This is a genomic window from Streptomyces sp. NPDC045431 (genome assembly GCF_040646655.1).
Lineage (GTDB): Bacteria > Actinomycetota > Actinomycetes > Streptomycetales > Streptomycetaceae > Streptomyces.
The window spans coordinates 1-54546 of sequence record NZ_JBEZAQ010000003.1 but is presented as its reverse complement, the minus strand read 5'-3'; the positions used below and the strand labels follow the sequence as shown (position 1 = coordinate 54546).

The 54546-nt window shown below is 71.6% G+C and carries 59 protein-coding genes and 2 rRNA genes; 32 read left to right on the top strand and 29 right to left on the bottom strand.

Annotated features, from left to right (window positions below):
- The first annotated feature begins 83 nt into the window (after window positions 1-83).
- A complete protein-coding gene (locus AB0A69_RS08665) occupies window positions 84-869 on the top strand; it encodes a tRNA-dependent cyclodipeptide synthase (RefSeq protein WP_361417040.1) in 786 nt (261 codons plus the stop codon).
- Entirely contained in the window at window positions 859-2097 is a 1239-nt protein-coding gene (locus tag AB0A69_RS08660; RefSeq protein WP_361417037.1) for a cytochrome P450, read from the top strand. The genes AB0A69_RS08665 and AB0A69_RS08660 overlap by 11 nt, the downstream gene beginning before the upstream one ends.
- An 86-nt stretch (window positions 2098-2183) precedes the next feature.
- Here AB0A69_RS08660 and AB0A69_RS08655 read toward each other — a convergent pair whose 3' ends face one another.
- Window positions 2184-2798, bottom strand: coding sequence for a TetR family transcriptional regulator (locus AB0A69_RS08655; RefSeq protein ID WP_361417034.1), 615 nt, complete (start codon window positions 2796-2798; stop codon window positions 2184-2186).
- On the opposite strand from AB0A69_RS08655, the gene AB0A69_RS08650 reads away from it, so the two are divergent.
- Window positions 2797-3060 (top strand): zinc-binding dehydrogenase, encoded by a 264-nt coding sequence (locus AB0A69_RS08650; protein ID WP_361417031.1) that lies wholly within the window; start codon window positions 2797-2799, stop codon window positions 3058-3060. The two genes, AB0A69_RS08655 and AB0A69_RS08650, sit on opposite strands and share 2 nt — an antisense overlap.
- Window positions 3061-3103: 43 nt before the next feature.
- On the opposite strand, the gene AB0A69_RS08645 is transcribed toward AB0A69_RS08650, so the two are convergent.
- The 3 genes from AB0A69_RS08645 to AB0A69_RS08635 form a co-directional block, all read right to left on the bottom strand.
- On the bottom strand, window positions 3104-4354 hold the full coding sequence (locus AB0A69_RS08645; protein ID WP_361417027.1) for a GNAT family N-acetyltransferase: 1251 nt from the start codon (window positions 4352-4354) through the stop codon (window positions 3104-3106).
- 71 nt (window positions 4355-4425) lie between these two features.
- Complete coding sequence (locus AB0A69_RS08640) at window positions 4426-5400, bottom strand: asparaginase (protein WP_361417024.1); 975 nt, start codon at window positions 5398-5400, stop codon at window positions 4426-4428.
- Window positions 5401-5485: 85 nt separating this feature from the next.
- The gene (locus AB0A69_RS08635) at window positions 5486-6085 is read right to left on the bottom strand and encodes an ABC transporter substrate-binding protein (protein WP_361417021.1); all 600 of its coding nucleotides are present in this window, start codon (window positions 6083-6085) and stop codon (window positions 5486-5488) included.
- 114 nt (window positions 6086-6199) lie between these two features.
- Here AB0A69_RS08635 and dtd point away from each other — a divergent pair, with 114 nt between their 5' ends.
- Complete coding sequence (gene dtd, locus AB0A69_RS08630; protein ID WP_361417018.1) at window positions 6200-6625, top strand: D-aminoacyl-tRNA deacylase; 426 nt, start codon at window positions 6200-6202, stop codon at window positions 6623-6625.
- Window positions 6626-6782: 157 nt separating this feature from the next.
- Here dtd and AB0A69_RS08625 read toward each other — a convergent pair whose 3' ends face one another.
- From AB0A69_RS08625 to AB0A69_RS08615, 3 genes are read right to left on the bottom strand one after another with little or no spacing between them, the layout of a single operon-like run.
- On the bottom strand, window positions 6783-7748 hold the full coding sequence (locus AB0A69_RS08625) for a folate-binding protein (RefSeq protein ID WP_361417015.1): 966 nt from the start codon (window positions 7746-7748) through the stop codon (window positions 6783-6785).
- 26 nt (window positions 7749-7774) lie between these two features.
- Complete coding sequence (locus AB0A69_RS08620) at window positions 7775-8212, bottom strand: transcriptional repressor (protein WP_361417012.1); 438 nt, start codon at window positions 8210-8212, stop codon at window positions 7775-7777.
- 40 nt (window positions 8213-8252) lie between these two features.
- Window positions 8253-8825 carry an FABP family protein gene (locus AB0A69_RS08615; protein WP_355365032.1) on the bottom strand — a complete coding sequence of 191 codons (573 nt, stop codon included), beginning with the start codon at window positions 8823-8825 and terminating at the stop codon, window positions 8253-8255.
- Window positions 8826-9271: 446 nt separating this feature from the next.
- Between AB0A69_RS08615 and AB0A69_RS08610 the strand changes: the two genes are divergently transcribed.
- Window positions 9272-9634, top strand: coding sequence for a DsrE family protein (locus tag AB0A69_RS08610; RefSeq protein WP_361417008.1), 363 nt, complete (start codon window positions 9272-9274; stop codon window positions 9632-9634).
- Between the two features lie 3 nt (window positions 9635-9637).
- Here the strand turns inward: AB0A69_RS08610 and AB0A69_RS08605 are convergent, their stop codons facing one another.
- The 8 genes from AB0A69_RS08605 to AB0A69_RS08570 all read right to left on the bottom strand — a co-directional run bounded on the left by AB0A69_RS08605 (window position 9638) and on the right by AB0A69_RS08570 (window position 14843).
- A complete protein-coding gene (locus tag AB0A69_RS08605; protein WP_361417005.1) occupies window positions 9638-9898 on the bottom strand; it encodes a DUF3099 domain-containing protein in 261 nt (86 codons plus the stop codon).
- A gap of 134 nt (window positions 9899-10032) precedes the next feature.
- On the bottom strand, window positions 10033-10320 hold the full coding sequence (locus tag AB0A69_RS08600; RefSeq protein WP_355365050.1) for a DUF1416 domain-containing protein: 288 nt from the start codon (window positions 10318-10320) through the stop codon (window positions 10033-10035).
- A gap of 43 nt (window positions 10321-10363) precedes the next feature.
- Window positions 10364-11209, bottom strand: coding sequence for a sulfurtransferase (locus tag AB0A69_RS08595; RefSeq protein ID WP_361417002.1), 846 nt, complete (start codon window positions 11207-11209; stop codon window positions 10364-10366).
- 176 nt (window positions 11210-11385) lie between these two features.
- Entirely contained in the window at window positions 11386-11466 is an 81-nt protein-coding gene (locus AB0A69_RS08590) for an Ms5788A family Cys-rich leader peptide (RefSeq protein WP_352021666.1), read from the bottom strand.
- A gap of 256 nt (window positions 11467-11722) precedes the next feature.
- Window positions 11723-12418, bottom strand: a complete 696-nt coding sequence (locus tag AB0A69_RS08585; RefSeq protein ID WP_361416999.1) for a DUF2993 domain-containing protein — start codon at window positions 12416-12418, stop codon at window positions 11723-11725.
- A 99-nt stretch (window positions 12419-12517) separates the two neighbouring features.
- Window positions 12518-13711: a hypothetical protein gene (locus AB0A69_RS08580; RefSeq protein ID WP_361416996.1), complete on the bottom strand. Its 1194-nt coding sequence runs from the start codon at window positions 13709-13711 to the stop codon at window positions 12518-12520.
- 10 nt (window positions 13712-13721) lie between these two features.
- Window positions 13722-13976, bottom strand: a complete 255-nt coding sequence (locus AB0A69_RS08575) for a MoaD/ThiS family protein (RefSeq protein ID WP_355365062.1) — start codon at window positions 13974-13976, stop codon at window positions 13722-13724.
- Between the two features lie 51 nt (window positions 13977-14027).
- Window positions 14028-14843 carry an alpha/beta hydrolase gene (locus AB0A69_RS08570; protein WP_361416993.1) on the bottom strand — a complete coding sequence of 272 codons (816 nt, stop codon included), beginning with the start codon at window positions 14841-14843 and terminating at the stop codon, window positions 14028-14030.
- 219 nt (window positions 14844-15062) lie between these two features.
- Here AB0A69_RS08570 and AB0A69_RS08565 point away from each other — a divergent pair, with 219 nt between their 5' ends.
- The 5 genes from AB0A69_RS08565 (at window position 15063) to AB0A69_RS08545 (ending at window position 20156) form a co-directional block, all read left to right on the top strand.
- Window positions 15063-15848, top strand: coding sequence for a response regulator transcription factor (locus AB0A69_RS08565; protein ID WP_361416991.1), 786 nt, complete (start codon window positions 15063-15065; stop codon window positions 15846-15848).
- Between the two features lie 24 nt (window positions 15849-15872).
- Window positions 15873-16901 (top strand): LacI family DNA-binding transcriptional regulator, encoded by a 1029-nt coding sequence (locus tag AB0A69_RS08560; RefSeq protein ID WP_355365072.1) that lies wholly within the window; start codon window positions 15873-15875, stop codon window positions 16899-16901.
- A 98-nt stretch (window positions 16902-16999) separates the two neighbouring features.
- A complete protein-coding gene (locus AB0A69_RS08555; RefSeq protein WP_361416988.1) occupies window positions 17000-17965 on the top strand; it encodes a trypsin-like peptidase domain-containing protein in 966 nt (321 codons plus the stop codon).
- A 29-nt stretch (window positions 17966-17994) separates the two neighbouring features.
- The gene (locus AB0A69_RS08550) at window positions 17995-18726 is read left to right on the top strand and encodes a response regulator transcription factor (RefSeq protein WP_361418391.1); all 732 of its coding nucleotides are present in this window, start codon (window positions 17995-17997) and stop codon (window positions 18724-18726) included.
- The gene (locus AB0A69_RS08545; protein WP_361416985.1) at window positions 18723-20156 is read left to right on the top strand and encodes a HAMP domain-containing sensor histidine kinase; all 1434 of its coding nucleotides are present in this window, start codon (window positions 18723-18725) and stop codon (window positions 20154-20156) included. The genes AB0A69_RS08550 and AB0A69_RS08545 overlap by 4 nt, the downstream gene beginning before the upstream one ends.
- Before the next feature lie 54 nt (window positions 20157-20210).
- Here AB0A69_RS08545 and AB0A69_RS08540 read toward each other — a convergent pair whose 3' ends face one another.
- Window positions 20211-22019 (bottom strand): bifunctional metallophosphatase/5'-nucleotidase, encoded by a 1809-nt coding sequence (locus tag AB0A69_RS08540; RefSeq protein WP_361416982.1) that lies wholly within the window; start codon window positions 22017-22019, stop codon window positions 20211-20213.
- 171 nt (window positions 22020-22190) lie between these two features.
- On the opposite strand from AB0A69_RS08540, the gene mshD reads away from it, so the two are divergent.
- From mshD to pstB, 11 genes are all read left to right on the top strand, one after another.
- A complete protein-coding gene (gene mshD / locus AB0A69_RS08535; RefSeq protein ID WP_361416979.1) occupies window positions 22191-23126 on the top strand; it encodes a mycothiol synthase in 936 nt (311 codons plus the stop codon).
- A gap of 98 nt (window positions 23127-23224) precedes the next feature.
- Window positions 23225-23611, top strand: coding sequence for a GntR family transcriptional regulator (locus AB0A69_RS08530; protein ID WP_361416976.1), 387 nt, complete (start codon window positions 23225-23227; stop codon window positions 23609-23611).
- A complete protein-coding gene (locus tag AB0A69_RS08525) occupies window positions 23608-24498 on the top strand; it encodes an ABC transporter ATP-binding protein (protein WP_361416974.1) in 891 nt (296 codons plus the stop codon). The genes AB0A69_RS08530 and AB0A69_RS08525 overlap by 4 nt, the downstream gene beginning before the upstream one ends.
- The gene (locus tag AB0A69_RS08520; RefSeq protein ID WP_361416971.1) at window positions 24495-25460 is read left to right on the top strand and encodes an ABC transporter permease; all 966 of its coding nucleotides are present in this window, start codon (window positions 24495-24497) and stop codon (window positions 25458-25460) included. Before AB0A69_RS08525 ends, AB0A69_RS08520 begins: the two co-directional genes overlap by 4 nt.
- Before the next feature lie 368 nt (window positions 25461-25828).
- On the top strand, window positions 25829-28060 hold the full coding sequence (locus AB0A69_RS08515; protein ID WP_361416968.1) for an RNA degradosome polyphosphate kinase: 2232 nt from the start codon (window positions 25829-25831) through the stop codon (window positions 28058-28060).
- Complete coding sequence (locus AB0A69_RS08510; protein ID WP_361416965.1) at window positions 28047-28946, top strand: CHAD domain-containing protein; 900 nt, start codon at window positions 28047-28049, stop codon at window positions 28944-28946. The genes AB0A69_RS08515 and AB0A69_RS08510 overlap by 14 nt, the downstream gene beginning before the upstream one ends.
- Window positions 28943-29437 (top strand): NUDIX hydrolase, encoded by a 495-nt coding sequence (locus tag AB0A69_RS08505; protein WP_361416962.1) that lies wholly within the window; start codon window positions 28943-28945, stop codon window positions 29435-29437. Before AB0A69_RS08510 ends, AB0A69_RS08505 begins: the two co-directional genes overlap by 4 nt.
- A gap of 423 nt (window positions 29438-29860) precedes the next feature.
- The gene (pstS, locus tag AB0A69_RS08500; protein WP_361416959.1) at window positions 29861-30991 is read left to right on the top strand and encodes a phosphate ABC transporter substrate-binding protein PstS; all 1131 of its coding nucleotides are present in this window, start codon (window positions 29861-29863) and stop codon (window positions 30989-30991) included.
- A gap of 117 nt (window positions 30992-31108) precedes the next feature.
- A complete protein-coding gene (gene pstC, locus AB0A69_RS08495) occupies window positions 31109-32098 on the top strand; it encodes a phosphate ABC transporter permease subunit PstC (RefSeq protein ID WP_361416956.1) in 990 nt (329 codons plus the stop codon).
- Window positions 32098-33174: a phosphate ABC transporter permease PstA gene (gene pstA, locus AB0A69_RS08490; protein ID WP_361416953.1), complete on the top strand. Its 1077-nt coding sequence runs from the start codon at window positions 32098-32100 to the stop codon at window positions 33172-33174. Before pstC ends, pstA begins: the two co-directional genes overlap by 1 nt.
- 24 nt (window positions 33175-33198) lie before the next feature.
- Window positions 33199-33975, top strand: a complete 777-nt coding sequence (pstB, locus tag AB0A69_RS08485) for a phosphate ABC transporter ATP-binding protein PstB (protein ID WP_361416950.1) — start codon at window positions 33199-33201, stop codon at window positions 33973-33975.
- A 397-nt stretch (window positions 33976-34372) separates the two neighbouring features.
- Here the strand turns inward: pstB and AB0A69_RS08480 are convergent, their stop codons facing one another.
- Together AB0A69_RS08480 and AB0A69_RS08475 are read right to left on the bottom strand one after the other, a co-directional pair.
- Window positions 34373-35371: an inorganic phosphate transporter gene (locus tag AB0A69_RS08480; RefSeq protein ID WP_355365114.1), complete on the bottom strand. Its 999-nt coding sequence runs from the start codon at window positions 35369-35371 to the stop codon at window positions 34373-34375.
- Window positions 35372-35376: 5 nt separating this feature from the next.
- Window positions 35377-35997 carry a DUF47 family protein gene (locus AB0A69_RS08475; RefSeq protein WP_361416945.1) on the bottom strand — a complete coding sequence of 207 codons (621 nt, stop codon included), beginning with the start codon at window positions 35995-35997 and terminating at the stop codon, window positions 35377-35379.
- Window positions 35998-36191: 194 nt separating this feature from the next.
- Here AB0A69_RS08475 and AB0A69_RS08470 point away from each other — a divergent pair, with 194 nt between their 5' ends.
- Complete coding sequence (locus AB0A69_RS08470; RefSeq protein ID WP_361416942.1) at window positions 36192-36566, top strand: metal-sensitive transcriptional regulator; 375 nt, start codon at window positions 36192-36194, stop codon at window positions 36564-36566.
- A 6-nt stretch (window positions 36567-36572) separates the two neighbouring features.
- On the opposite strand, the gene AB0A69_RS08465 is transcribed toward AB0A69_RS08470, so the two are convergent.
- The gene (locus AB0A69_RS08465; RefSeq protein WP_361418477.1) at window positions 36573-36740 is read right to left on the bottom strand and encodes a hypothetical protein; all 168 of its coding nucleotides are present in this window, start codon (window positions 36738-36740) and stop codon (window positions 36573-36575) included.
- Between the two features lie 138 nt (window positions 36741-36878).
- Window positions 36879-37712 (bottom strand): hypothetical protein, encoded by an 834-nt coding sequence (locus AB0A69_RS08460; RefSeq protein ID WP_361416939.1) that lies wholly within the window; start codon window positions 37710-37712, stop codon window positions 36879-36881.
- Window positions 37713-37837: 125 nt separating this feature from the next.
- On the opposite strand from AB0A69_RS08460, the gene AB0A69_RS08455 reads away from it, so the two are divergent.
- Together AB0A69_RS08455 and AB0A69_RS08450 are read left to right on the top strand one after the other, a co-directional pair.
- Window positions 37838-38041, top strand: a complete 204-nt coding sequence (locus AB0A69_RS08455; protein ID WP_361416936.1) for a hypothetical protein — start codon at window positions 37838-37840, stop codon at window positions 38039-38041.
- Window positions 38042-38069: 28 nt separating this feature from the next.
- Entirely contained in the window at window positions 38070-39515 is a 1446-nt protein-coding gene (locus tag AB0A69_RS08450; protein ID WP_361416933.1) for an FAD-binding oxidoreductase, read from the top strand.
- An 11-nt stretch (window positions 39516-39526) separates the two neighbouring features.
- Here the strand turns inward: AB0A69_RS08450 and AB0A69_RS08445 are convergent, their stop codons facing one another.
- The 6 genes from AB0A69_RS08445 to AB0A69_RS08420 form a co-directional block, all read right to left on the bottom strand.
- Entirely contained in the window at window positions 39527-40237 is a 711-nt protein-coding gene (locus tag AB0A69_RS08445) for a phosphatase PAP2 family protein (protein WP_361416930.1), read from the bottom strand.
- 121 nt (window positions 40238-40358) lie between these two features.
- Entirely contained in the window at window positions 40359-41381 is a 1023-nt protein-coding gene (locus tag AB0A69_RS08440; RefSeq protein WP_361418388.1) for a bifunctional lytic transglycosylase/C40 family peptidase, read from the bottom strand.
- Window positions 41382-41444: 63 nt separating this feature from the next.
- On the bottom strand, window positions 41445-41963 hold the full coding sequence (locus AB0A69_RS08435) for an LppA family lipoprotein (RefSeq protein ID WP_361416927.1): 519 nt from the start codon (window positions 41961-41963) through the stop codon (window positions 41445-41447).
- Window positions 41964-42061: 98 nt separating this feature from the next.
- Window positions 42062-42403: a hypothetical protein gene (locus AB0A69_RS08430; RefSeq protein WP_361416924.1), complete on the bottom strand. Its 342-nt coding sequence runs from the start codon at window positions 42401-42403 to the stop codon at window positions 42062-42064.
- Window positions 42404-43274: 871 nt separating this feature from the next.
- Window positions 43275-44078 carry an SAM-dependent methyltransferase gene (locus AB0A69_RS08425; RefSeq protein WP_361416921.1) on the bottom strand — a complete coding sequence of 268 codons (804 nt, stop codon included), beginning with the start codon at window positions 44076-44078 and terminating at the stop codon, window positions 43275-43277.
- 25 nt (window positions 44079-44103) lie between these two features.
- Window positions 44104-44997: an NAD(P)-binding domain-containing protein gene (locus AB0A69_RS08420; RefSeq protein WP_361416918.1), complete on the bottom strand. Its 894-nt coding sequence runs from the start codon at window positions 44995-44997 to the stop codon at window positions 44104-44106.
- A gap of 121 nt (window positions 44998-45118) precedes the next feature.
- Here AB0A69_RS08420 and AB0A69_RS08415 point away from each other — a divergent pair, with 121 nt between their 5' ends.
- The 8 genes from AB0A69_RS08415 to AB0A69_RS08380 all read left to right on the top strand — a co-directional run bounded on the left by AB0A69_RS08415 (window position 45119) and on the right by AB0A69_RS08380 (window position 53552).
- Complete coding sequence (locus AB0A69_RS08415) at window positions 45119-45706, top strand: TetR/AcrR family transcriptional regulator (protein WP_361416915.1); 588 nt, start codon at window positions 45119-45121, stop codon at window positions 45704-45706.
- Window positions 45707-45997: 291 nt separating this feature from the next.
- Window positions 45998-46306: a hypothetical protein gene (locus tag AB0A69_RS08410; RefSeq protein ID WP_017945892.1), complete on the top strand. Its 309-nt coding sequence runs from the start codon at window positions 45998-46000 to the stop codon at window positions 46304-46306.
- Window positions 46307-46410: 104 nt separating this feature from the next.
- Window positions 46411-47223, top strand: coding sequence for a hypothetical protein (locus AB0A69_RS08405; protein WP_361416912.1), 813 nt, complete (start codon window positions 46411-46413; stop codon window positions 47221-47223).
- Window positions 47213-48583: a hypothetical protein gene (locus AB0A69_RS08400; RefSeq protein WP_361416910.1), complete on the top strand. Its 1371-nt coding sequence runs from the start codon at window positions 47213-47215 to the stop codon at window positions 48581-48583. The genes AB0A69_RS08405 and AB0A69_RS08400 overlap by 11 nt, the downstream gene beginning before the upstream one ends.
- The gene (locus AB0A69_RS08395) at window positions 48580-50148 is read left to right on the top strand and encodes an SCO6880 family protein (protein WP_361416908.1); all 1569 of its coding nucleotides are present in this window, start codon (window positions 48580-48582) and stop codon (window positions 50146-50148) included. Before AB0A69_RS08400 ends, AB0A69_RS08395 begins: the two co-directional genes overlap by 4 nt.
- Before the next feature lie 14 nt (window positions 50149-50162).
- On the top strand, window positions 50163-51563 hold the full coding sequence (locus tag AB0A69_RS08390) for an ATP-binding protein (protein WP_361416905.1): 1401 nt from the start codon (window positions 50163-50165) through the stop codon (window positions 51561-51563).
- 1 nt (window position 51564) lies between these two features.
- Window positions 51565-53115 carry a type VI secretion protein gene (locus AB0A69_RS08385; protein WP_361416903.1) on the top strand — a complete coding sequence of 517 codons (1551 nt, stop codon included), beginning with the start codon at window positions 51565-51567 and terminating at the stop codon, window positions 53113-53115.
- A 35-nt stretch (window positions 53116-53150) separates the two neighbouring features.
- Window positions 53151-53552 carry a hypothetical protein gene (locus tag AB0A69_RS08380; RefSeq protein WP_361416900.1) on the top strand — a complete coding sequence of 134 codons (402 nt, stop codon included), beginning with the start codon at window positions 53151-53153 and terminating at the stop codon, window positions 53550-53552.
- On the opposite strand, the gene AB0A69_RS08375 is transcribed toward AB0A69_RS08380, so the two are convergent.
- The 3 genes from AB0A69_RS08375 to AB0A69_RS08365 form a co-directional block, all read right to left on the bottom strand.
- Window positions 53549-54115, bottom strand: a complete 567-nt coding sequence (locus tag AB0A69_RS08375; protein WP_361416897.1) for a GNAT family N-acetyltransferase — start codon at window positions 54113-54115, stop codon at window positions 53549-53551. The genes AB0A69_RS08380 and AB0A69_RS08375 overlap by 4 nt on opposite strands.
- A 107-nt stretch (window positions 54116-54222) precedes the next feature.
- A 5S ribosomal RNA gene (gene rrf / locus AB0A69_RS08370) occupies window positions 54223-54339 on the bottom strand.
- Between the two features lie 80 nt (window positions 54340-54419).
- Window positions 54420-54546: ribosomal RNA gene (locus tag AB0A69_RS08365) — 23S ribosomal RNA — on the bottom strand; the annotation flags it as partial.

Here is a 54546-nt window from a genome sequence, read left to right as displayed (position 1 = left end):
CGGAAGCTAACTTCGCGGCGTCGTCGCCACACCAGGAGCACGAGGCTCCTCAGGGACTAGCGACGCGAAGGACTCCTTCCCAGTTGACGACTGAGACCGTCTTCGAGATCCAGCCCTTCACCCCTCCGGACACCGCCGCCGGACTGTTCACCGTCCGGCCCTACACAGCCCACTGCCAGGTGATATGCGCCGAGGGCGCCCACGCCGTGATCGGCGTTTCACCCGGCAACAGCTACTTCTCCGCCCAGCGCGTCATCGACCTGGCCCGCTGGGGCATGGCCCACTTCGAGCAAGTGGACTTCGTCTACACGGACATGCACGTCGCCGAGATGTACGAGGCGTCCGGCTACACCGCCGAGGACGCCCGCCGCAAGGCCGTGAAGAACCTGCGCGGCGTACGGGCCAAAGTGACCAACGCCGTCGCCACCGTCGACCCCGACGGCATCCAGCTGCGCGCCCACCCCATGTCGGCGTTCCTGGACAACCCCGCGTACCGCGAGATCCGGGACCACCTCCAGGACCGGCTCGACACGGACCCGGACTTCCGCAAGACCTGCGACGCCCTCGTGGACACCTTCCTCTCCTCCAAGGTCCTGGACGGGAAGGCCCCCACGGAGCGGCAGCGCGAGGTGTGCGTGGAGTACGTCTGCGCCGAGGCGCCGCTCTTCCTCGACACGCCCGCCATCCTGGGCGTGCCGTCCTCCCTCAACTGCTACCACCAGCTGCTGCCGATGGCCGAGTTGCTCTACTCGCGCGGCTCCGGTCTGCGCGCCTCCCGTAACCAGGGCCACGCCATCGTCACGCCCGCCGAACCCGCCCAGCCGACCTCTCCCGCACAGCGCGCCGAAGGAGACTCCGATGTCCGTTGAGACCCTGCACGACGAGCTGCGTGACGACCGTGACGACCGTGACGACCTGCCCGACGAGCTCCCCGACTTCCCCTTCTCCTGGCGCGGCGACCAACTCCCCGACGAGATAGAGCTGTTGCGCAAGGAGCCCGTGAAGCGGGTACGGACCATCGCCGGCGACCCGGCCTGGCTGGTGTCGTCCCACGCCCTGTGCAAGCAGGTCCTGGAGGACCCCCGGTTCAGCCTGGCGGAGACCTCGGCCCCCGGCGTACCCCGCCAGTACGCCCTGACGATCCCGCCGGAAGTCGTCAACAACATGGGCAACATCACCGGCGCCGGGCTGCGCAAGGCCGTGCTCAAGGCGCTCAACCCCAAGGCGCCGGGCCTGGTGGAGTGGATGCGGTCGACCGCCGCCGACCTGGTCGACCGCGCCATCGCCGAAGGCGCCCCCGCCGACCTGCGCGGGCAGTTCGCGGACCCCTATTCGGCGGCCATGCACTGCCACATCCTCGGCATCCCGCAGGCGGACGCGCCCCGCCTGATGAGGAGCCTGGACATCGCGTTCATGAACTCGGCCTGCCCCATCACGGGCGCCAAGCTCAACTGGGACCGCGACATGGCGTACATGGTCGAGCGGCTGGACGACCCGTCGACGACGGGCCTGATGGCCGAACTCGCGGCGCTGCGCGAGGACCCGGAGTACGACCACCTCACCGACGAGATGCTGGCGACCGTCGGCGTGACCATGTTCGGCGCGGGCGTCATCTCCACCGCCGGCTTCCTCACCATGGCCCTGGTCTCGCTCATCCAGCACCCGGAGCTGAAGGCCGAACTCCTCGCCGACCGCACCAAGATCCCGGCGGCCGTCGACGAGCTGCTCCGGATCAACCTCTCCATCGGCGACGGGCTGCCGCGCCTCGCCCTGGAGGACGTCACCCTCGGGGACGTCGAGGTGAAGAAGGGCGAGCTGCTCCTCGTCCTGGTCGAGGGCGCCAACTTCGACCCCGAGGTGTTCCGCGACCCGCACACCGTGGACCTCACCCGCGAGAACAACACCGCGCACCTCTCCTTCGGCGGCGGCCGGCACTACTGCCCGGCCACCGCGCTGGGCAAGAAGCACGCGGAGATCGCCCTGGAGACGCTGCTCGACAAGATGCCGGACCTCCAGCTGGCCGTCCCCATCGCCCAGCTCGTCTGGCGGACCGGCTTCATGAAGCGCATCCCGGAGCGCCTCCCCGTGATGTGGTGACCGCCGCGAGGCGACGTGCCGCCGTCACTCCGCGAGGCCGTCACCCCGCGAGACGTCACTCCGCGAGACCGTCACCCCGCGAGACGTCACCCCGCGAGGCCGTCGCGCAGCTGCCGGAAGGCCAGCTCCGCGGCGGCCACCGCGTCCGGCTCCACCGCGTCGGCACTCGCCCCCGCCGCGATCCGCCGCCAGTTCTCCTCCGCCAGGACCCGCTGTACGGCGACGACCTGGCCCGCCGCGAGCCGCGCCGCCACCCCGGCGCCGAGCACCGGGCCCAGCGCCGCCGCCAACTCGGCCTCGGCCGCGCCCTGGTACGCGTACAACCGCGCCACCAGGCTCGGCGTCCCGTACAGCAGCCGGTGGAAGGCGAGCACCGACGGCTCGTCGCACAGCCCGGTCACCGGGTCGCGGCGCGCGAGCCCGTCCAGGAAGTGCCGCTCGAGCGCACCGAGCGGATCGACGCCCCGGGGCCGCCCGCGGACGACGCGCGCCGCCTCGTCCCGGTGGTCGGCGAACCGGTGCAGGACCAGGTCCTCCTTGGCGGGGAAGTACCGGAACAGCGTCGGCTTCGACACCTCCGCCGCCGCCGCGACCTCCGCGACCGAGACCCGGTCGAAGCCCTTGTCGAGGAAGAGCGCGATCGCCGCCTCCGAGATCGCCTCGTACGTCTGCCGCTTCTTCCGCTCCCGCAACCCGCTCATGCGGACGAGCCTACGCACCCGGCCTGACCTCAAGTGGACCCGCGCGAGGCCGAGCGCCGGGGCGTACGGCTGCTGGGCATCGGCGACGTACAGCCGGCACCCGACGCCGCACACCGCGCTGGCCGGCCGGGCGCTCACCGAGGCGGCCGCGGGGCGGCTGCGGCCGGTCATCGGCGGCGCCTTCCCGCTGGAACGGGCGGCGGACGCCCACGCGGCGATCGAGAACCGGAGCCTGCTCGGCAAGGTGGTGCTCACCACCTGACACGGCCGGGAAAGCGGGCCCGCGCATGGCCCGGACACCGGGCTCAGAACTCGTCCGGGCACCACGGCCGCCGCGACGTGCGCAGCAGCAGGTCCGCCCGGGCCGCCGCGCCCGGGGTGGACTCCTCCACCCGGCCCAGCGCGGCGAGCCGCACCGCCGACTCGTCGCCCAGGTACAGCGTGGCCAGCTCCGCGATGTCCATCGTCAGGTCGGCCGGGGCGCCCGTCGGGGCGCAGGCCGCCCCCTCCGGCGAGGCGTCCAGCCGGTAGCGGCCGCCCGCGAGGCCCGCCGCGTCCCGCAGGTCCAGCACGAGGCTGCCGGAGGTGCCGTACGTCCGCGCCTCCAGGGCCCGTACGACGTCGAGGATGCGCACCCACAGGTAGTCGGCGTACGTCGTGACGCGGGCGGCGCGCGGGTCCGGCAGCAGCAGGGGGAGCAGGTCGTCCGGGGCCCGGTAGCCGCTCTTGACCGTGGTGATCCAGTCGATGGAGCAGACGAACCGCCACAGGGCGCGCTCGGCGGCCGGGGTGAGCGCCATCAGCTCGCGCACGGTCGCGGTGTTCGTCGGCTGCTTGCCGGCGTCCCAGTGGTCGTCGCAGCGGTAGACCGCGTACCCCTCCACCTCGCCGGAGGGCGAGCGGTACACGACGTGGAACGGCTCGGTGTACGGGTTTCCGTCCGGCCGCGGAAGAGCGCCCGTGCGCAGCAGCCAGTCCCGCTCGTTCCGGCTGACCACGCCGTGCCGCACGGCCCGTACCCGGTTGTGCAGGTCGGGCCCGAGCTTGCCGAACTCGGACGCGTCGATCAGGTCGATGCGCCCGCCGTCCTCCGGCGCCGACCAGCGCGGGTCGAGGCCGGCGCGCCGTACGTCGACGGTCCACTCGGTGAGCGAGGCGGCCGGGCCGTAGCCGTACCGCCCGTAGATGGGGTACTCGGCGGCGATCAGCGTGGAGACGACCTCGCCCCGCTCCTTGGCCGCCCTGAGCTCGGTGTCCACCAGGCGGCTGAGCAGTCCCCGGCGCCGGTGCGTCGGCGAGACCGTCACCTGGCTCACGGCGCACGCCGGGACCGGGGCGCCGCCCGGGACGGTGAGCTCCTGGGCGAACGACCGGAAGGTGGCGACACAGCGCCCGGCCTCGAACGCGCCGCGCGTGCGCGCCAGGTCCATGTACGGCAGGCGGCGCTCGGCCTCGCCCTCCGGCACCCTGGGCGACACCAGGAAACCGGTGCGCAGGGCGCGTAGCCAGTCGGGGAACTCGGACTCGGTGACGGCACGGACCTCGACACTGCTCATGGCCGCCACGCTAGGCGTCCGTCCCCGCACCCGGCATCCGGTTTTCGCAGGGCCCGCCCAGCCCTGCCCCCTCAGAACGCGGCGCGCACCGCCCCGACCGGCTCGCCCCCGCCCAGCAGCGGCGCGTCCGCGATCCGCGCGAGCACGGGCGCGGTCCCGGCGTCCAGGCCCAGCAACTCCAGGCCGCGCGCCAGGACCGGGCCCATCGCGCGCGCCGAGCCGTCGTCGATCTTGAAGGCGAGGGCGCGGCCGTTCGCCAGGGCCACCGCCTGCACGGCCTCGGCGCCCATCTTGGACAGCGCGCCGGGCACCTCCCGCATCAGCCAGGTGTCCGGCCGCCGGGTCCCCGCCACGTACTCGGGGTGCGCGCGCATCGCGTCCGCGACCCGCCGCTGCGGCGTGCCGGGCTCGGCGAGGACGTACGAGCGGAACGCGCGGGCCAGCCCCACCAGGCTGATCGCCATCAGCGGCGCGCCGCAGCCGTCGGTGCCGACCGTGTCGACGGTCTCGCCGGAGGCCGCCTCGACCTCGGAGTGGACCAGGCGCTGGAGCGGGTGGGCGGGGTCCAGGTAGCCGACCGGGTCCCAGCCGTTCTGCGCGCAGGCGGCGAGCATCGCGGTGTGCTTGCCGGAGCAGTTCATGGTGATCCGCTCCCGGACCCGCCCGGAGGCCAGGTACGCCTCCGCCTCCGCCGGGTCGAGGGGCAGGTCGGGCGGCGTCTGGAGGTCGGCCTCGGTGAGCCCGTACTCGGCGAGCATCTTGCGTACGAGGTCGAGGTGGAACGGTTCGCCGGAGTGGCTCGCGGCGGCCAGGGCCAGGCGCTCCCCGCTCAGGTCGAGCCCGGCGCGCAGCAGCGCGGCGGCCTGCATGGGCTTGTTCGACGAGCGCGGGAAGACCGGCGCCGTCACGTTCCCGGCCGTGAACTCGATGGTGCCGTCCTCGGCCAGCACCACCAGCGACCCCCGATGGTGGCCCTCGACGAAGCCGGACCGGACGACTTCGGCGAGGACCGGAGGTATGGAGGCGTTGGCGGAGGTGGAGGTCATGACGGTGGCCTTCCGGAACGGAACGAGACCCGCGGAGCCGCGAGCCCGCGTCGAGGACTCCTGGGCGGAGACCCGGCCGAGAGCCTCAGCTGAGCAGGTCGTCTACTTGTGCTTCGCCTTCACGGTACCTGCGGGCGATCTCGGCGCTGCAATCGTCGGCGGTCCGCTGGAGCTGCTGTCGGCGCCGGGACACCTGTTGTTCGTAGCGTGCCAGACGTCCCATCGCGGCGCGCAGCTCTTCGTCCGTTCGGGCGGTCAGGTCCGACAGCTCGACGTCGGCGAGCATCTCGGCGGCCAGCCGCCGGTACGTCTCGCCGCGCGGCGTGGAGACCGTCACGTGGCGGACGGAGGAGCGGTGCCGCGAGGGGGTGTCGGCCAGGATCTCGGAGAGCCGGTCCACCACCGGCACCTGCGCACCGCCGCGCCGCGCGAGCTCGGCCCGCAGGATGTCGATCCGGCCCTGGAGCAGCCGTCGTACGTAGCTGAGGTCGGTCTCGTCGCCGTGCGCGTCGCGCCGCAGGGCGCGCAGCTCCGGCAGGCGCAGCGCCTTCAGGTCGTGGGGCCCCATCTCCGGCAGGACGGACTCGGCCGGGGTGCGCGGCCCCGGCGGCCTGAGGTGGACCTGGTGGACCTGGTGTACGGCATGCGGTGGCGTTGGCGTCTGCCCGGCGCCCGATGTGCTCATGGTGATCCGTCCCCTCGACCGGTGCGCAGCCGCACCGCCTGACACGCATGGTGCCACTCCCGCATGCGATGTGCAGGTGCACTGCACCCGTTCGGCCCCGTTACGTTGGTACGCATGCGTGCAGTGGTGCAGAGGGTCGACGGCGCGAAGGTCGTCGTCGCGGGTGAGACCGTCGGCGAGATCGTCGGCGAGGGGTTGTGCGTGCTGGTGGGGGTCACCCACGAGGACACCGTGGAGAAGGCGGCGCAGCTGGCCCGCAAGCTGTGGTCGGTGCGGATCCTGGAGGGCGAGAAGTCCTGCTCGGACGTGAACGCGCCGCTGCTGGTGATCTCGCAGTTCACCCTCTACGGGGACGCCCGCAAGGGCCGGCGCCCGACCTGGAACGCGGCGGCGCCGGGCGAGGTGGCCGAGCCGCTGGTGGACGAGGTGGTGGCGCGGCTGCGGGAGCTGGGCGCGCGGGTGGAGACGGGCCGGTTCGGAGCGGACATGCGGGTCTCGCTCACGAACCACGGCCCGTTCACCGTGATCATCGAGGTCTAGGGGGTGTCTTGCCGATCTTGCCGGGCTCGCGGCGCCTGGCACGTGCGCTCGCCGCGTTGTCGTCGGTCGCCAATGCTCCGCATGGACTCCCTCCTCCGCCTTGCGATCACACGCACCAGACCCCGCTCACTGATCCGGCCTGATCGACAGGCACCCCCTAGGGCTCGACGACGGTCTCCTGGGCCGCCGCGGTGTTCCCGGCCAGCAGTTCGGCGTCCACCGGTACGTTCCGCTTGACCAGCGCGAGCGCGATCGGCCCGAGCTCGTGGTGGCGTACGGCGGTGGTGACGAAGCCCAGCTGCCGGCCCTCCTCCCCGTCGGCCTTCAGCCGGATGGGCGTACCGGGCGCGGGCAGGTGCACCTCGCTGCCGTCCAGGTGCAGGAACACCAGCCGGCGCGGCGGCTTCCCCAGGTTGTGGACGCGCGCCACGGTCTCCTGGCCGCGGTAGCAGCCCTTCTGGAGGTGGACGGCCGTGCCGATCAGGCCGACCTCGTGCGGGATGGTCCGGTGGTCCGTCTCGAAACCGAGGCGCGGGCGGTGCTCCTCCACGCGCAGCGCCTCGTACGCCCAGATCCCGGCGAGCGGGCCGTGCCCGGCGGCGTACGCCTCCAGCTCGGCGCGCGGCAGGAACAGGTCCCGGCCGTGCGAGGTCTCCCGTACGACGACCCCGTCCGGCACCTCGGCGATCGAGCCGGCCGGGAGGTGGACGACGGCGACGTCGGCGGTCCGGTCGGCCACCTCGACGCGGTAGAAGAACTTCATCGACTCCAGGTAGCCGATGAGCGCCTCCTGCGTGCCGGGTTCGACGTGCGCCCAGACCGTCTCGCCGTCGTCGACCAGGTACAGCGCGTGTTCGATGTGCCCGTGGGCGGAGAGGATCAGCGCCTCGGTCGCGTGTCCGGCCGGGAGCTCGCTGACGTGCTGGGTGAGCAGCAGGTGCAGCCAGCTGAGCCGGTCTGCGCCGCTGACGGTGACGACGCCGCGGTGGCTGAGGTCCACCATGCCTTTGCCGTCGGCGAGGGCGCGCTGCTCACGGAACAGGTCGCCGTAGTGCGCGGCGACCCCTTCGTCGCGTCCCTCGGCGGGCACCGCGCCGGGCAGGGACAGGAGAGGGCTCTTCATGGCAGCAAGCCTACGACCCGTACGTCCTACGACCCGTTGGTCGTACGTTTCGCCGTGCAGTCCCGGCACCGCCCGAAAATCGCGAAGTGCTTCAGATCGGTGTCGAAGCCGAACGTCTCGCGCAGCTTCCCGGTGAACTCCGCGGCCACCGACACGTCCGCCTCGATGACCTCCGTGCAGTCCCGGCACACCAGGTGCAGGTGGTGGTGGCGGTCGGCCAGGTGGTACGTCGGGGCGCCGTGCCCGAGATGGGCGTGGCTGACCAGGCCCAGCTCCTCCAGCAGCTCCAGCGTCCGGTAGACGGTGGAGACGTTCACCCCGGAGGCGGTCTTGCGGACCTCGGTGAGGATGTCGTCGGGCGTCGCGTGCCCCAGCGCGTCCACCGCTTCCAGGACAAGCTGGCGCTGGGGAGTCAGCCGGTAACCGCGCTCCCGCAGATCGCTCTTCCAGTCGGTGCTCACCACGCGCTCCAGTGTAGGAGCACCGACCGCCGGTTCACCGGGCCTACTTGAAGAAGGCGATGCCGTCGTCCGGCAGGTCGCCCAGGTCCTTGGCCCACGCCGCGACCTCGTCGGGCGTGACGACCTTCTTCAGGTGCGCCGACATGTACGGCCGCAGCGGCACCTCGGGCGTCGACTTCTCGCCGACCCACATCAGGTCGCCCTTCACGTAGCCGTACAGCCGCTTGCCACCGCTGTACGGCCCCGAGGCCGCGGTGCGCGCGACGGCGTCCGTGACCAGGTCGATCTGCGGCTTCTGGTCGGCGAGCTCGCCGTACCACACCTCGACGACGCCCTGGTCGCGCACCATCACGATCTCGACCTTGCGGTCCTTGTCGATGCGCCAGTAGCCGCTCTCGCTCTCCAGGGGGCGGACCTTCTGGCCCTCGGCGTCCAGGACCCAGGTGCGGGAGGTGTACTCGATGAAGTCCCGCCCGTCATGGCTGAAGGTCACGGACTGACCGAAGTTGCACTTCTCGGCACCGGGGAAGTCGGAGACACCCGCGCCCTCCCACGTGCCCAGGAGGAACGCGAGGGGGACGAGGTCGGGGTTCAGGTCGGACGGGATCTCGATCATGAGCAGCTCTGTCGGTCGGTGGGAGTGGTCAGCGCTGGCCCTGGTACAGCTTCTTCACGGTCAGGGCGGCGAAGGCGACGACGCCGATGCAGACCAGGACCAGCAGGGCGGAGAAGAAAGCCTCAAGCACGGGTGCTCCTCGGTGAGCGATGTGGGTGAAGAAGGGGCCGGTTCCCAGCGTAATGGGTGGGACCCGGCCCCTCGGTGTGAGGTGCGCCCGTGCGCCCGTGCGCCCGTGCGCCCGTGCGCGCGGCGTCAGCCGAGGAGCTGGTTCTGCAGCACCACCGTCTGGTGGAACGGCACCTCGGCGGTGTCGCCCCCGCGGGAGTGGACGCCACGGCGAGGGTGTCGCCGACGACGACGTAGGCGAGGCGGGTGCGGTCGGGGGCCTCGGGGGTGTCCGTGGCCTCGGGGCTTGTCGTGCCGCCGCGCATTACAGTTCGACCATGGCGAAGAAGCTCGTGATCAAGGTGACCGCCGGGGCCGACGCCCCCGAGCGGTGCTCGCAGGCGTTCACGGTGGCGGCGGTGGCCGTGGCCAGCGGGGTGGAGGTCTCGCTCTGGCTGACCGGCGAGTCGTCGTGGTTCGCGTTGCCCGGGCGGGCGGCCGAGTTCGAGCTGCCGCACGCCGCGCCGCTGCCGGAGCTGATCGAGTCGATCCAGGCGAACGGGCGCATCACGCTGTGCACGCAGTGCGCGGCGCGCCGGGAGATCACGGAGAAGGACGTGCTGGAGGGCGTGCGCATCGCGGGCGCGCAGGTCTTCGTCAGCGAGGCGCTGGCCGAGGGCACGCAGGCGCTCGTCTACTGAGACCTACGGGCCCCTCCGCTTGCCGTCGAGCTCGTCCCACCACTCGTCGGACTTCGGATCGCCGGACGGGTCGTCCCACCAGCGGTCGTCCGGCCCGCGCCGGTTGGCGATCATCGCGGCGACGGGCGGGATGACCATGGCGATGAAGCACATCGCGATGGCCGCGGGCACCGACCACAGCCGTACGACGGCCCAGGCGCTCACGAAGAGCACCAGACAGGCCGTCATCATCCGGAGGTAGGCGCGCCGGCGCTGCGCGTACATACGTCCAGCGTACGACCGAAGGGCCGCACCTCGGTCCCGGTAAGCGTCCAACCCCCAGGAGGTGCGGCCCTTCGGCCGGTATGTGTGACGTCGCCGTCAGACGCGTCGAACCGCGTCGGACGCGCCGGACCGCGTCAGACCGCGATCGCGACCTCGGCCAGGCCGCCCTGCTGCGCGACGACCGTGCGGTCGGCCGTGGCGCCGGGGACCAGCGCGCGGACGGTCCACGTGCCCTCGGCGGCGTAGAAGCGGAACTGGCCCGTCGCGGAGGTCGGGACCTCGGCGGTGAACTCGCCGGTCGAGTCCAGCAGGCGGACGTAACCGGTCACGGGCTCGCCGTTACGGGTCACCTGGCCCTGGATCGTGGTCTCGCCGGGCTTGATCGTCGAAGCGTCCGGGCCGCCGGCCTGTGCTCCACACATGGGTACTCCTGAGGGGTGTGAGGGGTGGACGGGAGGTCCGGGATTACTTGTTGGCGCCGAGCTCGATCGGCACGCCGACGAGGGAGCCGTACTCGGTCCACGAGCCGTCGTAGTTCTTGACGTTCTGCTGGCCGAGCAGCTCGTGCAGGACGAACCAGGTCAGGGCCGAGCGCTCACCGATGCGGCAGTAGGCGATCGTGTCCTTCTCCAGGTCGACCTGCTCCTGGGCGTAGAGCTCCTTGAGCTCCTCGTCGGACTTGAAGGTGCCGTCGTCGTTGGCGTTCTTCGACCACGGGATGTTGCGGGCGCTCGGCACGTGGCCGGGGCGCTGCGACTGCTCCTGCGGGAGGTGCGCCGGGGCGAGCAGCTTGCCGCTGAACTCGTCGGGGGAGCGCACGTCGACGATGTTCAGGCTGCCGATGGCGGCGACGACGTCGTCGCGGAAGGCGCGGATGGAGGTGTCCTGGGCCTTGGCCTTGTACTGGGTGGCCGGGCGGTTCGGGACCTCGGAGCCGTCGACCAGGTCGCGGGAGTCGAGCTCCCACTTCTTGCGGCCGCCGTCGAGGAGCTTGACGTTCTCGTGGCCGTACAGCTTGAAGTACCAGTAGGCGTACGCCGCGAACCAGTTGTTGTTGCCGCCGTAGAGGACGACGGTGTCGTCGTTGGCGATGCCCTTCGCGGACAGGAGCTTCTCGAAGCCCTCCTGGTCGACGAAGTCGCGGCGGACCGGGTCCTGGAGGTCCTGCTTCCAGTCGATCCGGACGGCGTTCTTGATGTGGTTCTTGTCGTACGCCGAGGTGTCCTCGTCGACCTCGACGATGACGACCTTCGGGTCGTCGATGTGGGCCTCGACCCAGTCGGCGTCTACCAGGACGTCGCTGCGGCTCATGCTGTTTCTCCTCCGGGGCAGTGTGCGGCGGGGTGTGGCGGGTGGTGCCGGCCGGCCGTCGGACCGCTCGTCGTGTACGGGGTACGCGGGACGGGCGCGCTCGTCGGCTGCGTTCGACACGGGGATGGGCCCGAGGTGCTCAAGGGCCCGGGGAAGGCGGGAGGTTGGTGTCCCGCTCAGACGGAGCGACAGAGCATGGCGGCGACGCGGCACAGGTCTACTGCCCGCCGCTTCGTGAGTTCCGCCTGTCGCTTCATGGGTCAGATCGTAGGGACGGACGGGCGGTCGTGTCACCGGTGTGTCGTATGTCGAGACGCGATCATCCGCATAGTGGGATGGGAGGGGCTCCGGAGCCTCGCCCCGCCCACCGCCGCTCAGGCCAGTCGTCGCAGGTGGTTTACGGAGCGGACGCCGCCGTCTCACCATGTGGCCGGGGGCACGAGTCGGGCCCCGCCGACGCCCCGCCGACGCCCCGTCGACGCCCCCCGCCGTCAGCCCGCCGTCAGCCCGCCGTCAGCCCGCCAGGGTGACGTTCGTGCCGGTCAGGGTGATGACGACGCCCTCGGCCGTCGCCTCCACCTTCTGGAGCTTGAGGCCGGCCGGCAGGCCGGCGACCGAGCGGTCGAAGTCCGTGCGCTCGCGGACCCGCTCCTCCACGCCGGGTATGCCCTCGCCGGGGACCTCGTCGGCGCGGACCCGGATCGTGGTGCCGTCGGCGATGCTTACGGTGGACATCACGCTGCGCGTGACCCGGCCCAGGACCGGGACGTCCACCGAGCCGGTGACCTTGACCTTGCCGTTGCCGCCGTAGGCGACGGTGACGTCCTCGCCGGACGCCTTGGCGAGCTCGGCGTACGAGACGCGCGCGGTGCCGGTGGCGTTGGCCGCGGTGGCCGTGGAGAAGTTGTTCCCCAGGCGCACGTCGTGGAGCGCGGCGGTCATCGTGGCGATGCGCAGCGTGCGGCCGCCGGCCGACGCCTCGACGCCGTTGAGGGTGACGTCGACCTCGTCGAGCTCCTTGCCGAGGACCTGCGTCAGGAACGGGAAGCCCTTGATGGAGACGTCCGCCGAACCGCCGCCCACGCCGCGCTGGGCCTGGACCTTGGCGGCCACCTCGCCCTCCGCGTAGTTCACCGCCAGGCGGTCCGCGGCGATGAAGAGGCCACCGAGTACCACGGCGGTGATCAGCAGTATTCGCAGTGCTCGCATGGTTCGGTGATCCCCCACCCTCGTCGCGCCCGGCCCCCCGTCACGTCATGATCGACGTACGGGATCGTTCATTGGTTCCCTCACCGGTAACCCCGGCCGTCACACCAGGACGCGTCCCAGCAGGTACACGGCGGGCGTGGCGAGCGCGAGCGGCAGCGCCACCCCGGCCGTCATGTGGACGAAGCGCGACGGGTAGTCGTAGCTCGCCACCCGGTGGCCCACCAGCGCGCACACCCCGGCCCCGAGCCCCAGCAGCGCCCCGTCGAGCGCCCCGGCACCGAGCGGCCCCCCGGCCGCCGCCCCGGCGCCCGCGGCCGCCAGCAGGCCACCGACGAGCGTCACGGCGCCCGGCAGCGGCAGCGCGCGGACGAGCACCGCGGCGCCGGCCGCGAGGGCGCCCACGACCACCGCGTCCGACGCGGCCGCGAGGTACCCGGCCGCGACGACGGCGAGCGCGGACGAGACGACCGTGGCCATCAGGCCGTACTGACGCTCGTCGGCGCCCGCGTGGCTGCGCAGCTGGAGGACGAGCACCAGCAGCACCCACACCCCGAGGGTGCCGAGGATCGCGACGGGCGCGTGCTCCTCACCGGCGGCGAGCAGCGCGATGTCGGCGCTGACGCCGCCCGCGAAGGCGAGCGCGATGCCCTGGCGGGCCGGCCACATGCCGTTGAGCCGGAACCATCCGGCGGCCGTGACCGCCTGGAGCAGGACCAGCGGGACGAGGAGCCCGTACGGGGAGAGGGCGGCGCCCGCGGCGAGCAGGACGCCGAGCAGCGCCGTCAGGGCGGCCGGCTGGATGCCGGGCTCGATGATCGGCGAGCGCCCCTCGGCGCGGGCGCGCTGGGCTTCGGTCATCCGGGCGTTGCCCAGCGTGGTGGGCGCGCCGTACGCGGGTTCGGGCGCCACGGCGGCCGGCGCGGGTGCCGGCGCGGCGGCCGCGGCGGCGGTCACCGGCCGCAGCATGGTCGTCGGGGTGTCGTACGGCACCTCGGGCGGCAGCGGATACGAGACCGGGGCCGGGGCGGGAGCCGCCGCCTCCTGGGGCTGCGCGGCCGGCTGGTAGTGGGTGTCCCAGGTCTGGCCCTGCCACGTCTGCGCGACGTCGGGCTCCTGGTGGCCGTACGACGGCTCACCGTACGGCTGCTCGCCGTGCGCCTGCTGCCCGTACGTCTCCGGGCCGTACGCCTGCTCCCGGTACGCCTGCTCCCCGTGGGAGGGTTCGCCGTAGGAGGGTTCGCCGTAGGAAGGGTCGCCGTACGACGGGTACTGCTGGTCGCTGCTGCTGCTCATGGTGTGCGGTTCACCCTCCTGCGAACGGCGGGAGCACCTCGACCGTGCCGCCCTCGGCCAGCCGTACGGTCTCATGCGCCCGGGTCCCGACGGGGTCACCGTCGACCAGGAAGGAGCACCGCTGGAGCACGCGGGCGAGCTCGCCCGGGTGCCGCTCGCGCACGGCCTCCAGCGCCTCGGCCAGGGTCTCCGCGGCGTACGGCTCCTCGGCGGTCCCGGCGGCGGCCTTGGCCGCGGCCCAGTAGCGGATGGTCCCCGCTGCCATAGCGGCACTCCTCTCGTCGGCCTCCACGGCCTCGTCGGCATCCATGATGGGCTATGCCGCCGACAGCCAGTCCGCGAGCCGGGCGAGCAGGGCGTCGTCGGCGGCGTTCTCGGCGTGGCCCATGCCCGGCTCCAGCCACAGCTCGCACGGTCCGGCCGCCGCCAGCATGCGCGGATGGTCCAGCGGGAAGTACGGGTCGCGGTCGCCGTGCACGATCAGCAGCGGCGTCGGCGCGATCAGCGGCACCGCCGCGAAGGGCGGCATCGGCACCGGGTCCCAGTCGCGGTCGTGGATGCGCGTGCGCAGCCCGTAGCGGCCCACCAGGCGCCCGGCGGGCCGGGTCACCACCCAGTGCAGCCGGCGCATCGGGGCCGTACCCCGGTAGTACCAGCGCGCCGGCGCGCTCACGGCGGCGACCGCGTCCGCGCGCGCCCTCGGGTCGTCCCGGTACAGCGCCCCGTGCCGCAGCACCACCGACCCGCCCATGGAGAAGCCGGCCGTCACCACACGCGTGTACCCGAGCTCCCGCGCCCAGCTCACCGCCGCCGCCAGGTCCAGCACCTCGCGGTCCCCGACCGTGGACCGGCCCCCGGAGCGGCCGTGCCCGCGGAAGGAGAAGGTCACCACCGCCGCGCGCCGCCGGAAGGCCCGCGCGGCCCGCCGGACGGCCGGCCGGTCCACCGAGCCGGTGAATCCATGGGCGACAACGACGGCTGTGTCCGTAAGACTGTCCCTATGGCCCCTATGCGGCTCGTGCACCGCTTCGATACGGATCCCGTCAGGGGTACGGAGGGTGGCGCGCAGAAGGCCGGGAGTGACCGAGGAAACATCCGCGATGTGAAACACGCCCTCTGTCTCGGATCCCATGTCGGCTATTGTGCTGCGAAGAGGATCCGGGCAAAGCAGCCCCCGGGTCCTTTTGTGTTTTGCCGCCGTTGTTACAGACGGATGAACAAAGGCTCTCAGGGCGCGGGAGTCGACAGCAGTGCCAGGACGTCCTCGCAGGGACCGAGGAGGAACCGACGTTATGGGCGAGCGAACCGTGCACGACCGTGAAACGACGACCCGGGCAGGTGGGGCGTCGCGATGAGCTCTCTCCTGCTCCTGACCAATGCCCTCCAGCCGTCCACGGAGGTGCTCCCCGCCCTCGGACTGCTGCTGCACAATGTGCGGGTGGCCCCCGCCGAAGGCCCCGCACTCGTCGACACCCCCGGTGCCGACGTGATCCTCGTCGACGGCCGCCGCGACCTGCCGCAGGTGCGGTCGCTGTGCCAGCTGCTGCGCTCCACCGGGCCCGGCTGCCCGCTGATCCTGGTCGTCACGGAGGGCGGGCTCGCCGCCGTCACCGCCGACTGGGGCATCGACGACGTCCTCCTGGACACCGCGGGCCCCGCCGAGGTCGAGGCGCGGCTGCGCCTCGCGATGGGACGCCAGCAGATCACCGCCGACGACTCCCCGATGGAGATCCGCAACGGCGACCTGTCGGTCGACGAGGCGACGTACAGCGCGAAGCTGAAGGGCCGGGTCCTGGACCTCACCTTCAAGGAGTTCGAGCTGCTGAAGTACCTCGCCCAGCACCCGGGCCGGGTGTTCACGCGCGCCCAGCTCCTGCAGGAGGTGTGGGGCTACGACTACTTCGGCGGTACGCGGACGGTCGACGTCCACGTACGGCGGCTGCGCGCCAAGCTGGGGCCCGAGCACGAGTCGCTGATCGGGACCGTACGGAACGTCGGCTACCGGTTCGTCACCCCGGAGAAGGTGGACCGCGCCGCCGAGGAAGCCCGTACGAAGGAGGCCGAAAAGGCCGCCGCCACCCGTACGGCCGACACCGAAGAGGTACAGGAAGCAGCCGTACGACCTGCCCAGAGGTAGGTCCCCCCGCGTAGACTGCGGCGCGTGGCCAAGGTGACGCGGGACGACGTGGCACGACTTGCGGGTACTTCGACCGCGGTCGTGAGCTACGTCATCAACAACGGACCCCGGCCGGTCGCCCCGGCCACGCGCGAGCGGGTACTCGCAGCGATCAAGGAGCTGGGCTACCGGCCCGACCGCGTGGCCCAGGCGATGGCCTCGCGGCGCACGGACCTCATAGGCATGATCGTCCCCGACGCCCGGCAGCCGTTCTTCGCCGAGATGGCGCACGCGGTCGAACGGGCCGCCGCCGACCGCGGCAAGATGGTCCTCGTCGGCAACTCCGACTACCGCGACGAGCGCGAGCTCCACTACCTGCGGGCCTTCCTCGGCATGCGCGTCGCCGGGCTCATCCTGGTCAGCCAGGGCCCCAGCCAGCGCGCCGCGCAGGAGATCGAGGCGTGGGACGCCCGCGTGGTACTGCTGCACGAGCGGCCCGAGGCCATCGACGACGTCGCGGTCGTCACGGACGACATCGGCGGCGCGCAGCTCGCCGTCCGCCACCTCCTGGAGCACGGCCACGCGTACGTCGCCTGCCTCGGCGGCGTCGAGTCGACCCCGGCCGTCGGCGACCCGGTGGCCGACCACGAGGAGGGCTGGCGCCGCGCGATGCTGGAGTCCGGCCGCTCGGTGGAGGGCCGGCTGTTCCAGGCCGCGTACAACCGCTACGACGCGTACCAGGTCGCCCTGAAGATCCTGTCCGGGCCGGACCGACCCCCGGCGATCTTCTGCTCCACCGACGACCAGGCCATCGGCGTCCTGCGCGCCGCCCGCGAGCTCCGCCTCGACGTCCCCGGCGACCTCGCGGTCGCGGGCTTCGACAACGTCAAGGAAGCCGCCCTGACGGACCCGCCCCTGACGACGGTCTCCTCCGACCGCCCGGCGATGGCCCGCGCGGCGGTGGACCTGGTCCTCGACGACGGTCTGCGGGTGGCGGGGTCGCGCCGGGAGCGGGTGAAGCAGTTCCCGTCGGCGCTGATCGTGCGCCGGTCGTGCGGCTGCGACGGCGAGTAGCGCTCCACGCGGCTCTTCACATGGGGCATACGAGACTCTGTCCGGACTCTTAGGGCGTCCTCAGCGTTCTCTCATGTACGGCTCCGAGAGTCGTATCCATGACGGATTACTCGCAAGGTGACCAGCAGCAGACGTTCCCGTCGTACCCGCCGCCGCCGGCGTACGCGCCCGGGCCGCCCGCGCCGCCCGTGCCGCACCGGCGCGAGCGGGCCCGGCGGCCCGTGGCGCTGATCGTCGCCGTCGCCATCGCCGCCGCCGGGATCGGGGGCGGGGCGTCCGCGCTGGTCCAGCAGCTGACCCAGGACGGCGGCCCGAGCGCGGGCGGCGCGGTCGACGGGACGAGCGTGGCGCAGTCCAGCAAGGGCACGGTCGCCGGGGTCGCGCAGGCGGTGTCGCCGAGCATCGTCGAGATCAAGGCGGCGTCCACGGCCGGGCAGTCCACCGGGTCCGGCGTGATCATCACCGGCGACGGCGAGATCGTCACCAACAACCACGTCATCTCCGGCGCCTCCGAGATCACCGTCCGGCTCAGCGACGGCACGACGTACGCCGCCGAGACCGTCGGCACCGACCCCGGCAAGGACCTCGCGCTGATCAAGCTCAAGGGCGCGTCCGGGCTGAAGCCCGCCGCCCTCGGCGACTCCGACAAGGTGCGCGTCGGGGACGAGGTCGTCGCGATCGGCTCGCCCGAGGGCCTGACCGGCACCGTCACCAGCGGCATCGTCTCCGCGCTCGACCGTGACGTGACGGTCTCCAAGGAGGAGGACCAGCGGCAGCGGGACCCGCGCCAGGGGTGGCCGTTCGAGTTCGACGGGCGGGAGTTCAACGGCGACACGGGGCGGTCGAAGACGACGTACAAGGCCATCCAGACCGACGCCTCCCTCAACCCCGGCAACTCCGGCGGCGCGCTGATCAACATGAACGGCGAGGTCATCGGCATCAACTCCGCCATGTACGCGCCGAGCGCCGCCACCGGCTCCACCGCCGGCAGCGTGGGCCTCGGTTTCGCCATACCCGTCAACACCGTCAAGGCCGACCTCGACGAGCTCCGCGACGGCTCCTGAACGCGTGCGAGGCTGACCCCGTGAACCTCATGAACCCCGTGAACGGACCCGCTGACGCCGAGCGCATCCTGATCGTCGACGACGAGCCCGCCGTCCGCGAGGCGCTCCAGCGCAGCCTCGCCTTCGAGGGGTACGGCACCGAGGTCGCCGTCGACGGCGTCGACGCGCTCGCGAAGACCGAGGCATACGCACCCGATCTCCTGGTCCTCGACATCCAGATGCCCCGCATGGACGGCCTGACCGCCGCGCGCCGCATCCGCGCCGCCGGGTCCACCGTGCCGATCCTGATGCTGACGGCCCGGGACACGGTCGGCGACCGCGTCACCGGCCTGGACGCGGGCGCGGACGACTACCTCGTCAAGCCGTTCGAGCTGGACGAGCTGTTCGCCCGGATCCGGGCGCTGCTGCGGCGCAGCTCGTACGCCCGGACCGTGGGCGAGCAGCCGGAGGCGGAGGTGCTGAGCTTCGCGGACCTGCGGATGGACCTGGCGACGCGCGAGGTGACGCGGGGCGGGCGGCGCATGGAGCTGACCCGTACCGAGTTCACGCTCCTGGAGATGTTCCTGTCGCATCCGCGCCAGGTGCTGACGCGGGAGCAGATCCTCAAGGCGGTGTGGGGCTTCGACTTCGAGCCGAGCTCCAACTCCCTGGACGTGTACGTGATGTACCTGCGGCGCAAGACGGAGGCGGCGGGCGAGCCCCGCCTGGTCCACACGGTGCGGGGCGTGGGCTACGTGCTGCGCGCCGGGGGCGACGGATGACCGGCCCGGTGGCGCGGTTCCGGGCGCTGCCGCTGCGCTCGCGCCTCGCCCTGCTGACGGCCACGGCCGTGGCGGTGGCGGTGGCCGCGGTGTCGGTGGCGTGCTGGCTGCTGACCCGGGCGCAGCTGCGGGACGAGCTGGACAATTCGCTGTACAGCCTGTCGGCCTCGGCCTCGGCGGACTACCAGCGGCTGCTCGCCCTCACCTGCCGTCCGTCCGGCGGCCCGGGCCAGGCCAACACGGCGCCGGGAACGGCGTATGTGCAGCTCGTGCGTCCGGACGGCAGCCGGTGCGTGGGGCCCGGCAGCCCGCCCGTGGTCGTCGAGCGGTCCGACGCCGAGGTCGCGGCGAGGCTGCGGACCGAGTCGCTGCACGACGGTGTCACCACCGGCGGGCAGCCCGTGCGGGTGCTCACCCGCACCGACGACGAGACCCGGTACACGGTGTCCATCTCCCGGCCGCTGACGGAAGTGGACGGAGCGCTGAACCAGCTCGCGCTGGTCCTCACCGTGCTGGCCGGCATCGGGGTCGTCGGCGCCGGCGCCGCCGGGCTGTGGGTGGCCCGCACCGGGCTCAAGCCCGTCGACCGGCTCACCGGGGCGGTCGAGCACGTGGCGCGGACCGAGGACCTGACGGTCCGCATCCCCGTCGAGGGCGAGGACGAGATCGCCCGCCTGTCGCGGTCGTTCAACGCGATGACGGCCGCCCTCGCCTCCTCCCGGGACCGGCAGGCGCAGCTGATCGCCGACGCGGGGCACGAGCTGCGGACGCCGCTGACCTCGCTGCGGACCAACATCGAGCTCCTGGCGCGCAGCGAGGAGACCGGCCGGGCCATCCCGCCCGAGGACCGGCGGGCGCTGCTGGCGTCGGTCAAGGCGCAGATGACGGAGCTGGCGGCGCTCATCGGCGACCTCCAGGAGCTGTCCCGGCCGGACGCGGCCGGATCGGGCGGCCGGCTGGAGGTGGTGGCGCTGCACGACCTGCTGGACACCGCGCTCCGGCGGGCGCGGCTGCGCGGCCCCGAGCTGACGATCACGGCCGAGGACGTCCGCCCCTGGTACGTACGGGCCGAGGCGGCCTCACTGGAGCGCGCACTCGTCAATGTCCTCGACAACGCGGTGAAGTTCTCGCCGCCGCGCGGCACGATCGAGGTCGCCCTGGTGGACGGCGAGCTGACGGTACGGGACCACGGGCCGGGCATCTCCCCCGAGGAGCTGCCGCACGTCTTCGAGCGCTTCTGGCGCTCGCCGTCGGCCCGCAGCCTGCCGGGCTCGGGCCTCGGCCTGTCGATCGTGGCCCGCACGGTGACCCGGGCGGGCGGCGAGGTGCGGCTGATCCCGGTAGGCCCGAAGGAGGGCTGCGGCACCCGCGCGGTGATCCGCCTGCCGGGCGCGCCGACGCCGCCGCCGGCGACCACGCCCCAGAAGTGAGCGGGGCGGCCGGACCTCGATGGTCCCGCCGCCCCGCCTTCCTCCGCGTACCCGCTACTTGACGACCGTGATCCGGCCGGGCGCCGGAGGCGCGATCGGGTTCGACGGCGAGGAGTTGGCCGCCAGGTAGGCGTTGAAGACGTCCAGGTCGGACGCGCCCACGAGCTTGTTCTTGCCCTGGCCGAGCGCCGGGAAGCCGTCGCCGCCGCCCGCGAGGAACTCGTTCATCGCGACGCGGTACGTCTTCGCCGGGTCGATCGGCTCACCGTTCAGCTTCACCGAGGCGGCGTCGACACGGGCCGCGCCCGTCTTCGTCAGGTCGAGGGTGTAGGTGAAGCCCTTCGACACCTGGAGGATCTTCGGCGAGGCCTCGTTCGCGCCGCTGACCTGCTGCTGGAGGCCCGCGATGAGCTGGGCGCCGGTCAGGTCGACGACGTTCATCATGTTGGTGAACGGCTGCACGGTGAACGCCTCGCCGTAGGTCACCACGCCGTCGCCCTCGGCGCCGGACGCTTTGTACACCAGGTCGGAGCGGATACCGCCCGGGTTCATCAGCGCGATCTGCGCGCCGCCCTTGTCGGCGGGGGCGAGCCCGGCGAGCTGCGCGTCGGCGATCAGGTCGCCGAGCGGCTTCTCGTACTCCGTGGAGCCGCGGCCGTTGATGTCGGCGGAGATGTAGCCCTGCGGCTTGTTCGCGATGGGCGCGGCGAGCGCGTTCCACCGCTCGATCAGCGAGGTCATGTCGGCGGCCTTGGCCACGTCACGCGTGACGACGCGGTTGGCCGACTTCACCGCCGTACGGACGATGTCCTTGGTCTTCCGGTCGTACGTCAGCGTCGTGTCCGTGTAGAGCTTGCCGTACGAGGACGCCGACGTGACCATGCGCGGCTTGCCGCTCGGGTCCGGGATCGTACAGACGTACGCCTGGTGCGTGTGGCCGGTGACGAGCGCGTCGACCTGCGGGTTCAGCTTCTTCGCGATGTCGACGACCGGGCCGGAGATGCCGTCGCCGGCGCCCGGGCTGTCGCAGTCGTAGTTGTACGAGGACGAGGCCGGGGCGCCGCCCTCGTGGATGAGGGCGACGATCGACTTGACGCCCTTGCGCTCCAGGACCTTGGTGTACTTGTCGATCGTCTCGACCTCGTCACCGAACTTCAGGCCCTTGACGCCCTCGGCGGTGACGATGTTCGGGGTGCCCTCCAGGGTCACGCCGATGAAGCCGATCTTGACGCCCTTGCGCTCCCAGATGAAGTACGGGTCGAGGATCGGCTTGCCGGTCTTCTCGTCCGTCACATTGGCGGCGAGGTAGGGGAAGTTGGCGCCGGGGAAGGTCTTGCCCTCCTCGTAGCAGCCGCCGGTGGGGTGGCAGCCGCCGTTCTGTATCCGGGCGAGTTCCTTGGCGCCCTCGTCGAACTCGTGGTTGCCGACGGACGACACGTCGAGCTTGAGCTTGTTCAGCGCCTCGATGGTGGGCTCGTCGTGGAAGAGGCCCGACATCAGCGGCGAGGCGCCGATCATGTCGCCGGCGGCGGCGGTGATGGAGTACGGGTGGCCCTGGCGCGCGGTGCGCAGGTGGGTGGCGAGGTACTCGACACCGCCCGCCTTGATCTTCTCGACCCGGCCGTCCGCGTGCGTGTGGCTCACCTCGCCGGAGGATCCGGCCGGGGCCTCCAGGTTGCCGTGCAGGTCGTTGAAGGAGAGCAGCTGTACGTCGACGGTGCGGCCGGAGTGGTGCCCGGCGGTCTGCACCCGGTCGTCGGCGCCGGCGGGCAGGGCGGCGACCACGGCTCCGACGGTCGCCAGTCCGGCGGCGGTGGCGAGTATCCGCGTGACCGCGCGCTGCTTCTTGTGTGTCGCTGACATCTGTCCCCTCTGGGTACGGCAAGGCGTGTGGACGGGTAGGGCCCAGCGCAGCCTAGAGTCAACGCGCGTAGCGCAACAGGGGGGAGCGGGTTACGAGCTGGTTGCCTTCCTCCGAAAGGCCCTCGCCGTGGGCCCGGCCTGATCCAGGGGCCAGGCCCTACGCTCGGAGGCATGACGACTGACGCCCCCGTACCCGGCATTGAGCCCGGTCGACGTATCGACACCCTCGACGAGCTCTCCCCCGCGCAGGCCCAGGACGTCCTCGACCTGCTCGCCGAGGCCGCCCGTATCGACGGGATGCAGGCCGTCTCCGAGCAGGGGCGGCTCCAGCTGCGCCACGGGCGGCGCGAAGGGGTCTCGCACCTGCTGCTCACCGTCCGCGGAGAGCTCGTGGGGTACGCGCAGCTGGAGGACACCGATCCGGTCGAGGCCCCGGCCGCCGAGCTCGTCGTCCACCCCTCGCACCGGGGCCGCGGCCACGGGCGGGCGCTCGGCGCGGCGCTGCTGGCCGCCTCGGGCAAGCGACTGCGCGTGTGGGCGCACGGCGGCAAGTCGGCCGCCCGCCACCTCTCCCAGGTCCTCGGCCTGACGCTCTTCCGCGAGCTGCGCCAGATGCGCCGGCCGCTCGCCCCGCTGGACGTCCCGGAGCCCGGGCTGCCGCCGGGCATCACCGTGCGCACCTTCGTGCCCGGGCAGGACGACGCGGCCTGGCTCGCGCTCAACGCGGCCGCGTTCGCGCACCACCCGGAGCAGGGCTCGATGACGCAGCGGGACCTGGACGACCGCAAGGAGGAGCCGTGGTTCGACCCGAAGGGCTTTTTCCTCGCCGTACGCGAGACGGACGGCGAACTGGTGGGCTTCCACTGGACGAAGGTGCACGCCGAGGAGCGGCTGGGTGAGGTGTACGTGCTCGGCATCAGCCCGCAGGCGCAGGGCGGCGGCCTCGGCAAGGCGCTGACGGCGATCGGCCTGCGGCACCTGGCGGCGCAGGGGCTGCCGACGGTGATGCTGTACGTGGACGCGGACAACACGGCGGCGGTGCGGGTGTACGAGGGGATGGGCTTCTCGACGCACGAGGTCGACCTGATGTACCGCTCGGAGACGTGACGCGACCTTAAGAAACCGGAGAGGGCGGGGTGTTGACACCTCGCCCTCTCGTGCACCACTCTTTCACTACTTGATTAGTGAAAGGGTGGTGCAAGGACGTGGTCGAGTACCGCATCGACCGGCGCAGCGGCGTCGCCACCTACCTCCAGATCGTCCAGCAGACCAAACAGGCTCTGCGCCTGGGCCTGTTGGAGCCCGGCGACAGGCTGCCCACCGCACGCGAGGTCGTCGAGGCCACCGCCATCAACCCGAACACCGTGCTCAAGGCCTACCGCGAACTGGAGCGCGAGGGCCTCGTCGAGGCCCGCCGCGGCCTCGGCACCTTCGTACGGAAGACGCTCGGCAGCGCGCCCGCCGACTCCCCGCTCCGCGACGAGCTGGCCGCCTGGGCCACCCGCGCCCGCGCGGCCGGACTGGAGCGGGACGACGTGACGGCGCTCTTCGGCTCCGTACTCGAACAGACTTACGAGGGGGACGACGCATGACCAGCGCTCTGGAGGCCCACGGCCTCGCCAAACGCTACGGCCGACGGGCCGCCGCGCTCCAGGACTGCGCCTTCCGCCTGCCGGCGGGCCGGATCTGCGCGCTCGTCGGCCCCAACGGCGCCGGCAAGTCCACGCTCCTCGCCCTGGCCGCCGGCCTGATGCGGCCGACGGCCGGGACCCTCCGCGTCCTGGGCACCGACCCCGCCTCCGCCCGCCACCGGATCGCGTACGTCGCCCAGGACAAGCCGCTCTACCCGCAGCTCACCGTCGCCGACACCCTCCGCATGGGCGCGGAGCTCAACCCGGACCGCTGGGACGCCGAGGCCGCCGAGGCCGTCCTCGGGGAGCTGGACCGCGGCGCCCGCGTCCGCCGCCTCTCCGGCGGCCAGCGCACCCGCGTGGCACTCGCCCTCGCACTCGGCAAGCGCGCCGAACTGCTCCTGCTCGACGAGCCGATGGCCGACCTCGACCCCCTCGCGCGCCACCAGCTGATGGGCGCGCTCATGGCGGACGCGGCCGAGCGCGGCACAACGGTCGTGATGTCGTCGCACATCCTCGGCGAGCTGGAGGGCGCCTGCGACTACCTGTTCCTGGTCGACGGCGGCCGCATCCGCCTCGGCGGCGGCATCGACGACATCCTCGCCGCCCACACGCTGGTCACCGGCCCGGTCGCCGACCTCGCCCCGCACACGGTCATCGAGTCCCGCACCACCGGCCGCCAGCTCACCGCGCTCGTCCGCCGGGACGGCCCGGTCGACGACCGGACCTGGCAGACCATGGAACCCACCCTGGAGGAACTCTTGCTGGGCCATCTCCGCTCCCCCGACGCCCCGCCGCTCCTCTCCCCGAGCGCGGCCGTCGACACGGACCGGGCGGTGGCGGCATGAGCACGCTGACGACGGCCCGCACCGGCCGGGTGACGCTGCGCCGGCACCGGCGGGCGCTGTGGACCACCGCCGCGCTCCTCACCCTGGCCATGGTGGCGACGGTGGTGCTGCGCTGGTGGGTGGCCGGTTCCATGGACGAGGCCCGCTGCTTCGCGGGCGAGCCGGAGGCGTGCGGCGAGCAGCTCTTCGGGGACTGGGTCACCCCCCAGGGCTTCCTGGGACTCGCGCTGGAGCGGTCCCTCTTCGTGCTGATGGCCGTCCCGTTCCTGATCGGCGCCTTCGTCGCGGGCCCGATGGTCGCACGCGAGCTGGAGAGCGGTACGTACAAGCTGGCCTGGACGCAGTCGGCCACCCCGGCCCGCTGGCTCGCCTCGAAACTGCTCCTCGCCGCCGGCCTGGCGGCCGTCACCGCGACCGTGCTCACCGCCGTGTTCCGCTTCGGCCGGGGACCCGTCCGCTACCACCAGAACCTCTCGTGGGCGGACCCGGGCGCGTACGAGCTCATGGGCCCGGCCCTCGGCGGCTACTGCCTGCTCGGCGTCGCCGTCGGCGCCCTCGTGGGCCTGCTGGTCCGCCGTACCGTCGCCGCCATGGCCACGACGGCGGCCGTCCTGGGCGCGGTGCTCCTGGGATTCTGGAGCCTGCGGTGGGAGCTGTGGCCGTCGCTGCACGCGAGCGGCCAGGGCTCCCAGCTCACCGGCGGCTTGTCCGGCCTCCCCTTCGACGCCCTCCTGCTCCGCTCCGGCTACGTCACCGCCGACGGGCGGCAGCTCCCGTACGACGCGTGCATGCAGCCCGAGGGCGAGACGCAGTGCGACCCCGACACCATCAGCTGGTACGCCGAGTACCACCCCGCCTCGCACTACTGGCCCGTCCAGCTCATCGAAACCGGCATCGTCCTCGCCCTCGCGGGCCTGGCCGTATACGCCGTCTTCCGCGTGCTGCGCCGCCACCACGCGTAACCACAGGACCGGGGCGGACGGCCTGGACGGGGGTCTGGCCGTCCGCCCCCAGGGGGTGTCTTGCCGATCTTGCCGGGCTCGCGACGCCTGGCACCGCGCCTCGCCGCGTTGTCGTCGGTCGCCAATGGCCCCCGTAGCCCTGCGGGCCCGGGGGTGCCCCCACCGCAGTGGCTCCCTCCTCCGCCTTGCGATACACGGCACCAGACCCCGCTCCCTGATCCGGCCTGATCGACAAGACACCCCCTTGTACGTCACGTAATGGTTACCGACCATTCAGAACGGCTTGCGACGCTCAGCGAATGAAGCCCGCCGTGTCAGCGGCCCGCTCCGACGCGCTTGACCACCCCCTGGCGCGGAAGAATGGTGCCATGAGCCAGCAGCCCGCCGAGGCCGACGTCCCGATCCAGCACGCGCAGCCGTCCGTGGGGTCCATAGCCGCGCACCGACCGCACATGGTGACCGCCGGACCCGTGTCCGACCTGGCGCCCGACCTCGACTCCGACCTGGACGCGTACGACGAGGACGGCCCGGACGGCGAACTGCCCCCCGGCCGCTTCCTGGACCGCGAGCGCTCCTGGCTGGCGTTCAACGAACGGGTGCTGGAGCTCGCCGAGGACCCCACGACGCCGCTCCTCGAACGAGCGAACTTCCTCGCGATCTTCGCCTCCAACCTCGACGAGTTCTTCATGGTCCGGGTCGCCGGCCTCAAGCGCCGCATCGCCACCGGCGTCGCCACCCGGTCCGCCTCCGGGCACCAGCCGCGCGAGGTCCTGGAGCTGATCTGGACCCGCTCGCGGGAGCTCATGGCCCGGCACGCCGCCTGCTTCCAGCAGGACATCGCCCCGGCCCTCGCCGACGAAGGCATCCACCTCATCCGCTGGCCCGACCTGACGGAGAAGGAGCAGGCCCGGCTCTTCACCCTCTTCCGCCAGCAGATCTTCCCGGTCCTCACCCCCCTCGCCGTCGACCCGGCGCACCCCTTCCCGTACATCTCCGGCCTCTCCCTCAACCTCGCCGTCGTCGTACGCAACCCCGTCAGCGGCCACCGCCACTTCGCCCGCGTGAAGGTCCCCCCGCTGCTCTCCCGCTTCCTGGAGGCCTCGCCGCAGCGCTACGTCCCGCTGGAGGACGTCATCGCCGCGCACCTGGAGGAGCTGTTCCCGGGCATGGAGGTGCTGGCGCACCACATGTTCCGCGTGACGCGCAACGAGGACCTGGAGGTCGAGGAGGACGACGCCGAGAACCTCCTCCAGGCGCTGGAGAAGGAGCTCATGCGGCGCCGCTTCGGCCCGCCGGTGCGCCTGGAGGTCGAGGAGTCGATCGACCCGTACGTCCTCGACCTGCTCGTACGCGAACTGAAGGTCACCGACGCCGAGGTGTACCCGCTGCCCGGGCCGCTGGACCTGACCGGGCTGTTCGGGATCTCGGCCCTGGACCGGCCCGAACTCAAGTACCCGAAGTTCGTGGCCGGGACCCACCGCGACCTGGCCGAGGTCGAGTCGGCGTCCGCGCCGGACGTGTTCGCCGCCCTGCGCGAGCGCGACGTCCTGCTGCACCACCCGTACGACTCGTTCTCCACCTCCGTCCAGGCCTTCCTGGAGCAGGCGGCCGCCGACCCGGACGTCCTCGCCATCAAGCAGACGCTGTACCGGACGTCCGGCGACTCCCCCATCGTCGACGCCCTCATCGACGCGGCCGAGTCCGGCAAGCAGGTCCTCGTCCTCGTCGAGATCAAGGCCCGCTTCGACGAACAGGCCAACATCAAGTGGGCGCGCAAGCTGGAGGAGGCCGGCTGCCACGTCGTGTACGGCCTCGTCGGCCTCAAGACCCACTGCAAGCTCTCCCTGGTGGTCCGCCAGGAGGGCGAGACGCTGCGCCGCTACTCCCACGTCGGCACCGGCAACTACCACCCCAAGACCGCCCGCCTGTACGAGGACCTCGGCCTGCTCACCGCCGACCCGCAGGTCGGCGCGGACCTGTCCGACCTCTTCAACCGGCTGTCCGGCTACTCGCGCCGCGAGACCTACCGGCGCCTGCTCGTCGCCCCCAAGTCGCTCCGCGACGGCCTGATCTCCCGCATCAACAAGGAGATCGTCCACCACCGGGCCGGGCGACTCGCGTACGTCCGCATCAAGGTCAACTCGATGGTCGACGAGGCCGTCATCGACGCCTGCTACCGCGCCTCACGGGCCGGCGTACCGGTCGACATCTGGGTCCGCGGCATCTGCGCCGTACGGCCGGGCGTCCCGGGCCTCTCCGAGCACATCAGGGTCCGCTCCGTCCTCGGACGGTTCCTGGAACACTCGCGCGTCTTCGCCTTCGGGAACGGCGGCGAGCCCGAAGTGTGGTTCGGCAGCGCCGACATGATGCACCGTAACCTGGACCGCCGGATAGAAGCGCTGGTGCGGGTCTCCGACCCCGCGCACCGCGCCTCGCTGTGCCGGCTGCTGGAGGCGGGCATGGCCGACACCACATCGTCGTGGCACCTCGGCCCGGACGGCGAGTGGACGCGGCACGCGACGGACGGGGACGGCCAGCCGCTGCGGCATGTCCAGGAGATGCTCATAGACGCGCGGAGGCGCCGGCGTGCTCAAACCTGACCAGCTCACCGCGGGCGAGGTCCTGTCCCCGTACCTCCACGCCCGCGCGGGGGACTTCCTACGCAACCTGCGCCTGCACGCCGAGAGCGGCGCGGACTCGGCCGGCGCCGAGGAGGCGGCACGGGGGCTGCGCGCCGCCGCCCGGCGCATCGGCTCCACGCTGCACACCTTCCGCCCGCTGCTCGACGCCTCCTGGGCCGACCAGCTGCGCACCGAACTGTCCTGGCTCTCCGGCCTGCTGGCGCAGGAACACGCGTGCACCTCGCGGCTCGTCCGCCTGGTGGACGCGCTGTCCCGCCTGACGGGCGGCGCCGAGGCGCTCGCGGTGGGCGGCGCGCGCGCCGGGGCCCTGCTGGAGCGCCGCCTCACGCTGGCCCGGACCCGGGCGCATTCCGCCGCGCTCCAGGCCCTCGGCTCGTCCCGCTTCCACGCGGTCGCCGACGCGGTGGCGCTGCTCGCCTCGGAGGTGCCGCTGGGCCCGGCCGCGGGCGCCCGCGCCGGCGAGGTCCTCGGCCCGGCCACCGAGGCCGTCGAGCGGCGCCTGCTGGACGCGGTGGCGGCGCTGCCGATGAGCCCCGCCGTGGGCGGCGAACAGCACGACACCTCCTGGCACCACGTACGGCTGCTGCTCCGGCTGCACCGCCACGCCCAGGAGGCGCTCGGCGCGGACGCGGCGCAGCTGTACGAGGCGGGCCGCGCGCTCGACCGGCACCGGGACGCCGCCGACGCCGCGTCCGCCGCGGCGAGCGCCGCGCGCACCCCGCGCATCGCGCCGGCGACGGCGTACGTGCTGGGCGTGCTCCACGCGGACCAGCGGCACGAGGTGGAGGCGGCGCGCGTGAGCTTCCAGCGCGCGTGGCAGCGTACGGCGGTGACGGCCCGGTGACGCCGACTTCGCCCGCGAAGGGCCTGGTCCACGCCGCCGGCTGCGTCCTGTGGCGCCGCGCGGCCGAGGGCCCGGGCGGCGCCGGGGGTGCGGGCGGCGCTGGGGGCCCGGGCGGCGTCTCCGGTGGCATCGAGGTGGCCGTCATCCACCGCCCCAAGCACGACGACTGGTCCCACCCCAAGGGCAAGCTCGAACCCGGCGAGGACCACCGGCACGCGGCCGTCCGCGAGGTGCGGGAGGAGACCGGCATGACGTGCGCCCTCGGCCCCGAGCTCCCCAAGGCCTGCTACCGCGCGGGCGACCGCCCCAAGGAGGTCCGCTACTGGGCGGCCGAAGCCACAGGCGGCGCCTTCCGCCCCGACGGCGAGGTCGACGAGCTGCGCTGGCTCTCCCCGCCCGAGGCCCGGGCGCTCCTGTCGTACGCCGTCGACCGGGACCTGGTCGACGCCGCCCTCGCGGCGATCACTCCCGCCCCGGAAACCGGGCCCTGACCCCGGGCGGCACCGGCAACCTCACCCGTCCGGGGGCAACCCGCCCCGCACCACCGCCACCCTCCCGGGTGGCCCGGGTGCGGCCCCCGCGCGCCCGCGTACCGGCGCACAACCCCACGCTCCGCGCCTCACGCCGCCGGAGCGCGCCCTCGCCTGCCCGAGGTCGCGTGCGCCCCCGCGCGGCCCCGTCGTAAACCTCACTCCCGACGCCCGGCCCGCCCCCGCGACAATGGCCCCACAGGCTCTGGCCACGGCTCACCACGGCTTCCGTCACGGTTCACCTACCGTTCACCCTCCCCCGCCAGCCATGTCACCTGATCTGCCTAATTTCGGCCGTACACGGTTACTGACACACGCCGCCACCGAGCTCACGCACGGATTCGGTATCGACGCCGCGGCGGCTCCTGGAAGGAACACCCAACAGTGAAGCTTCAGCGCAAGACCGGGCTTCGCGCCACCGCGCTCGGCGCCCTCGCCGTCTCCGGCGCCCTGGTACTCACGGCGTGTGGTTCGGACGACAACACGGGCAGCCCCGACGGCGGCAAGAAGACCGGCGCCACCTCGTCCATCAAGTGCGACGGCGCCAAGGGCCAGCTGCTGGCCTCCGGATCCTCGGCGCAGAAGAACGCCATGGACCTGTGGGTCAAGAACTACATGGCCGCCTGCCCGGGTGTGGAGATCAACTACAAGTCCTCCTCCTCCGGCGAGGGCATCATCGCCTTCAACCAGGGCCGCGTCGGCTTCGCCGGCTCCGACTCCGCGCTGAAGCCGGAAGAGGTCGCCGAGTCCAAGAAGATCTGCAAGTCCGGCCAGGGCATCAACCTCCCCATGGTCGGCGGGCCGATCGCCATCGGCTACAACGTCCCCGGCGTGAAGGACCTGGTCCTGGACGCCCCCACCATCGCCAAGATCTTCAACGACAAGATCAAGAAGTGGGACGACCCGGCGATCGCCAAGCTCAACCCGGGCGCCAAGCTCCCGAGCACCCCGATCCAGGCCTTCCACCGCTCCGAGGACTCCGGCACCACCCAGAACCTCGGCAAGTACCTCGGCAAGGCCGCCAAGGCGGACTGGCCGTACGAGGCCGAGAAGAAGTGGCCGGCCCCCGGCGGCCAGGCCGCGTCCGGCTCCTCCGGCGTCGCCGCCCAGGTCAAGCAGGTCGAAGGCGCGATCGGCTACTTCGAGCTGAGCTACGCCGAGTCGCAGAGCATCCCGGCCGTCCAGATCGCCACCGGCGCCCCCGCCCCGGTCCCGGCCACCTCCGAGAACGCCTCCAAGGCCATCGCCGCCGCCAAGGTCAAGGGCACCGGCAAGGACCTGGCGCTGGAGCTGGACTACGCCACCAAGGCCGAGGGCGCGTACCCGATCGTCCTGGTGACGTACGAGGTCGTCTGCGACACCGGCAACAAGGCCGACACCCTCGGCACCGTGAAGTCCTTCCTCACCTACACCGCCTCCGACGAGGGCCAGAAGGTCCTGGCCGAGGCCGGCTACGCCCCGATCCCGGCCGAGATCAACGCCAAGGTCCGCGAGACCGTCAACGGCCTGTCGTAACCGCACGCACGCAAGGCCGGCCCGGCCACTCGCCCGGGCCGGCCCCCACCCCATCCGGTGCACCGCCGCCAGGGGAGCCGCCACCCGCGGACTTCCCCCACACAGACCGGAAAGACCATGGCTATAACGACTGACAACGCACCGGCTCCGCCGGTCGCCGGGAAGCCGGGCCCCACCTCCACCGGCCGCGCGGGCGACAAGATCTTCCTCGGCCTCTCCCGCGGCTCCGGGATCCTGCTCCTGGTGATCATGGCGTCGATCGCCGTGTTCCTCAGCTACCGCGCCTCCCTCGCGCTCGCGGAGAACGAGGGCAACTTCTTCACCACCTTCGACTGGAACCCGGTCGGCGACCGCCCGGTCTTCGGCATCGCGGTCCTCCTGTTCGGCACGATCGTCAGCTCCATCATCGCGATGGTCATCGCGGTCCCGATCGCGGTCGGCATCGCGCTGTTCATCTCGCACTACGCGCCCCGCCGCCTGGCCGCGCCCCTCGCGTACGTCGTCGACCTGCTCGCCGCCGTGCCGTCGATCATCTACGGCATCTGGGGCGCGCTCTTCCTCGTCCCGTACCTGGAGGGCCTGAACCTCTGGCTCGACCAGTTCTTCGCCTGGACGTACGTCTTCGACAAGACGGAGGTCGGCGTCGCGCGGACCCTCTTCACCGTCGGCATCCTGCTCGCCATCATGATCCTGCCGATCGTGACCAGCGTCAGCCGCGAGGTCTTCCTCCAGGTGCCGCGCATGAACGAGGAGGCCGCCCTCGCCCTCGGCGCCACCCGCTGGGAGGTCATCCGGCTTGCCGTGCTGCCCTTCGGCCGCTCCGGCGTCATCTCCGCCTCGATGCTCGGCCTCGGCCGGGCGCTCGGCGAGACCATGGCCGTCGCCACGGTCCTCTCCCCGAGCTTCCTGATCTCGCTGCACCTGCTCGACCCGGGCGGCGGCACGTTCGCCCAGAACATCGCGGCGAAGTTCGACGAGGCCGACCAGCTCGGCCGCGACGCCCTGATCGCCTCCGGTCTGGTCCTCTTCGTCCTCACCCTGCTGGTCAACGGCGCGGCCCGCCTGATCATCGCGCGCCGCAAGGAGTACTCGGGGGCGAACGCCTGATGAGCAACGCAATCCAGGACGCGCCCGCCAAGGCCGCACCCCGTCCCCGCAAGGACGACCTCAGCCAGCGCCACCTGCCGCGCTGGGCCCCGGCCGCCTTCGCCGTCGTCGCCGTCGCCATCGGCTGCGGCACCGGCCTGGCCGCCGGCCTCGAAAGCCGCACCCAGTGGGGCCTGATCTCGGCGCTCGCCTTCGTCGTCGTCTCGTACGCCGTGACGTCGACCGTCGAGAACCAGCGCCAGGCCAAGGACCGCCTCGCCACCAGCGTGGTCTGGGTGTGCTTCATCCTCGCCGTCGTCCCGCTGCTCTCCCTCATCTGGGTCACGGTCAGCCGGGGCCTGAAGGTCCTCGACGGCTACTTCCTCACCCACTCGATGGCCGGCGTCCCCGGCTTCGACGTCGGCGGCGGCGTCTACCACGCGCTCGTCGGCACGCTGGAGCAGGTAGGCCTCGCCACCCTCATCTCCGCGCCGATCGGCCTGCTGACCGCCGTCTACCTCGTCGAGTACGGCAAGGGCTCCCTGGCCAAGGCCGTCACGTTCTTCGTCGACGTCATGACGGGCATCCCGTCGATCGTCGCCGGCCTCTTCATCCTCTCCATCATGCTGATGGCCGACCTCCAGCCGTCCGGCCTGATGGGCGCGCTGGCGCTGGCCATCCTGATGATCCCGGTCGTGGTCCGCTCCACCGAGGAGATGCTCAAGCTCGTCCCGAACGAGCTGCGCGAGGCGGCGCTCGCCCTCGGCGTACCGAAGTGGCGCGTGATCCTGAAGGTGGTCATCCCGACGGCGATCGGCGGCATCACCACCGGCGTCATGCTCGCCATCGCCCGCATCGCCGGCGAGACCGCGCCGATCATGCTGCTGGTCTTCGGCAGCCAGCTGATCAACACCAACCCCTTCGAAGGTGCTCAGTCCGCGCTCCCCTTCTACATCTGGGAGCAGTACAAGGTCGGCAGCGAGGCGTCGTACGACCGCGCCTGGGCCGCCGCGCTCGTCCTGATCGCCTTCGTCATGATCCTCAACCTGGTCGCCCGCGGCATCGCCCGCTGGAAGGCCCCGAAGACCGGCCGCTAAGGCCTCCTGGAAGTGATCGAAACCATGGCCAAGCGAATCGACGTCAGCGGCCTGACCGCCTACTACGGCGCCCACAAGGCGATCGACGACATCTCCATGACCGTCGAGCCCCGCTCCGTGACGGCCTTCATCGGCCCCTCCGGCTGCGGCAAGTCCACCTTCCTGCGCACCCTGAACCGCATGCACGAGGTCACCCCCGGTGGCCGCGTCGAGGGCAAGGTGATGCTGGACGACCAGAACCTGTACGCCAAGGACGTCGACCCGGTCGCCGTGCGCCGCACGGTCGGCATGGTCTTCCAGCGTCCGAACCCCTTCCCGACGATGTCGATCTTCGACAACGTGGCGGCGGGCCTGCGGCTGAACGGCAAGTACCGCAAGCAGGAGCTGGCCGACACCGTCGAGCGCTCCCTCAAGGGCGCGAACCTCTGGAACGAGGTCAAGGACCGCCTCAACAAGCCGGGCTCCGGCCTCTCCGGCGGCCAGCAGCAGCGCCTGTGCATCGCCCGCGCCATCGCGGTCGAGCCGGACGTCCTGCTGATGGACGAGCCGTGCTCGGCGCTGGACCCGATCTCCACGCTCGCCATCGAGGACCTGATCAGCGAGCTGAAGGAACGGTTCACGATCGTCATCGTGACCCACAACATGCAGCAGGCGGCCCGCGTCTCGGACCGCACGGCCTTCTTCAACCTGGCGGCGGTCGGCCAGCCCGGCAAGCTCGTCGAGATCGACGACACGGAGCGGATCTTCTCCAACCCGTCCGTCCAGGCCACCGAGGACTACATCTCGGGCCGCTTCGGATAACCGTCCGCCGGAATCCCCTTGCGGTGCTGCATGGCGGTGCCACCGCAAGGCAAAGGGCCCGCCCCCTCAGGGGGCGGGCCCTTCCGTCACTCGAAACTCAGCCCCGCCGGCGTGTGAGGCGCGGGGGCACATTCAGCCCCGCCGGCGTGTGAGGCGCGGGGGCACGGGGGTCCCCCCACGCCCGCAAGGGCGTAGGGGGAGGGGTGGGGAACAGCCCCGCAGGGCCAACCACACCCGCCCGGCCCGCAGCCGTCAGCCGAAGGCGACCGTCAGCCGAACACCAGCCGCACCACACCGAAGCTCGCCGCAGCGACCAGCGCCGCCGCCGGCATCGTGATACTGCATCCCCCGGGGGATAACCCCCGGCCCCCCAGCAACACCGCCCGACGCGCAGCCGTCAGCCGAACACCAGCCGCACCACACCGAAGCTCGCCGCAGCGACCAGCGCCGCCGCCGGCATCGTGATGAACCATCCGAGGATGATGTTCTTCGCGACACCCCACCGCACCGCGTTGACCCGCTTCGTCGCGCCGACACCCATGATCGCCGACGTGATGACGTGCGTCGTCGAGATCGGCGCGTGGAACAGGAACGCCGAGCCGAACATGATCGACGCGCCCGTCGTCTCCGCCGCGAACCCCTGCGGCGGATCCAGCTCGATGATCTTGCGCCCCAGCGTCCGCATGATGCGCCAGCCACCGGCGTACGTACCCAGCGACAGCATCACCGCGCAGGCGACCTTGACCCAGACCGGGATCGCCTCACCGGCGTCGTGGACGTCCGCAATGACCAGCGCCATCACCACGATGCCCATCGTCTTCTGGGCGTCCTGGAGACCGTGGCCGAGCGCCATGCCCGCCGCCGACACGGTCTGGGCGATACGGAAGCCGCGCTTCGCCTTGTGCGGGTTGGCCTTGCGGAAGATCCACATGATCCCGCACATCACCAGGTAGCCGACCACCAGGCCGACCACCGGCGAGATGAACATCGGGATGACGATCTTGTCGACGACACCCGACCAGATCACGTCGGTGCCGCCCGCCAGCGCCGCGCCCACCATGCCGCCGAACAGCGCGTGCGAGGAGGACGACGGCAGGCCGAAGTACCAGGTGATGAGGTTCCAGACGATCGCGCCGACCAGCGCCGCGAAGAGGATGCCCATGCCGCGCGAGCCCTCGGGCGTCGCGATCAGGCCCTCGCTCACGGTCTTGGCGACCCCGCTGCCGAGGAAGGCGCCCGCGAGGTTCATCACCGCGGCCATCGCCAGCGCCGCGCGCGGCGTCAGCGCCCGGGTGGAGACGGAGGTGGCGATGGCGTTCGCCGAGTCGTGGAAGCCGTTCGTGTACGTGAAGCCGAGCGCGACCGCGATGGTCACGACCAGTGCGAAGGTGTCCACGAAGCTCAGGACTCCTTGACCGCGATGGTCTCCACCGTGTTGGCCACGTGCTCGAAGGCGTCAGCGGCCTCTTCCAGCACATCCACGATCTGCTTCAGCTTGAGCACCTCGATGGCGTCGTACTTGCCGTTGAAGAGCTGGGCCAGCAGCTTGCGGTGGATCTGGTCGGCCTGGTTCTCCAGCCGGTTGACCTCGATCCAGTACTCGGTGAGGTTCTCCATCGTCCGCAGGTGCGGCATCGCCTCGGCGGTCAGCTCCGCCGCCCGCGCCAGCACCTCGATCTGCTGCTCGACGCCCTTCGGCAGCTCCTCGACGTTGTAGAGGACGACGAGGTCGACGGCCTCCTCCATGAAGTCCATGATGTCGTCGAGCGAGGAGGCGAGGTTGTAGATGTCCTCGCGGTCGAACGGCGTGATGAAGGAGGAGTTCAGCTGGTGGAAGATCGCGTGGGTCGCGTCGTCGCCCGCGTGCTCCGCCGCCCGCATCCGCTCCGCGATCTCGGCCCGGGCGGAGGATTCCGCCCCGAGCAGTTCCATCAGGAGTTTGGAGCCCGTGACGATGTTGTCCGCGGAGGCGGAAAACATGTCGTAGAAGCTCGTCTCCCTGGGGGTCAGACGAAAGCGCACGTGGGGTCCTCGGGGTGCATGGGTTTCGGTCAGGCTGATGCTAGGCGCATCATCCGGCCACGGCTAACCGGCGTCATTCAGTGTCGCCCATCAGGCACAGTGAACAGAACCGGGGCCCCGCCCCCTGTGCGCGAGGATCGGTACCATATACCCATGAGGGGTATAGAAGCCCCACTGGACAACGGGAGGACGCGATGACGACCACCGAGGCGGCCGGCCTTCCGGTCGAGGAGCAGGCCATCGAGGAGCCGGGCACCCCCGAGCAGGTCACCGACCACGACCACGGTGTGCACGGGTACCACAAGCAGAAGCAGGAGCACCTCAAGCGCCTGCGCCGCATCGAGGGTCAGATCCGCGGCCTCCAGCGCATGGTCGACGAGGACGTCTACTGCATCGACATACTCACCCAGGTCTCCGCGTCCACGAAGGCTCTGCAGTCCTTCGCGCTCCAGCTCCTGGAGGAGCACCTGCGCCACTGCGTCGCCGACGCCGCGGTCAAGGGCGGCGACGAGATCGACGCGAAGGTCGAGGAGGCGACGAAGGCCATCGCCCGCATGCTGCGGACCTGACCGGCGTCACTGCGGGGCGGGTGCGGCCGGCGTGACCTTCAGGACCTCGTCGATGAGGTCCGCGCTGAGCCGCTCCCCGTCCGTGGCCGATGCGGCGATCATCAGCTCACCGCACAGCTCGATCTCGGCGAGGGCCACGTGGTCCTGGACTGTCGTCGAAGGGAGCGGGGCCACGCGCATCACCTCTTCCTGCGAGTCCTGCGGGTCCTGCGGATCCTGGCGTCTCCCAGCGTAGGGAGCGGACCACACACCGCGCATGGCACGTCCGGACCATTCTTCCGGCCCGGACGGATCACGCGGCTCACGCCCGTCTCACGCCTCGATCTTCCCGGCGTAGATGTCCTTCCGCGGCGGCAGCTGTACGACGACGGGCACGCCGAAGTCGTACAGCAGCGTCGTCGACGCGACGGCGACCGTGCGCCCCTCGTTGGTGAAGCTGAACCGGTGGCGTACCTTGCGCAGCCGCCCGTCCCGGTCCAGGTACGCGTCGAACGGCACCTCGTCGTCGGCGAACCCTTTCGCCGCCGCCGCGAGCGCCCCCCGCACCTGCGGCGACGCGGTCCGCGCCGCCCGCCCGAGGTCGGTGACGCCGCGGTAGTGCGTGACCGGCACCCCGGCGAGTTCCTCCTCGCCGACGTACGCGACGCGCTCGGCGCCGCGCAGCAGCTCGGCGGCGGCGGCCGGATCGGTCGCGCCGCCCGTCACCAGGTTCCCGTCGGCGAGGGTCGTCGTGTCGACGCGCACCCACTTGTCGGCGGGGACACCGGCGCCGCGGTTCTTCATGTAGAGGGCGCCGGGTGCCAGGAGCTCGGTGATCGGCCGGTGGCGGCTGCCGCCGGCTGCGTCCTTGGGCAGGACCACCTTGAGCTGCCCGTGCCGCGCGGCGAAGTCGTACGCGCCCTCGCCCCGGATCGTCACCCGCGTCCCGCCGGTCGCCATCTCCATCGACGTACGGGCCTTGGACGTGCCCGCGCGCGTCAGCGCGTCGGGGGCCTTGCGCACGGCGGCGGCCGCGGCGTCCGCGCCGACGTCGGCGCTCGCGCCCGCGGGACCGGAACACCCGCCGGCCGTCAGGGCCACGGCCACGACCACCATCGCCGATAGCCCGCGCCCGTAACACCGCCGCTGCTGTCGCTGCACCACCATCGCCTGCAACCCCCAACGCCTAGACGCTGCTGCCTGCCTGCCTGACCGACTGCGCTTGACCGAGACCCCCACCCGCCTCCCTTAACGACCACCGCGGCGCCCCGTCACGCCGGTACCGTGGTGCCGTGCCTGCGACGCATGACTCACCCCACGCCGTCACGAGCGGCCACGAAGCCACCACCATCGAACGCGGCTCGTTCTGCACGGCCCGCTGCAGCTGCGGCTGGTCGGGCCCGGCGCGGCGCTCGCGGGACCGGGCCCGTACGGACGCGGCGGCGCACACGACCGCGCCACCGGCCGACGCGACCGACGCGACCGACGCCGACTGACCGCAACCGTCCGGGGAAGGGTCGCGCCATGGACGACCGGGCCGACTGGGCCGACTGGGCCGCCCTCGCCCGCGGCCTCGACGGCCCGCTCGTACGCCCCGGCGACGCCGACTACGCCACCGCCCGCCTCCTCTACAACACCCGCTTCGACGACCTCCGCCCCGCCGCCGTCGCGTACGTCACCGGAGACGACGACGTCCGCACATGCCTCGCCTTCGCACGCCGCCACCGCACACCGGTCGCCCTCCGCAGCGGCGGCCACTCCTACACCGGCTGGTCCAGCGGCACGGGCCCCCTGGTCATCGACGTGTCGGGCATCGACCACGTGCGCCCCGACGGCACGACCGCCGCGACCGGCGCGGGCGCCCGACTCGTCCACGTCTACCGCACCCTCGCCCGCCACGGCCGCGCGATCCCGGCCGGCACCTGCCCGACGGTCGGGATCTCGGGCCTCACGCTCGGCGGCGGGCACGGCGTGACCTCGCGCGCGTACGGCCTGACCTGCGACAGCCTCACCGGCGCCACCGTCGTCACGGCGGACGGGCGGCTCCTGACCGCCGACGCCGAGGAGCACCCGGACCTCTTCTGGGCGCTGCGTGGCGCCGGCGCCGGGACCCTGGGGGTCGTCACCGAGCTGCGCTTCCGCACGCACCCGGTGCCGGCGACGGTCGTCTCCGGGCGGCTCACCTGGCCCTGGGCGCGGGCCCGGTCCGTCCTGGCCGCCTGGCAGGCGTGGGGCCCGGCGCAGCCCGACGAGATCTGGTCGGCCCTGCGCCTGGCGGCGGACCCGGGTGCGGAGCCCGCCCTCACCCTGTCCGTCTGCACCGTCGGCGACCGTACGGAGCTGGAGAACGCCCTCGACCGCCTCGCCGACCACACGGGCGCACCCGCCGACTCCGTACACCTGCACGACCGCACGTACCTGGAGGCGATGCTGACGTACGCGGAGTGCGCCGGGCTGACCGAGGCGCAGTGCCACCTGCCGGGCACCACCCCGGGCAGCGATCCGCGGGGCGTGCTGCGGCGGAACACGTACACCGCCGTGTCGGACTTCTTCGACCGGGAGCTGTCACCGGCGGCGGTCGCGGCGCTGACGGCCGCCCCGGAGGCCTTCGCCCGCATCCCGGCGGCGGAGGGCGGTGGCACCGGGGCCCTGCAGCTCACGGCGTTCGGCGGCGCGACGGGCCGCGTCGACCCGCTCGCCACGGCCTTCGTGCACCGGCGGCAGCGGATCCTGGTGCAGTACTGGGCCTCCTGGCGCCCGGGCACCCCGGGAGCGGCGCAGCGGGCCTGGCTGGCGACCGCGCGGGACTCCCTGGGACCGTACGTCTCGGGGTCGGCGTACCAGAACTACCCCGACCCGGCGCTCAAGGACTGGCGCACGGCGTACTACGGCGCGGCGGCGGACCGCCTGTCCGAGGTGAAGCGGCGCTACGACCCGCAGCGCCTCTTCACCTTCCCGCAGGCTTTCTGACGCCCCGGCGGCTATGCCGCGAGGTCGTTCTCGCTACCGCCCACCTTGGGGTCGGGCAGGTCCACCGTCTCGTGCAGCTCCCCCCGAGCGCGGGCTTTTCGCGAGCGTACGAGCCACCCAACCCGTTCCGAACGGGCCACGGCCGACACGAGCGGCGTGAGCAGCGCGAGGGCGAGCGGGGCGAGGAGCAGGGCCACGGCCGTACCGAGGGCGAAGCCGCCGACGACGTCGGTGGGGTAGTGGACGCCCATGTAGACGCGGCAGAAGCCCTCGGCGAGGGCGAGGCCGATGGCGGCCAGGCCGAACTTCCGGTGGGCGACGAAGAGCGCGGCACCGATGCCCATGGCCATGGTGGCGTGGTCGCTCACGAAGGAGTAGTCGGTCTTGCCCGCGACGAGGACCTCGAGTCCCTGGTGGTCGCGGAAGGGCCGCGGCCGCTCCACGAAGCCGCGGATCGGGATGTTGACCAGGAGGGCGATCCCGGCGGCGAGTGGCGCCCACACCAGGGCGGCGACGGTGGAGATGGAGTCCTCCGGCCCGCCCCGGCGGCGCGCGCTCCACCAGCACCAGAGCACGACCAGCACCATCGCGAGCATGATCCCGTACTCGCCGACGAACTCCATGACCCGGTCGAACCAGGTCGGGGCGGACTTGGCCAGCCCGTTGATGTCATAGAGCAGGCTGACATCGGGGTTCGAACCGTCCGATGCGAGTCCAGCCATCTGCTGCGGCCCCTTGCCTTGTCACTGTGTCAGTCCAGGGAACGACACGAGGGAAGCGTACGTTCCACTCTCCACCGAACGATCACGATGACGTTATCGAAGAGAGATACGTCGCCGCAGCTCAGACCGGATCGGCCGCGCGGTTCGGCAGTGCTTTCGCGCCATCTTCGGTGACGCGGGTCGCGCCGAAGTAGTCGGGGGTGTCGATCTTGTCGAAACGGATGACGGCGCCGGTGTACGGCGCGTTGATCATGTACCCGCCGCCGACGTAGATACCCACGTGGCGGATGGCCCGCGAGTTCGTCAAGTCGTCCGAGAAGAACACCAGATCGCCCGGCAGCAGCTCGTCCCGCGACGGGTGCGGCCCGGCGTTGTACTGGTCGTTGGCGACGCGCGGCAGCTCGATCCCCACGGTCCGGTACGCGGCCTGCGTGAGCCCGGAACAGTCGAAGCGGCCCTGCTGCTCGGGCGTGCCGTTGCCGCCCCACAGGTAGGGCGTGCCGAGCTTCTTCTGCGCGAAGTAGATCGCCCCGGCCGCCTGCTTCGACGGCTCCACGCGCCCGACCGGCCGGGCGAAGCTCTTCTCCAGGGAGCGGATGATGCGGACGTAGTTCTGCGTCTCGCTGATGCGCGGCACCCCGCCGGCCTTTATCACCCGGTACGCACCGGCGTTGTAGGCCGCGAGCATGTTGTTGGTCGGGTCGCCGGGCACCTTCCTCACGTACGTGGCCAACTCGCAGTCGTACGAGGCGGCCGACGGGATGGCGTCGGCCGGGTCCCACACGTCCCGGTCGCCGTCCCCGTCGCCGTCGATGCCGTGCGAGGCCCAGGTGCCGGGGATGAACTGCGCGATGCCCATGGCGTTGGCGTGGCTGGTCACCTTGGGGTTGAAGCCGCTCTCCTGGTACAACTGCGCGGCCAGCAGCGCCGGGTTGATGGCGGGGCACAGGTTCCCCCACCGCTGCACGAGCCCCTGGTACGCCGCGGGCACGGCCCCCTTGGCCAGCCCCACCACGCCGCGGGTGGCGCTCCCCGCCCCGCCGAAGAGCCCGGCGGCCGCGGAGTACGTCCCGACGACGAGCAACGCGACGAACGCCATGCACAGCCCGACGGCTCCCCCGGCGACGAGCCAGCCCTTACGCACCGTCAACCACCCCTCGTGCCGTGGGAGTCCACCGGGGGCCAGTGTAGGTGGCGGGCCCCGTTTTCAGGGGGCGGACGGCGAGGAGGGCGCGGAGGTGTTGGAGGGCCAGAAGTCGGAGCGCACGTAGGGATCGGGGACGTGCTCACCGTCGAGGGGGGTGCCATTGGGCTTGGTCTTGGGGGGCTGGACTTCGGACTCGATGAAGCAGGGGGTGGTGATGGAGAAGAAGAACTGACCCTTCTTTCCGACGGTGACGCCCAGCCGGAAGTCCTCCGGGGTGCTGGCGGAAATCGCCGGCAGGTCCTTGTCGGGGTTCACCTCAGTGATCTTGTAGCCGCGCTGCTTCCAGTGGCGCTCGACCACGCCCAAGAGGCTTCCCCGCCTGGCTTCGGACACGATGGTCATAACTGCGACACGCCGCGTCACAGAACTCGTTGCCTTGCCGTCGATGGTGTAGCCGCCACAGCCGCCCTGCGTCGGCGCGTAATGCACCCAGTTCAACTCCGGATTCACCGCCGAAACACTGTCCAACATGATCGAAGCGGCCTTCTCAGCTGCTTCTTGCAGACTGATCCTGCTCACCACAGGCTTCTCCTCACCCATACCGACCGACAACCCCGCAGCCCCACACCCCACGAACCCCACAAGAAGTGCGGCCGTCCCGAGCAGGCGGAATGTTTTCATCGGTGCTCTTGAGTTGTGGTCTTGTGACCTTGCCCTGCAACAATCAAGGCAATGTTCCGGGCGGCCCCTGGATCCAGCTCCGGATCGAAATAGCTGGAGTGCGCGGGGATATCGGGATAATCGGGTGGCGGCCCGTCCGCTACCTTGATCCGTCGCGCACCGAAGTCCTCATGCGCCGGATCGGTGCCGTAGTAAATCTGACTGTTGTCGCTCGCCGCTTCCTGCATGATGTAGGCGTTTGCAGCCCCCAAGCCGCCGCCGATGATGGCCCCGGCCCCGACGGGACCGCCTACCAATCCGATGGATGCGCCGGCGGCCGCTCCGCCAGCGGCACCCATCAGCGTCGCTCGTGCCTCGTCCTGTGTCGGAAGCTTGGTGCTTGCCCCGGGCCGTCGCCATACTCGTTTGCAGCGCGCCGGCCACCCCTGCCGCCGTCATCCAGGGACCGTCGCTGTGCTTCAGGTCGCCGGCCCCTCCGGCCCCTCCACCGAAACCATCGGCCGAGTCAACGACATCCGTGCCCCCGCCGTACCGCCACCGTCGCCCTGCTCGGCTAAGTCGATCAATCGCTGCCACGACTCCGAGTACATCTGGGCACCCTCCCCGTGTTCTGCCACGCCCCCGTCGTGATCACGTTAGAAGGCGGGAGCCCCGAATGAGCAAGAGCACATCGAAGGAGGGCCTGAAATAGTCCGCTGTGACATACCACTCGGCTTGGCCTCGAACAAGAGCAAAGGGACTCGAAGTTGCCATCAGCATCTGAGTTGATGCGTCTGCGGGGACACCGAAAGGGATGAGATGCGTCGGCGTTACGCAGTCATCACGGCCTATTGGCGCACTCCACCCAGAGCAGCTTCCCAGACCCCGCCCATGCAGCCCGCCCAGGATGGCGAGACCGTTGCCATGAAGGTCGCCGATCGCAAAGGTGAGTCGGTCGATGCCCGGTGGCTCTGCCGTCCGCTGGACGGTGTGATTCCAGGTGCAGGCCCAAGAAGGGCACCAGCCGAGAGCGACACGTGCATACACGTTCACCGCAACGGCGCAAGGCGCCATCGCCCTCGGAAGCGCAGACCCGAATGCTCTCTCCTCTCCACCACGGCGGATTCCTTCTGCGAACTGCTCCGGGCCCTGAGGAGTGCGGCGACTCGGCATGACGGCGCCCCACGCACCGCAGCCACTGACCGAAACGCCCAGCCTGCAGGCCAAGCCTCAGCTCGTGACGCTTGCGGGCTTGCGGCCGACGCCCGCGTACATCGCGACCTCCTCCGGTGCTTGTTCCTCGGCACGCCACCGGGAGCAGGAGACGACGCCCGGGGCCAGGAGCTCCAGGCCGTCGAAGTAGCGCGTGATGGCCTCGGGGGTGCGCTGGGTGAGCTTCGGGGTGCCGTGCTCGTTCCAGAAGGCGACGGCGGCGTCGACGTCCGGCATCGCGGGGTGGCGCACGGTGTGGGACAGCACCAGGTGGCTGCCGGGCGCCAGCGCGTCCAGGAGGCGCCGGACGACGGCGTACGACTCGGCGTCGTCCTCGACGAACATGACGACGCCCAGCAGCATGAGCGCGACGGGCCGGTCGAGGTCCAGGGTTCTGGCCGCGGCCGCCAGGACGGCGTCCGTGTCCCGCAGGTCGGCGTCCACGTAGTCCGTGCGCCCCTCCGGCGTACCGGAGAGGAGCGCGCGGGCGTGGGCGAGGACCAGCGGGTCGTTGTCGACGTACACGACCCGCGCGTCCGGTGCGACGCGCTGCGCGACCTCGTGGGTGTTGTCGGCGGTCGGCAGGCCCGTGCCGACGTCCAGAAACTGGCGGATGCCCGCCTCCGCCGCCAGGTGGCGCACCGCCCGCCCCAGGAAGAGCCGGTCCGCGCGGGCGTACGCCCCGATGCCGGGGTGGAGCTCGCGGATCCGGTCGCCGGCTTCGCGGTCGACGGGATAGTTGTCCTTGCCGCCGAGCCAGTAGTTCCAGATGCGGGCGGTGTGCGGCCTGCCGGTGTCGATCCTCACTTCGATGTCGGTCACGCCCTCAACGTAGACCGCAATCGCCTTACGCGCCGGGCTTCTTGAGCACCTCCACGAGGCTGGAGGCGCTGTCGGCGCCGTGCCCGGCGGCCACGCCGCGCCGGAAGACGTCGAGGACGGCCGCCGGGAGGGCGCCGTCGACGCCCGCGTCCAGGGCGGTGTGGAGGACGTGCTCGGCGCTGGCGACACCCATGGCCAGCCGGTCGACGTCGCCGCGGTGGTCGCCGGCGTCGACGCGGGGCGCGTAGAACTCCACGAACTGCTTCAGATTCAAGGCGTCGACGGCCAGGGTCAGGATGTCGGCGGCCTTCAGGCCGTGGGCGTCGGCCATGGCGAGGGTCTGCCAGTAGCCGGTGAGGGCCGTCCAGAACATAGTCATGTTGAGCTGGTAGAGCAGCGCCGCCAGGCCCGGGTCCTCGCCCCGGTGATCGGCGGTGCCGGTCAGCACCTCCAGCGTGGCCCGGTGCGCCTCGAACACCTCGCGCGGACCGCTGTAGAGGGTGGTGGAGTCGGGGCTGCCGATGCCGGAGGGCGGCGTGAGCACGCCACCGGTGAGCTGCGTGGCCCCGCGCTCGGCGGCCCAGGCGGCCGCGGCGCGCGCCTTGTCCGGGGTGTCGGAGGTGAGGTTGACCAGGACGCGGCCGGCGAGGGCGGCGGGGTCGGCGTCGCCCAGTACGGCGTACAGGGCGTCGTAGTCGGTCAGGCTCACCACCACGAGCCCGGCCGCGGCGAGCGCGTCGTCGACGGAGGACGCGAGGTGCGCACCGCGGGCGACGAGGGCGTCGGCGCGGGAGGCGGTGCGGTTCCAGACGGTGACGCGGTGGCCGCGGTCGAGGAGGGCGCCGGCCATGGCCTGGCCCATGGGGCCGAGGCCGATGACGGTGACGGGGGCGGGGGCGGGGGTCTTGTTCGCGTTCATGGGAAACACCTCTCCACTCGCTTGCACGGGCTAGAACGAACGCTCTATCTAGAGCGCTGACGCGACCGTAGCACAGCTCTAGAACGAACGCTCTACTCAATTTGCTCGGTAGGATCGCCTCATGCAGACCGCCACGTCCCCCGCCAGCACCCGCGACCGGATCGTCGTCGCCGCCGCGCGCCTCATCCAGCGCCAGGGGTACGTCGGCACCGGCATCAAGCAGATCGCCAAGGAGGCGCAGGCCACCCTCGGCTCCGTCTACCACTTCTTCCCCGGCGGCAAGGAGGCCGTGGCCGTCACCGCGATCACCCACAGCGGCGAGGAGTTCGCGGCCATCCTCCGCGAGGCCCTGGCCGGCCACGACGACCCGGCCGCCGCCGTGGACGCCTGCGCCCGCCTCCTCGCCGAGGCGCTGCGCGAGTCCGGCTGGGTCGACGGCTGCCCCGTCACGGCCACCGCCCTGGAGACGCTCGGCGACGCGGACTCCGAAATCCAGCGCGCCTGCGCCAGCGCCCTGCGCGCCTGGCAGGACATGGTCGCCGACAAGCTCCTGCGCTCCGGCCTCCCGGCCACCGACGCCCGCGAACTGGCGATGACGGTCATCAACACCCTGGAGGGCGCGGAAGTCACCGCCCAGGTGAACCGCGACGAAGAACCCCTCCTACTGGCGGGGCGTCACCTGGCCCGCCTGGTCGCCGCGTACCGCTGACGCGGCGGCGCGGCGACGCGGCGGACCGCGCATACAGGCCCAAGGTGGGACAACGACAGTCATTGCCCGGAGTCACCCCCCGTGATACACAGAGTGACCGTACGCGTACGCGCGCACACCCGGTCCACCACCCGACGCAGGTCACGACGGTCGGACCGGTCAAACGTGCGGGGATCGGGTAAAGAGACCAGCCAAGTCGGCATACGCGGGCGGTTTCATCAGCGAAGATAGTGCGGTGACCCGTGCCGAGTGGCAGGGGCGTCGAATTACCCAACAGGGGCGGTGAGTTACATGTACCTGGCGGCTGAAAAAGGCGACATCACCACCATCATCGGCGGAATCGCCCCGAACTGGGGGCCTTTCGGGAGCCTTGGTAACGAGGCCCGCGTAATGATCGAGGTCGTGATGGCCGTGGCCATCCTGCTGTGCCTGGGCATCGCGATCTGGGGAGCGGCGAAGCAGCGCATCGGCGCGACCGCCCTCCGGGACACGTTCAGCGCCGAACAGGGCAAGGGCCTCATCGTGGCCGGCCTGACCGGGGTCTTCATCATCGGCTCGCTGGGCACGCTCTTCACCATCGTGTACGGGATGGCCGTCTAGACCCTCCCGCCAGCGGCCCCCGCGGTCCCCGGCTCCCTGAGGTTGCGTCACCTGATGTCAAGTCACCACACCGAACAGCGAAAGGTTGAGGGGGCGTACCCGTCATGAGCCTCGGCGACGAGAACGACGGCGGCCAGACCCGCACCCGCCTGCCCGACGGCGGCACCGGCGACGTCTACGGCGGCGCCCGCCGCCCGGCGCGCAACTCGCGCTCGCTGATCACGGTGGTGGGTGTGGTGGTGCTGCTGATCGCCGCCATCGCCTTCGCGAACCGAAGCGGCACCGACGGCGGCACCTCGGACGACACCGCCAAGGACCCGGGGGCCGCGGCCCCCACGTCGGCGACGGGCGTCCGCCCGGTGACGGGCAAGGACGGCACGATCCCGACGGGGTACGCACACGACGAGCAGGGGGCGCAGAGCGCGGCGGCGAACTACGCGGTGGCGCTCGTCTCAGCGGAAATCCTGAAGCCCGACCGCCGTCGCGAGATCGTGCGACAGCTCTTCGTACCCGACAGGGTGAGCGCGTTGGAGGTGGACTTCGACAAGGCCTACAACAAGGGCTTCCTCGACAAGGTCGGGCTCGACGCCAACGGCAACGCCGCACCGGGCATGACGTACGTCTCCCGTACGGCACCGGTGGGCACCAAGGTGGCCGAGCTGACTTCCGACACGGCGACCGTGGACGTGTGGTGCACCGGCGTGTTCGGCACCGCCGGCGTCGGCTCCACCAACCCGGTAACGAACGACTGGTTCACCATGACGCTGAAGCTGCGGTGGTCCGGCGGGGACTGGAAGGTGGAGAGCTTCTCCCAGAAGGAGGGCCCGGCTCCCGTGTCCGCCGACCGCACGGCCTCGGACGCTGACGAGATCGCCAAGGCCGTCGCGGAATTCGGAGGGTTCACGTATGCCCGGTAGCCTGCGCGCAGCCCTGCGTGCTTCCACCTTGGCCACCGTACCCGCGGCCATGTTTCTGCTGGCTTCTCGTGCTTCGGCCGCCCCGACGCCCTCTCCGTCCCCGTCACCGTCCAACAAGGACGACTGCGACCTCATCGTGGGGCCCGCTCGCGACTACTGCGAATCGGGCAGCGGCCCCGCCCCCGGCGCCCGCTCCACCCCCACCGACCCCACCGCCGCCCTCGACCCCCTCGCCTCCCTCTCCCGCGGCTGCGCCGACGCCGCCGTGGAGATCATCGACGCGCTGTCGAAGGCGGTGAAGTCCACCGCCGAGGTCGACTTCACCAACGGCACCTTCCTCGCCCAGTACGCCATCGTCTTCGCCGCCGCCACCGTCCTCACCCTCCTCCTCTGGCTCCTCGCCGTCGCCAAGCGCGCCATCCGCGGCGTACCGCTCGCGACCGCCATGTCCGAGGCCATCGGGTTCCTGTGGCTGACGGTCCTCGCGTCCGCCTTCACGCCGCTGATCCTCTACACCGTCGTCTCCGCGACCGACGCCGTCACCGAGGTGATCGCGCAGAGTACCGGCGGCCAGACGGACGTGTTCTTCGGCGGCTTCAAGGAGGCGCTCCAGAAGGGCGACGGCATCGGCGGCGGGCCGATCATGCTGATCATCGTGTCGCTCGTGACCGTCCTCGCCGCGGGCGTGCTCTACCTGGAGCTGTTCCTCCGGGCCGTACTCCTGTACGTCGGCGCCCTCCTCGGCGTCGTCGTGTACGCCGGTCTCGTCGACAAGAACCTCTGGGGCCACGTACGCCGCTGGGCCGGCATCATGATCGCGGTGATCCTGGTCAAGCCGGTCATCATCATCGTGCTCGGCCTCGCCGGGGCGCTCGCCGGCGACGACGGACCGAAGGCGTTCTCCGCGGTCGTCACCGGCCTCGCCATCATCCTGCTCGCGATCTTCGCCTCCGCGATGATCTACCGCTTCGTCCCCGGCTTCGGCGACGAGATCGCGGCCTCCCGCAACAACCGCATCCAGAACAGCGCCGAGAACAAGGCCGCCGCCGTCATCTCCTCGCCCGCCGCCCTCGTCTCGCAGGGCATCAAGACCCACAGCACCCGCAACGACTCAGGCGGCGGCTCCGGCGCCCCCCAGCCCGCCGGCGCCGTCACCGGCGGCATGTCCGCCCACAGCTCCCGTACGCCGACGGCCGGAGGCGGCGCAGGAGGCTCGGGCGGCGGCGGAACTGTCCCCTCCGCCGCACCCCCGCCCCGCAGCCCCGGTAGCAGCAGTCCCACCACCGGCACCCCGCACAGCCACCGCAAGAGCACAGGCACCAACACAGGCACAGGAAGCACAGGAGGTGGAGGGCGTTGACGACCCAGTCCCCAGCGATCACGCCCCGCCGCACGTACCTCATCGGCAGGGCCCGGCCCAACGCCATCATCGGCAAGAACCGCGAGACCGGCGAGATCGCCCTGATCATCGCCGGCGCGTTCCTCGGCATGATGAGCGGTCTCCTCGTCCCGGTCCTCTCCCTGCGGATCGTGCTGCTCATGGGCTTTCCGCTGCTCGCCCTCGCCGCCGTGTACGTCCCGTACAAGCACCGCACCTTCTACAAGTGGTTCGAGATCAACCGCAGCTACAAGCGCACCCTCCGGCAGGGCACCGCCTACCGCTCCGCCGCCATGGAGGCCGGCACCCGCATCGACGGCCGCGAGGTCGAGGTCGGCCCGCCGCCCGGCATCGGCCGCATCAACTGGCTCTCCGCCCCCTTCGGCCCCGACGAGATCGCCGTCCTCCTCCACGCCGACCGCCGCACCGTCACCGCCGCCATCGAGATCGAGGGCCCGGGCGTCGGCCTGCGCGACAGCGAGGACCAGGAAGCCCTGGTGGACCGTTTCGGCACCCTCCTCAAGCACGTCGCCAACGGCGACGGCTTCGTGACGCGCCTTCAGATGCTGGCCCGCACCCTCCCCGCCGACCCCGACGCCCACGCCAAGGACGTCGCCCAGCGCGGCGACCCCAGGAGCCCCGCGTGGCTCCAGGACTCGTACGACCAGCTCCAGTCCATGGTCTCCACCTCCAGCGAGCAGCACCGCGCGTACCTCGTCGCCTGCATGCACTACACCCGCGAACTGGCCGCCGAGGCCCACGCCATGGCCCGCGCCGCCCGGCACACCGCCGGCACCAAGGGCGGAAGGGGCGGGAAGCTCGACAAGGACGCCGGCCTCGCCGTCGTCATGGCACGCGAGCTCACCGACATCTGTGCCCGGCTCGCCGAGGCCGACATCCGCGTCCGCCAGCCCCTCGGCCAGGCCCGCCTCGCCTCCCTCGTGCACTCCATGTACGACCCGGACCACCCCATCGACCACATCCAGGCGATGACGAAGCGGAACGCCTGGCCCGCCGAGCTCGACGCCGTCGAGCCCACCTACCTCCAGGCCAAGACCCGCGAGTCGTCCACCCGCGCACCCTGGTGCCACGCCACCGCGTGGGTGAAGGAGTGGCCGATGACCCCCGTCGGCGTCAACTTCCTCGCCCCGCTCCTCGTCCACACCCCGGACGTGATCCGGACCGTCGCCGTCTGCATGGACCTCGAACCGACCGAGGTCGCCATCGAACGCATGCTGACCGAGAAGACGAACGACGAGGCGGAGGCCAGCCGCGCCGCCAAGATGAACCGCACCGTCGACCCGCGCGACATCGCCGCACACGGCCGGCTCGACCAGCGGGGTGAAGATCTCGCCAGCGGCGCGGCAGGAGTGAATCTTGTCGGGTACATCACTGTGTCGTCTCGTTCGCCCGAGGCCCTGGCCAGGGACAAGCGGACGATCAGGGCCTCGGCCGGCAAGTCGTATCTGAAGTTGGAGTGGTGCGACCGCGAACACCACCGGGCCTTTGTGAACACCTTGCCGTTCGCGACCGGCATCCGCCGATAGGGGCCCTGATCCTCATGCGTGATCCGCTGTCCGCCCTCACCGAGGCCTTCACCTCCTTCCTCTTCGGGAAGGTCGAGACGACCCGCCTGCCCGTCCGTACGTCGACGGGCCAGGCCCAGGCCGTCTACCTGCCGACCGCCGCCCCCGGCCTCGGCGACTCCGGCGTGATCATCGGCCGCGAGGTCTACAGCGGCAAGGGGTACATCTACGACCCCTTCCAGCTGTACGGGCAGCAGCTCCCGGCCCCCCACTGGCTGGTGCTCGGCGAGTCCGGCAACGGCAAGTCGGCGCTGGAGAAGACGTACGTGCTCCGCCAGCTCCGCTTCCGCGACCGGCAGGTCGTGGTCCTCGACGCCCAGGGCGAGGACGGCGTCGGCGAATGGAACCTGATCGCGCAGCAGCTGGGGATAACCCCCATCCGGCTCGACCCGATGGCCGCCCTCGACGACGGCATCCGCCTCAACCCCCTCGACCCGTCGATCACCACCACCGGCCAGCTCGCCCTGCTCCGTACGATCATCGAGGTCGCGATGGGGCACGGCCTGGACGAGCGCTCCGGCTTCGCGCTCAAGGTCGCGCACGCGTACGTCAACGAGACCATCACCGACCGCCAGCCGGTGCTGTCCGACATCGTGGAGCAGCTGCGCCACCCGGAGCCCGAGTCGGCGGCGGCGATGAACGTCGCCATAGACGACGTACGCGCCTGGGGTCTGGACGTGGCCCTGGTCCTGGACCGGCTGGTCGACGGTGACCTGAGGGGCATGTTCGACGGCCCGACGACGGTCGGCATCGACCTCGACGCGCCGCTGATCGTCTTCGACCTCTCCCACATCGACCGCAACTCGATCGCGATGCCGATCCTGATGGCCATCGTGGGCGTGTGGCTGGAGCACACCTGGATCCGGCCGGACCGCAAGAAGCGCATCTTCCTGGTGGAGGAGGCGTGGCACATCATCAACAGCCCGTTCGTGGCCCAGCTGTTCCAGCGGCTGCTGAAGTTCGGCCGACGCCTCGGCCTGTCCTTCGTGGCGGTCGTCCACCACCTCTCCGACGTCGTGGACGGAGCGGCCGCGCGCGAAGCCGCGGCGATCCTGAAGATGGCGTCCACGCGCACGATCTACGCCCAGAAGGCGGACGAGGCGCGGGCGACGGGCCGGGTCCTGGGCCTTCCGCGCTGGGCGGTGGAAATCATCCCGACCCTCACGCCCGGCATCGCGGTCTGGGACGTCAACGGCAACGTCCAGGTGGTCAAACACCTGATCACGGAGGCCGAACGCCCCCTGGTCTACACGGACCGCGCGATGACGGAGTCCTCCGTACCGGACGACATCCAGGCGGCGGAATGGGAGGCGGAGCAGCGCGCGGCGCTCATGGAGCGGCAGATGAACGAGTCCTCACAGTCGACGGTGGCGTGACATGCGGCGCGAGCGCGAGCGCAGTGCCGAGCGGGGTGCCGAGGGCGGCATCCCCGACGGTCTGCTGGTGGGCCTGCTGGGCTTCCTGCTCGGCGTGTCGATCCTGGTGTGGACGGCCACCGGCCTGGCGGGCCTGTTGGCCCACGGCTCCTGGCCGGACGCCGTCACCTTCGGCCGTACGCCGTCGGCGATGCGCGCCCTCATGTCCCAGCCCCACCACCTCCCGGGCGCGTGGCCGGACACCCCGCCGGAGCAGCTCTCGGGGTACGGGCTGTTCTGGGGCCTGTTCATCGGCGAGCTGATGGTGCTGGTGGTGCTCACGGTGTTCGTCCTCGGCACGCTGGCCCGCTGGCGCGCGGTGCGGTCCTCCCGGCGGCACCCCAAGGCGTACGGGCACGGGTACGAGCCCGACCGCGCCCACGCGGGGCACCCGCCGACCGTCTCCGTACCCGTACCCGTACCCGCGCCGGCATCCGCTCCCGTACCCGCGCCCGTGCCCGCGCCCGTCGAGACTCCGAGCGCCCCTGTACCGGCACCCGCCACCGCGGGTACACCGCCAAGCCCCCCGGCAACGGGTGCGGACACAGACCCAGCCCCGGTCCTCACCGCGCCCAAGGTCCCGACGCCCCGCACGCCCCGCGTCTTCTACGGCGGCCCCGACACCCGCCGCCCGACCGCCCTCCAGGCCATCCACGACGCCGACGGCGCCGCGCTCGTCGTCACCTCCGACCCCACCCTCTGGGCGGAGACCAAGGACGCCCGCGCCAAGCTCGGCCCCGTCCTCGTCTACGACCCCGGCCACCTCTGCGACACGCCGGCACGCCTCCACTGGTCCCCCACCTCGGGATGCGAGGACACCGATACGGCCGCGGCCCGTGCCGCCGCGCTCCTGGCGCCCGTACGCCCTCCGGCCCGGATGGACGAGGCGGTCGCGGACACCGCCGAAACGCTCATGCGCTGCTGGCTGCACGCGGCGGCCGTCGACGGGCGCCCGTTCAAACAGGTGCACCGCTGGGCGCAGAACAACGGCGCCCACGAACCCGTACGCATCCTGCGCACCCACCCCAAGGCCACCAACAGCCACGCCGGCCTCCTGGAGTCCGCCCTCACCGCGTACCCGGAACGCCGCGAGATCGCGCAGGAGTTGGCGGTCCGAGCGCTGTCCTCCCTCTCCTCGGTCCACATCCGCGAGGCGTGCACACCGCATCGAACTGATTCGCTGACCTTGGAATCATTTATCCAGGAAGGGGGCACCCTTTATGTGGTGGGGGAATCCATCGAGGACCCCCGCACCCGCCCGGGCGCGATGCCCCTTCTCACCGCGCTCGCCTCGTACGTGGTCGAGCACGGCCGCCGCATGGCCGCACGGTCATCCGACGGTCGGCTCGACCCACCAATGAGCCTGGTCCTCGACGACATCGCCGCGGTGGCCCCGCTGCCCCACCTGCCCGAGCTGCTGACGAGCGGCCAGGAGACGGGCATGCCCACGCTCGCGCTGCTCCGCTCCCCCGAACAGGGCTGCACCCGCTGGCCGCACCACACGCTCGCCTAGGCACCATGCCGAGACCTGGCAGTACAGTCACGCTCATGACGACACCGGTTGTACGCGCGATCGAAGCGGACGGGACGGCCTGGGACGACCCGTCCGAGGACCGGCTGCACGATCTGCTGGCCGACATGAACCTGACCTGGCGGCACGTCATCGTCGAACGACTCGACCGCGAGCCGGAGGGCCAGCACTACATGCAGGTCTACCTGAACGACGACCTGAGCTACCAAGTCGAGTACCGCGAGGGCGGCGCCGACCGGCACTTCCAGGCCCATGTCCCCCGGCGGCACGAGGTGTTCGCCCTGGAACCGGTGGCCGAGGTGGTGCGGGACTGGGCCCGCGGCGGGAAGGCCTGGCGTACGGCGCTCCCGTGGACCCCGTGGCCGACCGTGGGTGCCGCAGGAGACGCCTCCTCGCCTCTGCCGGGCGAACCCGCCTAGACCCCGGTCGGCCGCCTGATCTCGTACTCCAGCTCCAGCGCGCCGTCGCTGTCGCCCTCCATCGGCACGCTCTCACCCGTCGGCACGAAGCCCACCTTCCGGTAGAGCGCCGCAGCGCGTGTGTTCCGCTCGTGCACGTAGAGCCGTACGCGTTCGACCGGGGGCCCGTCCAACGACCAGGACCACTCCACGCCCGCGCGCATCAGCGCCTCGGCCAGCCCGCTGCCTCGCGCCTCCGGGCGTACGTACACGCCGACGACGTGCGTCTGGTCGGTCTTCGCCGGCTCCCCGAACCGTACGTCCCCGCCGGCCCGCTCCACGAGGACGGTCACCGTGCCGGCCCAGCCGCCGTCGGGCGTCTCGGCGACGAACTGGCGGACGCTGTCACTGCCCTCGGCCGCCCCGGCCGTCCGCTCGCGCCAGAAGGCGTCAGGCTGGGCGGAGGCGTTCTCGTATGTGTCGAGGAAGGCAAGGTGCGCGACGGGGTCCTGAAGGGCCGCCAGCCGTATCTCGCGAGCTTCGCGCCACTCGTCGGCACGCAGGGAACGAATGAGGTATCGCATCCCCCGATCCTGCCGCCCGAGGTCCCGCCAGCCAACTCATTTCCGTCAACGGACCCGGAACGCAGAAAAGCCCCGCACCAGAAGGTGCGGGGCTTTCCCCAAAAATTGTTCGGCGGCGTCCTACTCTCCCACAGGGTCCCCCCTGCAGTACCATCGGCGCTGAAAGGCTTAGCTTCCGGGTTCGGAATGTAACCGGGCGTTTCCCTAACGCTATGACCACCGAAACACTATGAAGATATCGAACTACAACCAGCCGGAGCGGGAGTTCGTTACTTCAGAACTAACACAGTGGACGCGAGCAACTGAGGACAAGCCCTCGGCCTATTAGTACCGGTCAACTCCACCCATTACTGGGCTTCCATATCCGGCCTATCAACCCAGTCGTCTACTGGGAGCCTTACCCTCTCAAGGAGGTGGGAATACTCATCTCG

Excerpts from the sequence above, each read along its gene's own strand:
- AB0A69_RS08655 (WP_361417034.1), bottom strand. The coding sequence starts at position 2,798 with ATGAGCGGGTTGCGGGAGCGGAAGAAGCGGCAGACGTACGAGGCGATC.
- AB0A69_RS08625 (WP_361417015.1), bottom strand. The coding sequence starts at position 7,748 with ATGAAGAGCCCTCTCCTGTCCCTGCCCGGCGCGGTGCCCGCCGAGGGA.
- AB0A69_RS08600 (WP_355365050.1), bottom strand. The coding sequence starts at position 10,320 with ATGTGTGGAGCACAGGCCGGCGGCCCGGACGCTTCGACGATCAAGCCC.
- mshD (WP_361416979.1), top strand. The coding sequence starts at position 22,191 with ATGACGACTGACGCCCCCGTACCCGGCATTGAGCCCGGTCGACGTATC.
- AB0A69_RS08520 (WP_361416971.1), top strand. The coding sequence starts at position 24,495 with ATGAGCACGCTGACGACGGCCCGCACCGGCCGGGTGACGCTGCGCCGG.
- AB0A69_RS08590 (WP_352021666.1), bottom strand. The coding sequence starts at position 11,466 with ATGAAGCGACAGGCGGAACTCACGAAGCGGCGGGCAGTAGACCTGTGC.
- AB0A69_RS08400 (WP_361416910.1), top strand. The coding sequence starts at position 47,213 with ATGCCCGGTAGCCTGCGCGCAGCCCTGCGTGCTTCCACCTTGGCCACC.
- AB0A69_RS08470 (WP_361416942.1), top strand. The coding sequence starts at position 36,192 with ATGACGACCACCGAGGCGGCCGGCCTTCCGGTCGAGGAGCAGGCCATC.
- AB0A69_RS08430 (WP_361416924.1), bottom strand. The coding sequence starts at position 42,403 with ATGGGTGCCGCTGGCGGAGCGGCCGCCGGCGCATCCATCGGATTGGTA.
- AB0A69_RS08570 (WP_361416993.1), bottom strand. The coding sequence starts at position 14,843 with ATGGGATCCGAGACAGAGGGCGTGTTTCACATCGCGGATGTTTCCTCG.
- AB0A69_RS08660 (WP_361417037.1), top strand. The coding sequence starts at position 859 with ATGTCCGTTGAGACCCTGCACGACGAGCTGCGTGACGACCGTGACGAC.
- AB0A69_RS08575 (WP_355365062.1), bottom strand. The coding sequence starts at position 13,976 with ATGGCAGCGGGGACCATCCGCTACTGGGCCGCGGCCAAGGCCGCCGCC.
- AB0A69_RS08390 (WP_361416905.1), top strand. The coding sequence starts at position 50,163 with ATGCGTGATCCGCTGTCCGCCCTCACCGAGGCCTTCACCTCCTTCCTC.
- AB0A69_RS08380 (WP_361416900.1), top strand. The coding sequence starts at position 53,151 with ATGACGACACCGGTTGTACGCGCGATCGAAGCGGACGGGACGGCCTGG.
- AB0A69_RS08640 (WP_361417024.1), bottom strand. The coding sequence starts at position 5,400 with ATGACCTCCACCTCCGCCAACGCCTCCATACCTCCGGTCCTCGCCGAA.
- AB0A69_RS08385 (WP_361416903.1), top strand. The coding sequence starts at position 51,565 with ATGCGGCGCGAGCGCGAGCGCAGTGCCGAGCGGGGTGCCGAGGGCGGC.
- AB0A69_RS08580 (WP_361416996.1), bottom strand. The coding sequence starts at position 13,711 with ATGAGCAGCAGCAGCGACCAGCAGTACCCGTCGTACGGCGACCCTTCC.
- pstB (WP_361416950.1), top strand. The coding sequence starts at position 33,199 with ATGGCCAAGCGAATCGACGTCAGCGGCCTGACCGCCTACTACGGCGCC.
- AB0A69_RS08645 (WP_361417027.1), bottom strand. The coding sequence starts at position 4,354 with ATGAGCAGTGTCGAGGTCCGTGCCGTCACCGAGTCCGAGTTCCCCGAC.
- pstA (WP_361416953.1), top strand. The coding sequence starts at position 32,098 with ATGAGCAACGCAATCCAGGACGCGCCCGCCAAGGCCGCACCCCGTCCC.
- AB0A69_RS08555 (WP_361416988.1), top strand. The coding sequence starts at position 17,000 with ATGACGGATTACTCGCAAGGTGACCAGCAGCAGACGTTCCCGTCGTAC.
- AB0A69_RS08445 (WP_361416930.1), bottom strand. The coding sequence starts at position 40,237 with ATGGCTGGACTCGCATCGGACGGTTCGAACCCCGATGTCAGCCTGCTC.
- AB0A69_RS08595 (WP_361417002.1), bottom strand. The coding sequence starts at position 11,209 with ATGAGCCGCAGCGACGTCCTGGTAGACGCCGACTGGGTCGAGGCCCAC.
- AB0A69_RS08545 (WP_361416985.1), top strand. The coding sequence starts at position 18,723 with ATGACCGGCCCGGTGGCGCGGTTCCGGGCGCTGCCGCTGCGCTCGCGC.
- AB0A69_RS08450 (WP_361416933.1), top strand. The coding sequence starts at position 38,070 with ATGGACGACCGGGCCGACTGGGCCGACTGGGCCGCCCTCGCCCGCGGC.
- AB0A69_RS08415 (WP_361416915.1), top strand. The coding sequence starts at position 45,119 with ATGCAGACCGCCACGTCCCCCGCCAGCACCCGCGACCGGATCGTCGTC.
- AB0A69_RS08460 (WP_361416939.1), bottom strand. The coding sequence starts at position 37,712 with ATGGTGGTGCAGCGACAGCAGCGGCGGTGTTACGGGCGCGGGCTATCG.
- AB0A69_RS08565 (WP_361416991.1), top strand. The coding sequence starts at position 15,063 with ATGAGCTCTCTCCTGCTCCTGACCAATGCCCTCCAGCCGTCCACGGAG.
- AB0A69_RS08515 (WP_361416968.1), top strand. The coding sequence starts at position 25,829 with ATGAGCCAGCAGCCCGCCGAGGCCGACGTCCCGATCCAGCACGCGCAG.
- AB0A69_RS08420 (WP_361416918.1), bottom strand. The coding sequence starts at position 44,997 with ATGAACGCGAACAAGACCCCCGCCCCCGCCCCCGTCACCGTCATCGGC.
- dtd (WP_361417018.1), top strand. The coding sequence starts at position 6,200 with ATGCGTGCAGTGGTGCAGAGGGTCGACGGCGCGAAGGTCGTCGTCGCG.
- AB0A69_RS08650 (WP_361417031.1), top strand. The coding sequence starts at position 2,797 with ATGCGGACGAGCCTACGCACCCGGCCTGACCTCAAGTGGACCCGCGCG.
- pstC (WP_361416956.1), top strand. The coding sequence starts at position 31,109 with ATGGCTATAACGACTGACAACGCACCGGCTCCGCCGGTCGCCGGGAAG.
- AB0A69_RS08540 (WP_361416982.1), bottom strand. The coding sequence starts at position 22,019 with ATGTCAGCGACACACAAGAAGCAGCGCGCGGTCACGCGGATACTCGCC.
- AB0A69_RS08610 (WP_361417008.1), top strand. The coding sequence starts at position 9,272 with ATGGCGAAGAAGCTCGTGATCAAGGTGACCGCCGGGGCCGACGCCCCC.
- AB0A69_RS08585 (WP_361416999.1), bottom strand. The coding sequence starts at position 12,418 with ATGCGAGCACTGCGAATACTGCTGATCACCGCCGTGGTACTCGGTGGC.
- AB0A69_RS08605 (WP_361417005.1), bottom strand. The coding sequence starts at position 9,898 with ATGTACGCGCAGCGCCGGCGCGCCTACCTCCGGATGATGACGGCCTGT.
- AB0A69_RS08375 (WP_361416897.1), bottom strand. The coding sequence starts at position 54,115 with ATGCGATACCTCATTCGTTCCCTGCGTGCCGACGAGTGGCGCGAAGCT.
- AB0A69_RS08635 (WP_361417021.1), bottom strand. The coding sequence starts at position 6,085 with ATGAGCACATCGGGCGCCGGGCAGACGCCAACGCCACCGCATGCCGTA.
- AB0A69_RS08615 (WP_355365032.1), bottom strand. The coding sequence starts at position 8,825 with ATGATCGAGATCCCGTCCGACCTGAACCCCGACCTCGTCCCCCTCGCG.
- AB0A69_RS08525 (WP_361416974.1), top strand. The coding sequence starts at position 23,608 with ATGACCAGCGCTCTGGAGGCCCACGGCCTCGCCAAACGCTACGGCCGA.
- AB0A69_RS08410 (WP_017945892.1), top strand. The coding sequence starts at position 45,998 with ATGTACCTGGCGGCTGAAAAAGGCGACATCACCACCATCATCGGCGGA.
- AB0A69_RS08405 (WP_361416912.1), top strand. The coding sequence starts at position 46,411 with ATGAGCCTCGGCGACGAGAACGACGGCGGCCAGACCCGCACCCGCCTG.
- AB0A69_RS08550 (WP_361418391.1), top strand. The coding sequence starts at position 17,995 with ATGAACCCCGTGAACGGACCCGCTGACGCCGAGCGCATCCTGATCGTC.